This window comes from Rhizobium sp. BR 314 (genome assembly GCF_047445805.1).
Classification (GTDB): Bacteria; Pseudomonadota; Alphaproteobacteria; order Rhizobiales; family Rhizobiaceae; genus Rhizobium; species Rhizobium lusitanum_B.
Genome location: NZ_JARWLA010000013.1, coordinates 56,950 through 114,620, shown reverse-complemented (window position 1 = coordinate 114,620; position 57,671 = coordinate 56,950). Strand labels below are relative to the sequence as shown.

Here is a 57,671-nt window from a genome sequence, read left to right as displayed (position 1 = left end):
CAAGGTCAAGGGTCTGTTCCTGAACTGCGGCCACGGCTCGTTGGGATGGACGCTTTCGATGGGAACCGCGGCGCGCCTGGCTGAGCTTTTCGACTGACCGGCGAGGGCTGCTCATCTCTCATCGCCCGCCCTTCCAGGATAGGGACGGGCGTCGCGAACTTAATGGAATTTGCGCCAGACTGCAGGATGAGGAACCCTGGCGGGCCGAGATTCGCACTACCTTTGCTACAGCGTTGGCTTCATCCTTTTGATGTCTTCGCCAGCATCTCGCTGAGTGTTGCCGCAGAGAGCATGGCCTCGGCCAAGAGCTTCTTGAGCTTCTGGTTCTCATCCTCCAATGCTCTTACCCTCTTTGTATCGAGACCGGCATTTCCGAACTGCAGGGATTGCCACCGATAGAAGGTCGGCTCGCTGATGCCGTGCCTGTGGCAAACATCGGCAACCGTCACCCCGGCTTGGTGCTCTTTCAGAATGCCCGTAATCTGGTCGTTGTCGAATCTTCTCTTGCCCATCACCGCTTTAGTCCTCACGAAATGCTCTGTTGAAGCTGTCGAGGAGTGGCCTGACAGCATAGAATGCCACGCTGCTTTCGCCCGTTTCGATCATTGTCTGTGCAGGCATGCCTGCGACCAGTTCGACATCGCTCATTTTTGCCAACCGCTCGTCCGTTACCCGGACTGTTGCGGCAAAATAGGGCTGACCGGTCTGTGCATCCGTGAGACGGTCTGCTGACACGTACTCGACACGACCTTTCAGGAGCGGAACACGCCGCTGATTGTAGGGGAGGAGGTGGACCCGTGCCTCAAGCCCAGGGCGGACGAGATTGATGTCTTCGGGTCGGACGTGCACAGACACGATCAGGCGATCGGAGCTCGGCAGAAGATCGACGAGCGGTTCGCCCGCGCCGATCACCCCGCCGGCTGTGTGGATGTGCAGGTTCATGATCGTTCCGTCTTCGGGAGCGCGGATATCGGTCCTTGAAAGTTGGTCGTCGATTGCCCACAGGCGCTCGCGCAATTGCATGATCTGGCTTTCCGTGTCGCGCATGCCTTGCGCGACCTCGCTCAACCGGCTGCTCTCAAGCTTTGCAAGGTCGGCCTGCGATTCGCTGATCACCTGATAGGCGCGAGAGATCTGCGCTTCTACCTGTCCCTGCTGGCCGGCAAGGTCTGCCTTTTCCCGCTGCAGGTTGAGAACTGTGTTCTTTCTTTCCAATCCTTTGGCGTTAAGGGCCGTAACCTGATCCAGCTCTTGCTGCGAGATTGCGGCTCTTTCGGCGAGAGCTGTCTTCTGCGCGCCAAGTCCGACAATTTCCTGTTGCACCTGCGCGACTTTCTCATTGGTAATCCCAATTTCGGCCTGCATGACGCGGCGACGCGCTTCGAAGATCTTCCGTTGTCCTGCTAGAATCGCTCCGACAGATGGATCTCTGTCCATTGCTGTCCTGAGGTCCGGTGGATAGGCGACATGGTCGGAGCCTGTCTGCTCGGCAAGCATGCGGGCGCGGCTTCCTTCGGCGTCCCAAAGCTGCCCTTGAATACTGTCGCGTTCCGAGCGGGATTTTGTATCGTCGAGTTCTATCAGAACCTGTCCGGCCGTGACCGTGTCGCCGTTTTTGACGAGTATCCGTCGCACAATGCCGCCTTCCAGGTGCTGAATGGTCTTACGGCTGGACTCCGGCTCAATGACGCCGGGTGCAACGGCAGCGCTTTTCAGCGGTGCCAGAACAGACCAGGCTCCCAATCCGACTATGAAGACACCAACCAACAGGTTACCCGTCCAGATAACGCCTCTAAGTCCCGGCATGGGCGAAGGGGGGGCAGGGCCGCGCTTTTTGGATTCGATCACCGGCGCATAGGCGGCCTGCTGTCTCGCCGCCGCTGTCGATGGTTCAGCAAGCTGCTGGGCCGGCTTTGGTGTGTTCGGAAATCTCGTCGATGTCGCGTCCAGTCGAACAAGGGTCATGGCAGCATCCTCCCTTATGTTCCTGTTCGCGATGGCGGTTGAAGATAGGTCTCATAAATCCGCTCGCTGTCGCCAAAGGCAGCCACGGTCCCGTTGCGCATAATGGCAATCTTGTTGGTGACTGGCAGGATGCCCATACGATGAGTGATGATGACGACGATCATTCCTCTGGATTTCATGCGCTCAATCGCTCTGTAGAGCATGCGTTCACCGTCATAATCCTGGCTCGAATTCGGGTCGTCGAGAACGATAAGAGATGGATTTCCGTAGGCTGCCCGCGCCAGCCCCAGCTGTTGGCGCTGAGCTCGAAGGAGCAGATTTCCGCCTTCGCCGATATCAGTCTCGTAGCCCCCTGGCAGCCGCATGATTGCTTCGTGCAATCCAACCAGTTTCGCGGCATCAATCGCCTTGCCAGGATCTCCTCCGTCCAGCCGACCTATCACATCCTTGATTGCGCCGCCGAAGAGCTCGATGTCCTGTGGCAGATAGCCGACGTGCCGACCGCCACCACACAGGCGCAGAGCCGAGATATCCACGCCACCAAGAAGAGCGCATCCGCCCGTCGCTTGCACAACGCCTGCCATGATGCGACCGAGTGTCGATTTTCCCGATCCCGAGGGGCCGATGATCGCTATGCAATCTCCTGGCGCGAGGCGCAATGTGATGCCCGCCAATATCTGCCTGTTGGCAAATGGCTGAACATAGCTGACGTTTTCGAGAATGAGGCCGTTGGGTTCCGGTTGTGGCACCGTTCGGGCATCGCGATCCGATGCAACGGCGATCAGCATCCTGTTCAGCCGATTGAAGGCGCTCCGCGCAAAGGTAAAGGAGCGCCATGCACCTATTGCGCCCTCGATCGGTGCGAGCCCGCGCCCTAGCAGTAAGCTGGCAACGAAGATGATTCCAGGATTGCTGTTGCTTGCGAGTATCAGCCATGTCGCAGATCCCATCATGAGGATCTGCGCGAGCGTGCGGATCGATTTGGAGAACCCGAGAATGATCTCTGTACGATGCATCGCGACGTCCTGCGCCCTTCTTGCCATTTCCGCATCGCGGTAGACGAGCAGCGCTGCACCATACTGCATGCCCATTGCTCGGATGACCTCAATGTTCTTGAGGGCGCTCGCAAATCGCATATAGCTCCTCGAAAGGGCAAGATTGGCTTGGGTAAGCGGCTCTTGTGTCGCCTGTTCCGTCAGGAACGCAAACAGAAGGAGTGCAACTGCGCTCAAAAGCCCGATTGCCCCAAGCAGCGGATGAACGAGAAAGAGCAGAAGCAGGAAGACCGGTGCCCAGGGAACGTCGAAAAAAAGCGCGCTGGCCGGTGAATCGAGAAATTGGCGCAGGGTGGCCAGATCCCTGTAGCACTCCGTGGCGGTTCCAATATCGGCGCGGGCGGCATATTCGAACGATGCGGTCAGCACCATCGGCCGCAATCTGTGATCAAGCCAGCTGCCGATGCGGCAAAGAGCTGCTCTGCGAACGATATCCAACACGGAGCCAACCACCACGGCGATGGCGATGATTATTGTCAACATTAAGAGCGTGTCGGTGCTTCGGCTCGACAGGACCCTGTCGTAGATCTGCAGGAGATAGACCGAAGGCGCCAGAAGAAAGAGATTGTAGCCGCAGCTATAGAGGAAGACCAAACTGAAGGCTCCGGCACAAGCACGGAGTGCAACAACGAGTTGTGTCTGCGGAGGCGATGGCCTTAAGGAAAGCGTTGTCATTACCAGATCTCGCTGCACTTGATACTGACAAGAAGGGGCAGCCGACCGGCTCCGCAGCCTATGAGGGCCGCCAGCTGAAACCGGCGACCCTCAGGGCCTGAGTTCATGAGCCAAGATGGCTGAGATCGATATGGCCGAAGTCGTTGGTGAAATGATCGAGAGCATTGTTCACCGTCGTCGTTGCGGGATCCGTGTGAACCAATGCCGACGATATATCGCCGCCTCGAGCTATATTGCCGTTGCCACCGTTGCCACCGACGCCGGCAAGTATCGTGGCATGCTGATCAGCCAAGAGCTGCGTATATTGTGTTGCCGTCGTATCCGCACTCACAGCAGCTGTATCGCCGCCGCTTGAGCTTCCCTGGCTGCCGTTGGAGTGAGCATCTCCTCCTGCGCCGCCGGCCCCGCTGTTTGAGAGCGACGCAAGGAATCCGTTTTGGGCCTGAGTAAACCCACCGGCTCCGCCATCGGCGCTCCAGCCTGCCGTCAACCCGACATGATCGCCGTTGTGCAGATCGGTAGATGCTCCTTCGACCGATTGCACATTCGCGACATAAGCAACCGGATTGTAGTCAATGTTCCCATTATTATACCCGCCAGCGCCATTGCCGGCACTCGCGTCGCCTGCATGTGGGTCGTTGAGTTGGATCGTGTCAGATAATTGTGGAATAGGCATCGATATCCCTCCTACTAACTCGTTTGGTACGTGTTCATTCTACCGCGTGGGTGTCCAGCATCTCACCGCCGTAAATACAACCGCAGGTAAATATTACCCGTGATTTAGTCTGCGAGCTATCTAGATATTCGGCGACGTTCTTTCGGGCGTATGCTGGGAGGCAACGAAGCGCCATTTCGACTTGGTACCTGGTGATTTGGCACGAGATGGCTTGGTGATGATCGTGTCACCCCTCTGTCCGAAGCGACGCGCTTTTCCAAGCGGCGATCGTCCGCGCCAATGGGCTGAATTGAGGGGTTCCGATCAGGCTTTGCTTGGCGGAGGGGATCCCCCTCGAGGCTGAAAAGCGAATATGTCCGATCATGCGAAAGAGGCTGCGCGCTCCAGAAGCTCTAATTCTAACGGCCTCAAACTCTTGCAGCGAATACCGCGTCCATGACAGCCAAATGGTTAGAGTATTAGGCAAATGGATGTAGACGAATTGCAGGCTCTGCTTTTCCCCCATTCAGATGCACAATGACGCGACAACTCACGCTGCATACGCTGCGCGCTCGGTGGGGTACGCAGTTGACCGTGGAATGGAGACGGTAATGACGGAAATTCGTCCCTTATCGGAAGACTTGCCCAAAACTGGCACCGATCAGAACCTTACCTCCAGTTTGGCGGCGGGGCACCTGGCTCTGGTACCGACTTGGCTTCCATTGGATGTTACTTCTGGTCCGAGCTACAATTCAGCCGGCAGCGGTGGCGACGGGATAAGCGACGGTGTCATCAACAGCAACGCATTGGCTGCCTTCGTGCCGTCGAATACGGCCATAGCAGGTCCCCATTCGGGTGCTGACGCCTTCCAGGGCAACGACGCGCTCGTTAATCAGCACCCCACCGAAATGGCCGGGATCGGCGGGAATGGTGGAAACGGCAATATCGCGATCGGCGACGGCGGTGAGGGCAATCATGCCGGCACCGGAGGCAATGGCATCTTCTACGGTGGCCTTGTAAGCTCCGACGTTGCGGTGTTTGCTCCCGTCAACACTGCCGTGGCCGTCGGGCCTGGTTCGGTGGCTCACGCAGACCAATCGAACAACGCGGTGTTCGTGCAGGGAGCAACCCAGATTGGCGGTGTTGGTGGCTCGGGCGGAGACCATAATATCGCGAGCCACGACTCGCCGTTAAGTCCCGGAACTTCCCTGACATTTACCGGAGATAATCATGCGGGCCACGGTGGCGATGGCTACTTTGTTGGCAGCATGGTCGACGTGAACATCGCAATCTTCTCACCGATCAACATCGCCGTGGGCGCTGCAGGCGGCTCGGCGGAGGCCCATCAGACCAACAATGCAATATTCGATCAGGGCGCAACGCAGATTGCAGGCATTGGCGGTAACGGCGGTGGCTTCAACCTATCGTCAGGGACGATTTTTACCGGCAGCCATGAGGGTGGAGGTGGCGGAATTGGATCGTCAACCGGCAGCATGGTTGACGTCAATCTTGCCTATTTTCACCCCATCAACATTGCCGTTCCCGCCGGTGGGACGGCGGACGCTCAACAAATCGATCATGTTCTCTACGATCAGCATGCGCTTCAATTGGTTGGCATCGGTGGTCACGGGGGAGGCGGCAACCTTACGGATGCCCATTCTGCCCTCGTCGATGATATTCTGGGCTTAATTCATACTTAACTGATAGCCGCCTCACTCGCATTGGTGAGGCTAAATGGCACGAATCTACTTTTTCATGCAATTCTTCAATGCATGTGTTACACCATTCTCTCTACCATGCCTTCGTCTTTTCGGCGGAATTCGTGCCGTAGGACAGATCCCCTGAGATATCGAAAATTCAACCTTTACCCTATCCATATTGCCAAAGATCTCGACTTCGGGAGGCCGTTATGTCCTGTCGATATCCAACGTGCTCATTTGTCACTGTATCTTCTTTAAGTTGAGATATACTATCAAAACAAAGTCGATATGAAGGTCATTTAAGATAGAGTTGAGATAGTTCTTATGACTTTCAATGCGTTTCAAAATGTTTCTGCTTCACTTGATAAACGTGAGTTATCCGAATAATTCGATCATGTGTGGTAATTTGCATATATAAATATATACATGAATAATATACCGCATTTCGTACGCAGTCTTTGGTTGTATTTCTATCACATATTGTATGTTTTGATAATTATCGTGATAGATAAGACTATTGATATCGATAGTACCTCTTTTTTATGCCATGACATGAAACGATAACGGGAATAATGTGTCCTGCTGTTGGGCTGAGATAGCCCCCGGGGGAGCACGCAGGTGTCCAACAGTGCCAAATCCAGGCGCCATATGCGGCGCAATACACCGACCATTGTTGTTATTCAGCACTCCACACTGGCACGGACGACTGTGGTGAGGCTTCTTGAACGTGAACTCACCGGTTGGAGCTTTATCGATATGATCTCGACTGAGAGTCTCGATAAAGCCCTGGGATGCGAGGTGCGCTTGATTGCACTAGATCTGGCCGGCAGAGGTGTTGAGAGCGCAAGTCTGCGCGATGATCTCGCAGCTATTGTTGCGCATTTTCCCGAGGCTCCCATCACATTGCTCCTGGGCACGGATGATGCCGACATCGTCCGTCAGGCGCTCAAGATGGGCATTCGCGGCTTTTTCTCGACGTCGCTTCCGATTGACATTGCCCTTGCCGGCCTTCGTCTCGTTCTGGCGGGAGGAACATTCTGCCCTCAGCTCTTGGGCGCTGTCACAAGCGATCATAGTCTGTCCAGAAATGAGGTTGAAAAAAGCCTGGACGTCAGGGCGCAGCATTTGGCGATTGCCGATTTCACTCCCCGAGAGGCAGATGTTCTCGCGGAGTTACAATGCGGTTGCTCAAATAAGGTAATTGCAGGAAAACTCAATCTCTCTGGGCATACGGTGAAGATGCATTTGCAGCACATCATGCGCAAATTGCAGGCGCAAAACCGCACTGAGGTGGTTGCACGTCTGGTTCGCAGAGCTGCTGATGGGGAAGACGCGTCACCGAGCTAGATGGTGTCGCCGTGACCGAGGCGATGCCGGTGGGGATAGCGAGACGCTTCATAATGAAAACAGCTCCAATGGATATTGACTGCTCGCGCTTCTGACGCTGGCCGTCACTGGCATCTGCAAAAGCTCATTGCATTATATCTTACCAGTAAGATAAATGTAAGAATAATTGAACCTTGTTGCGGACGCAGAACCTCATGCGCAGATCCGCCAAATGATAGTGCCATTGGAACGCTGGTGAGAGCTGATATGAGCGAGATGACCCGACCGGAGATGGTGGCTGGAGCCTTCCAAGCCGCTTGGAACGCCCATGACATGACCGCGCTTGGAAGGCTGTTTCATGAGGATGCGACGTTTGTAAATCGGTTCGGACACCTCGTTCGTGGCGCCGATGAAATTGTTGCTCTCCACGCTCCGATCCACCAAACGATTTACAGAGATTCCACACTCGAGAACGAAGCGATCGATGTGATTGCGATTGGCAGCGACGCAGCCGTCGTTCATTTCTGGAGTAGGCTCGCGATCGGCGATGCGCATCCGGCGCGACCACATTTGGTGGATACTCTGATCCAAGCAGTGTTGACCTGCAACGAAGGCCTGTGGCTGATTAAGGCTTTCGAAAATGTCGCGCTGACGGATCCTCGCACCGGCGAACTCGTCCTCCGAAAATAGCCGAGCTTGCAGCGGCAGGCTTGCGGCGCGAGGCGACGCCTTGAGGGTAACGCTAGATTCAAAGGCGCTGGGTGTCGCCAAGAGACTGTAGGAGTGTCCGCAGGAGATCGGCAAGTTGATCGAGCTTATCGCGATCGAGACCCTTTAGTAGTTGCACCTCATTCTCAATGTGTGGCGCGAAAAGCTGATCGACCATTGCAAGACCATGCTCGGTCAATTGGACCTGGACGATACGCCGGTCAAAACCGGCGGGGATTCGTTGGACAAGCCCTTTGGTTTCGAGACGGTTGATGCGCTTTGTAACGGCGCCAGAGGTAATCATCAACGATTTCACGAGCTGTGTCGGCGTCAATCCATATGGCGCACCGGATCGTCGCAACGTGAACAGCATATCCACTTCGCCCGTATCCAAACCGGATTGCCGGAAAAAAGTCTGAAGCTCATCTTCGAAAACGCGGGCGAGGCGCTGGGTGCGCCCGATTACCCCGACCGGCCAATTGTCGACGTCGGGCCGCTCTCGGCTCCACGCTCGCTGCGCAACATCTATCGCGTCACTCACTTAAAACCTCACTCGAGCAATCGAGACACTCTTCATGCTATCTTGCCAGAAAGATACCAGAGTATGAACTGCTGGTTTCAGGATTGCTTTCGTCCAGCCGTGCCGTCATCAGGTGAAACGAAGGGCGAAATCGAGGCGGAATTCAACAGGCCAAGCTGTAGATCTCGCTCGGCGTCGCTGATTGGCTTCGGCCCACTCCTGTGCACCCAATGCGCGGGCTCCCTATGCCTCAGATGATAGGGAGCACGACATTGATCATTGCCGGTGTTACAGCAATGGCCATGGCCACGAACAAAATCGTCATCTGGACCCGCGGCGATGTTCGCAGGCCTCTGCCGGGGATAAACGCACCACCATTTCGATCTTTTCCGGCGGCGCCACAAGCAGGAAAGGTGCCGACACATTGTGAATGGCCGTGAACCACAGACATTCACTCCAAGCGAGCGGGCAATGTCCGACTGCGTCGTTGCGAATATTGCATTCGCACCGGCAATGGAACCTGTCACGATCCTGCCGACGGCTCCAACGAAAGGGGCAGCAGCCAGATAGGCCATTCCTGCGCCAGCCAATGCCTTCGCCAGAAATGCGGCCATATCCGATGCAGCCATCATGTTACCAAGCACGACGAACAATCTCGTCACGGCAGCGACGCCCAGCCACGATACCCATGCCGCAACGGCTCCGTTGCCGAGTGCCCGGCGCAAACCAGAACGCCGCGGCGAACAGCCACAGAGCGGGCGAAGCAAGGTAACGCCAGTTCTCGGGAAGACCGGCGATCTGTATCGCCGAACCCGCGGCCAATACCTCGCCCAAAAGGATGCGCGCCCGCATTTTCCACTGTGGCTTTGGTTCACCGGCGGCGCTATTCGGACAATTATGTCAGAGTTGATCTCGCACGCTATCTGGGTGAACTGTCCAACGAGCTTTTTCTGTCCGTGGGTGCGAAATGGCGCAGTCGGCGAAATTTGGCCGCGGAGCGAGTTCGTAGACCGACACTCCACGAAAGCATGACGATGGACCAGGCTCACAGGACAAAGGGGGCAGCAGCTCGCCTCACTGTCCACCGGATGGGAATCCGACTAGCCTCCGGTTTCCACTCGACGTAAGATCAAATAGCGTCTGGCTTCATGGTAGATAGTCAAAGAGAGCATTAGGGATGTCTATGCCGCAGGTCCAATACAGTCTCACAAAGGCAATTGCCCTTGGCATTGTGATTGTTTTTCCCGCTCTTTTCGCTGCGTCTTGCTCGACAGTCGGCGGAACCAGTCGCCAAACTGCTACAGTAGCCGCCAGCAGATCGACGGATCCCGCTAATGCCAAAGACAAGGCGGCAAACCGTCGGCGGTGGGAAGAGAGAGTCCAACGAGATAATGACCTGGCTCCAAGCGGATCGACACCCGGCTATTATGGCTCTTTCGGTCCTCGCATCAGTTTTTGAGCGGCAGGTTTGCAGGTTTCCTAATATCAGGCTTTACGGAACGGCCTCGGCATAAATTCCCGATCACCAGTTGATACCCTCAAGGCGAAGAACCTGGGCTTTCAATGAAGGCGGTTTCCATGTTTCGTACTGAACGTTCATCGTGTTCGCAATGCGCGGGCGAATAGGACGCAGGTAATATGAAACGGGATGGTGAGGTGCTGCGTCTTGGCAGCAGCCTCTTTCGGTGCAGACAGCGATCTGTCATCGCGCAAAGCGCCCAAGCGGAAGCATTTTTTGCCTAACATCATCAGAGGTCGCTTCCATGTGCGATCTACAAGCGATGGCAGACGCCCAAGGACTCCAAAAATAGAGTTGCATTTAAATAGGAGTCCTATATTAATGAAAGTATGGAGCCATCAAAGAACCCACTCTCGCTTAATCTGCGCATCCGCGATGGCCTCTCCCGCATCGCCATGGTGATGCGGGTCGACGATTGGAATGCCGCCAAGACGACCGCCCTCAACCCGACCCAGTTTGCGATCCTCTCATTGCTTGCCGCGCGAGCGCGGACCGGCCTCGCCGTTAAAGAGATCGCCGCGCATCTCGGCGTCTCGCAGCCCACTGCAACGGACTCGATCAACGCCCTCGAGCGCAAAGGCTATCTGAGAAAGACGCCAGATCCGAGAGACGGGCGAGCGGTGAGTATCGGATTGACGCCAGAGGGGAGCGAAGCGCTCTTGGCAGGTAAAGCAGAAGACGGTCTTACTGCGCAGGCAGTCGAGGCGCTTGATGGCGGCGAACAGGAGGATTTGCTCCTTTGCCTGATCAAAATGATCCGACATCTGCAGGAGCGCGACGCCATTCCGGTCCAGCGCATGTGCGTGACCTGTCGGTTTTTTTCACCATACGCACATTCTGATAGTGAGCGCCCGCATCACTGTCATTTCGTGGACGCGCCTTTCGGACAGTCAGAACTCCGTGTTGATTGTCAGGATCATCATGAAGCCGATCCTGCTGCCCGGGCTGCCGCCTGGACTGCCTTTGAAGCGGGATTAACCGACCCGCATTCCCAAAGCGGTAAGGAATAGTATCGTGCTCCGACTATCGCCGACCGATCTCTTTATCGCTGCCGGGCCAACTGCGGCCCGCTCATCTGCCATCAACCGATTTCAACCTCTTCAAGGTCGCTGCCATCAGGCTCAAACCCATAGGTAGGTCTGAGCCTTGCCATGCGATCCTTGTCGCGCCGGTCCGCCGACTGCAATCGACGAACCGGCTTATTCTCCCCTCCAGACCAATAGAGAGAAAGAACATGAGCAGAATTACTCTTATTGATCCCGCAAGCGCAACAGGTATGGTTGGCGATCAGCTCCAACAAATCAATGGCGCCTTTGGCGTCGTTCCCAACATGTTCAAGGCTGTCGCGAACTCGCCAGCGGCTCTTGCCAGCATGTGGGGTTCCTTCGGAGCGCTTGGCGGCGGCAAGATCAGCGCCAAGCTTGGCGAGCAGATCGCCGTTGCGATTGCCGACCGCAACAATTGTAACTATTGCCTCGCTGCTCACACGGCTTTGGGCCGCAAGGCAGGTGCGACCGCCGAGGATATGGCTGAGGCACAGGCGGGACGTTCGGGTGATCCCGGGACCGCCGCCGTGCTTCAGTTCGTTCTCAAAGTCGTCGAGGACCGCGCCAACCTCGCCACAACGGATGTCGACGCGCTGCGCAGTGCCGGTTTCGACGACGAGGAAATCGTCGAGATCATCGCCCACATCGCGCTCAATCTGTTCACCAACTACATCAACGTCGCACTCGATGTACCGGTCGATTTTCCGGGCGTGAAGCTGATGCGCGCTACGCGCTAAGCGTTCACCGCTGGGCGGGCCTCTTCTGGTCCGCCTGGCTTTCGGTAAAAGGATCAAAACAATGGCAACTGCTGCACATCGACTTGCGCCCGAACTCGCCATCAGCGAATGGTTCAACGTCTCAGAACCGCTCTCTCCTGCGAGGTTGCGCGGCCGACCGATCTTCTTGCATACCTTCCAGCTTCTGTGTCCTGGTTGCGTGACCGAGGCGATCCCGCAGGTCAAACGCATCGAGCGCCTGTTCGGTCAAACCGACCTGGAGGTGATCGGCATCCATACCGTCTTCGAACATCATGCGGCCATGTCGCCGACGACCCTCAAAGCCTTCCTGCACGAGTATCGTTTGACATCGCCGGTCGGTGTCGATCTTGCGGAGGAAGGTTCCGACATTCCGGTGACCATGCGTCGGTATGGGCTGCGCGGCACGCCGTCGTCTGTGTTGATCGGGAGAGACGGTGCAATCCTCCATCATGCTTTCGGCGTCGAGGATGATTTGGCGGTTGGCGCGCGGATCGCTTTGGCACTCGCAGCAGCGCCTCCTGAAGATCTCACGGTCGCGGAAGACCAGGACCAGCAGAACTGCAGCGGTGGCCGCTGCTCGGCGACAGCGCCGAGCTTCGAAGGTTCACGAGGTTAACATGCCCAATACCACCCTTGTTTTGCGCCATGTGTATTTTGAAGATCTTGGCTGTTTCGCCGATGTCCTGGAAAGAGCAGACTATACGGCACGCTACAGCGACGCCGGCGATCCCGATTTCGGGCGTGGCGACCCGCTTGAGCCCGATCTTCTTGTGGTTCTCGGAGGGCCGATCGGCGCCTATGAGGATCATCTCTATCCATTTCTGGCACAGGAGCGCGAAATCATTCGCGCTCGGCTGGCTGCGGACTTGCCGACGCTCGGCATATGCCTCGGCGCGCAGCTGATCGCGGCGGCCCTCGGCGAAAAGGTGTTCCCGATCGGTTTGAAAGAGATCGGGTTTTCAAGGCTTTCTTTGACCGATACGGGGACGGCGAGCCCGATCAGGCATCTAGCTGACACTCCCGTGCTGCACTGGCACGGCGATACCTATGGGCTGCCGATCGGGGCAGTGAACCTTGCATCATCGGCGCTGGTCGAGCAGCAGGCGTTTTCACTCGGCTCGAACGTACTTGGCTTGCAGTTCCACCCAGAGGCGTCACTCGATGAGAGATTTGAGCGCTGGCTTGTCGGACATGCAATTGAACTCGCTGTGGCCGGAATAGATCTTTCTGCGTTGCGGCGCGAGGCTCAGGAATTCGGCCCACGCCTCCGCGTGGCTGCGATGCAGATGTTTGAAGACTGGTTGACAAATCTGGAGCCTCGCACATGAACGGGATCCCGATCCGAAGCCTTCGTGTCGGAGCGCTGGCGCCGCTTGGCCCGCACGAGGTGCCAAGCGGCATCGCCAAATCCGAGGTGACGTCGGCGCTCTCGCTGGCGGCGACAGGATTGAGCGGGGACCGGCAGGGTGATCGTGAAAAGCACGGTGGCCCGGAGAAGGCGGTCCATCACTATCCATTCGAGCACTATGCCGCATGGTCGAGCGATCTCGGCTCACATTGCCTCCTTGCGGAGCCGGGGGCCTTTGGTGAGAACATCTCAACACTCGGACTGACGGAGGAGAGTGTTGCGATCGGCGATGTCTTTGAGGTCGGAAGGGCCGTCGTCGAGGTCAGCCAGGGCAGGCAACCCTGCTGGCGCCTCAACGCGCGGTTCGGGCGCAAGACCATGGCGCGTGAGGTGCAAACGACCGGCCGTACCGGCTGGTACTATCGCGTCCTAAAGCCCGGCATTGTCGCTCCCTCCGATCGCCTGATCCTTGTCGATCGCGCTTCGCCGGAATGGACGATCGGCCGGATTTGGCGGGCCTTTTACGTCGACACGCTCAATCGCGATGAACTCGCCGGCATTTCCGCTCTCGATCATCTCTCGAAGAGTTGGCGAGGTCTTGCGACGCGCCGGCTGGAGAACAATGCAATCGAAGATTGGAGCAGGAGATTGGGAGATCGCTAGTGACCTCCCGGCCGCCCGTGGTCCGGACAGATGGTCGTATCTCTGAAGCTTGATCGTTGTTCATCTTATTGGCATCCGCCTAGCTCGGCGACTTTGCAAATGGGGATTGCGGTAAAGCGATTAGGGTGTTCGACATGATCGCAGCTGGCAGTCGTTCCGCTGATTTTAGCAAAGAAGCCGGTTTCTCAGACTAAGGTCCCGTTCCGGACCAGACCTAGGTCCCAAGAGACAATCTTTGGTCCTAATGCCATGGATCGTCCCGACCTTTGCGCCAGTTGTTTCCGGCGATGGAAGCGGCGGGATATCCAGCCGCTCGTGCATGCGGAGAAGATCGATGACGATGAACGGCGTCCTTGAAAGCGGCATCCCGGCCATGGCACGTGTCAATGCTCCCCGCAGCGAGGGCATCATCGGCCTCATCGCCAGGGATGGCAATGATTGTGGACGATAAGCGAAGTACCACAGTTGCGGTTGTCGTGCCGATGTTCAACGCCGAACGAACGATCGGTGCGACCCTTGCCAGCATCTGTCGCCAGACGCATCGGACGCTTGACATTATCATCGTCGACGATGGTTCGTCGGATCGATCCCTATCAATCGTGGCCGAATATGCAAAACAGGATCCGCGAATCCGGATCCTGCGGCAGGCCAATAGCGGCGTTGCCGCAGCGCGCAACAATGGTGCTGCGGCGACCAACGCCGAGTTTCTCGCATTTATCGATGCCGACGATCTTTGGGCTCCGTCAAAGATCGCCCTTCAATGGCGTGCGCTTGAAGAGGGCGGGCCATCGGTTGGCTTGGCCTATTGCTGGTATGCATTGATCGACGAACATAGCCGCGTATTTTCCCTGCATAACCGGCCGAGCCATGAAGGGCATGTGCTTCAGCGCATGTGCAGAAACAATTTTGTCGGCAATGGCAGCTCGATGCTCATGCGCCGTTCCGCATTCGAAGAAGCCGGGCAGTTCGATGCGTCCCTAAGGGCACGCAATGCCCAGGGCTGTGAGGATCTTCTGATCTGCCTCAGAATTGCGGAGAGCTACGAATTCCGCGTCATACAGCAGCACCTGATCGGCTATCGCATGACGAATACGAATATGTCGAGCGACGTCAAGCGGATGCTCGCTTCGTGCGAAATCGTCCTTGCCGAGTATCGTGGAAAATATCCGCAATATGGCAGCGACCTCGACGCTCATTTGGTCGACATGATCCACTGGCTGGTCGTTAGAGCTTTTGTCAGCGGGCGATTTTTCGACGGCTGTGATCTGTTGAGGCGATTTCTGGTATTGGAGCCACGCCTGGCGATTTCAAGCCTGCCGAATATGCTGGATGTCTATTGCCGCGCCCGGCTGGTTCCCGATTGGCTCAAGGCCCGCTTGAGGGGGCTGCAACGGAACGCCGAGTTGCGGCCACTCTACACGGAGACGATCCAGTGAGGCCGGGCAATTCCCTCCTTACGCGGCTGCAACGGCTCTTCCACCTGGCAGAGGCGCCCGCCTGGGCAGGGCCAACCATCGTCGGGCTCGGCCTTGCCGCTGCGGTCCTGGAGGGGGCGGGGCTTTTTCTCTTCATTCCCCTCATCCAAAGCCTCGGCGCTGCGGCGGCACAAGGGGGAGCATGGCAGCGGATCTTCGACCGCCTTCTCGCACCTGTTCCGCAGAGCCATTTGACGGCATTCCTCGTGGCGGTTCTGTGCGCGAGTATCCTCCTCAAGAATGCCGTCCACCTCGTCAATACCTGGGTGACCCGATATATCGATGGTCTCGTCGCGCATCGGCTAAGAGCAAAGGTCTTCGACCAAACGATCAGCTCATGCATCGACTACCGGGTCGACAACAAGCGCTCCGATATCATCACGACGATTGCCAACAACACTTGGAAGGTCAGTCAAGCCCTAAGCCTAGCCTATCGTTTGATGATCTGCTTCTGCACCTTCGTCGTCTTCATGCTGCTGATGCTGCTGATTTCCGTCAGACTGACGTTTTTCTCGATGACGTTCCTGTTCTTCGGGGCCATGGCCATTCGCGTGGCGACGCGTCGCGCAGACCAGACCGGCAAGGCTGTCGTCGAGGAAAACAAGCAGTTCGGCTTGAGAATGTGGGAAAGCATTAACGCGCTGCAATTGATCCGCGCCTTTGCGCAGGAAGACTATGAGCGCAACCGCTTCCGCAAGACCTCAGACAATGTGCGCCGGCGCCTTCTAAAGCTCGACATGCTTTGGGCGACACCGGGGCCCGTCTCGGAAATTTCGATTACGATCCTGATCGGCGCGCTTGTTTTGGTCGCTCAATCGGTAGGCCTCGGCATCGCAGCGCTGGCAGCCTTTCTGTCGCTTCTATACCGTCTCCAGGGTCCGACCCGTGAACTTCTGCAATCGAAGATCGCGCTCGACGGGCTCGCCGGTAGCATCGACGATGTCGATGATTTCCTCCGTGCGACGGAGAGGCCCTTTCTTTCGCAAGGGCATGTGCAGGCCCCAGCCTTCAGACAGACCGTCGAATTGCGCAATGTCTCCTTCCGCTATGCACCTGGCCAGCCGCTCGCGCTGGAGGATGTCTCCTTCAGCATTCCCGCCGGCAAAACCACAGCGATCGTCGGTGAGTCAGGGGCCGGTAAATCCACGCTGATGGCACTGCTCTTTCGCTTCTTGGATCCGACATCCGGTGAGGTCGTGGCAGACGGAATATCGCTTACCGAGTTCGATCTGGCTAGCTGGCGCAAGCGCCTGTCGCTGATGTCGCAGGAGGTTCATCTCTTCAATGACGCGGTATCGGCCAACATCGCCTATGGCGATCTGGATGCCAGGCCGGCCGAAATCCGCAAGGCGGCCGAAATCGCCAAGGCTGACGATTTCATCCGGCTGCTTCCGGATGGCTACGAGACGCGGATCGGCGATCAGGGAATGCGCCTGTCGGGCGGACAAAGGCAGCGCGTGGCGCTCGCCCGAACGATCCTTCGAAACCCCGATATTCTGCTCCTGGACGAGGCGACGAATGCGCTCGATGCCGAAACTGAACAGGCGTTTCAGCTGGCACTCGACGAGTATTCACATAACCGCACCGTCGTCGTGATTGCTCACCGACTATCGACCGTTCTGGCCGCCGATCAGATCATCGTGATGACGAAGGGCCGCGTGGTCGAGGCCGGTTCGCCGGACGAGCTCTTCAAGCGACAGGGACATTTTTCGAGGCTCCTCGAATTTCAGCACGGCCGTCGTGACGGCCGGGAGTTGGGTCATGAGTTACAAGCTAATTGATATCGAATTGTCGAAGCCTCTGGAGCCGATCGCACTTGCGGCCGGACAGACCGGTGTTGGTCTGATCGCGCGGTGGCAAGGCCGGTTGATCGCATTCGAAATGATCGAGCGGCCGGCCGGATCGACACTGACGGTCGAAAATTTGAGAGTTCTTGCGGATGAGCGCTTTGCCCAGCGCATCCTCGTTGCCAAGATGGAGGAGGAGCTGACGGCGCGGTCGCCAATCAGGGACGCGCCGCTGCCAAGCCTCAGCATCGCCATCTGTACCAAGGATCGGGCACAGCGCCTTTCCCGACTGCTGGGCTCGCTCGACCGGGCAAGGACAGAAGCGGCCTTCCGGTTCGTCGAGATCATCGTGGTTGACAATGCCTCGGTGGATTCGACCACGCGCGAAGCCGTCGAGAGTTTTCAGGATATCCGCTACGTTTTCGAACCGAAGGCCGGGTTGGATTTTGCTCGGAACGCGGCCCTTCATGCGGCCTGGGGCGATATCATTGCCTATCTCGACGACGACGTCGTGGTCGACTGCAACTGGCTTGCCGGTCTTGCCAAGGCCTGTCGCGATAACCCCGGTGTTGGTGGTTTCACCGGCCTCGTGCTGCCGTTTCGTCTGGACACCGAGGCGCAGATCTTCTTCGAGAGGCGTGGAGGATTTGGCCGCGGTTTTGCACGCAGGGAGTTCCACAAGGCGCGCTTCGACAATCCGCTTCATCCCGTCGGTGCCGGCATTCTCGGCGCCGGCTGCAACATGGCCTTCGACCGGTCTTTGCTGCTGGAGCTCGGCGGTTTCGACGAGGCGCTCGATACGGGAGCGCCGCTGCCGGGAGGCGGCGATCTCGATATATTCTACCGTGTCCTGCGCTCCGGACGTCCGATGATCTATGAGCCGGAATATGCCGTTTATCACGAGCATCGCGAAACCATTCCGCAACTGAGGCGTCAATACTGGACTTGGGGTCTCGGCATGATGGCTTTTCTCGTGAAGAGCTATCGCACCGACGACGAGATGCGAGCCCGTCATCGCGCCATGGTCCGCTGGTGGTTCTTTGACCAGTTGAAGGCGCTCGCCCGTGCTGTGACGCGGCTGCGCGGTCACGAGCTGCGTTTCGGCATAGCGGAACTGTGGGGTGGGATCTATGGTCTTGCCGGCGAATATGATCGCTCGCGCGCCCGTATCAGGTCGATCCGGGAGCGCAATTCATGAGGACAGAACGATTTGAGGTCCGACATATTGATCTGGCCGATGCCGACAACGATATTGAGACCGACCGCGAGCCCGCATTGACGATCTTCTGGTGGAGGGATCTGCCGCTCGGAGCACGGGCGTCGCTGGGGGACGAGCTACCCTACGGGACCTCGCAACTGCGCCAGCTCGCCGCCGAATATGCCGCTGCGCAACTGCAGGCGCGCAGCATCGGGCTCGGCGCACCGTTGCGCGCCACCTACGAAGGACAGCCAAAGCCGGTGCTCTTGCTGGAGACGGCGCTCGAGGCGCAAAACCTGGTCGAAGTGCTCGACGCGATCGCGGCTCCATCCTCCACGTCGGCGCAGAACATTTCCGTCGTCGTCTGCACCCGCGATCGAGGTCCGGCTCTGAGCAAATGCTTGGGCAGCCTTGCGACACAAAGCTGCACTCCCGGTGAAGTCGTCGTCGTCGACAATTCTCCAGCGGGAAACGCCCGGGAAATCTGTCGGCAGTTCCCGGAATTTCGCTATGTCCACGAGCCGCACACCGGCTTAAGCCGCGCACGAAACACCGGTGTTCAAACAAGCCGCTTTGATATCATCGCGTTCACCGATGACGATGTCGAGGTGCATCCGGGCTGGACTTCAGAAATCGCACGGGCCTTTGTCGAACGCGATGTCGAGGCCTTTTCGGGTCTTGTGTTGCCGGCGCGCCTCGATACGGCGGCGCAATGCTCCTTTCAATTCACGATGGGCGGCTTCGGTTCGACCTTCGTGCCGCTCACCTTCGACGGGCGCTTCTTTGAGGAAACGCGGCCGAGCGGAGCGCATGTCTGGAAGATCGGCGCCGGTGCCAACATGGCTTTTCGCCGCTCGGTATTCGAGAGAATTGGCCTGTTCGATGAACGGCTCGGCGCGGGAGCGGCCGGATGTTCGGAGGATTCGGAGCTTTGGTACCGACTGCTGGCGGCCGGCGGCACATGCCTCTACGAGCCCCGAGCGGTTGTTTTTCATCACCATCGCAGCGACTGGTCCGGGCTTAGGCGGCAGATCAAGGCCTATATGAAGGGCCACGTTGCAGCCCTTGTGACGCAATACGACAAATTCGGTGATCGCGGAAACATCGTGCGCATCGGAAAGCAGCTACCGGTCTATTTTGCGAAGGCCTTCGTCAAGGCGCTCTTCGAAGGGCCGCCGGGCCGCCTTGGAATTTTGGCAGCTGAAATACAGGGCTGGCTTGCCGGCCTGCAGTTTCTCTTGCGCTTCGGCTGGAGAAGGCGGCGACCCCCGATGGGGACTGCCGTAACCGCTGAGAAAGGAATAGTGCGATGATCAGGAAAGCAGCGCTTGGCCAGTTTCTGTCCGGAAACCCCTATCCGAACGGCTTAACGGATGGTCTGTTCTATCGCGAAAAGATGCGTGCCATCCATCGGGTCGCCCCCCTTGAAACAGGGGGCACCGGACGGGTGCTGGAAATCGGCGGCGGTCGCAGTGGCCTTGCCAGCATCCTTTATCCGCAGGCCGAGATCGTCACGCTCGATATCGATCCCGAACTGGCCGACCATCAGCCCTCCTGGGCCAAATCGACTTTCATCTGCGGTGATGCCTGCTCGCTGCCAATGGATGACGACAGTTTCGATATCGTCACCATGTTCGACGTTCTGGAGCACATTGAAGACGATCGCCGCGCTGCGCAGGAGGCGCTGCGGGTGGTTCGACCGGGCGGATATGTCCTGATCTCCACCCCTGAGGTCAATTGGCATTACCCTTATTTCAGCGTCATGAAGCGCCATTGTCCGCATGAAAGCGAGCTGATGCGCGAATGGGGTCATGTCAGGCGGGGATACCGGGATCCGGAACTTGCATCGTTGTTTGATAGGCGGCCGGAACGGCGCGCCACCTTCATCAACGCTGCCACGGCTTTCTTCCACGACGTCTCCTTTTCCCGCATCGGACGCCGTCGACGCAAGCTACTCTATGCACTGGCGGCTCCTATGACCGTTCTCGGTTACTTGATGCATCGACCCTCCACGCGCGGCACAGAGACAGCCTTTGCCTGGCGCAAATGACAGGTGACCAGACGTCCAAAGTGATCGCCCTATTTCCATGGGGCGATGTGATCGAGGAATTCCTCGAACCGATCGGGCTCGAGCTTCAGGATTTCGTCGGGCGGATGACGGGAGGTTGGCTGTTCGGCTATGCGGCAGCGCTGAGTTTCGCGGGTCACAAGCCGATCATCGTCTGTGCATCCGAGCGCGTGAACAAGATCGAATGCTATGAGCATTCTGGCACAGGCACGCCAATCTGGATCGCACCGGCAAAGCGACCAAGACAAGGGCATTCTCCTGCCGCCTATAGCCTCAGGCGCTGGTCTCAAACGCCGCTTTCCGCCTTCCGTGAGATCCTTTGCCGCTCCAGATGCGATCTGCTGCTTGCCCAGGAATATGAATACACGCGTTTCGATGCGCTGGCATGGCTGGCGCGGGGCTTAACGCTTCCTCTTTACGCCACCTTTCAGGGAGGGGATCGTACCCTGTCCTGGATCGAGGCCGCTGCCAGACAGCTTTCGCTTCGCACATGCCGGGGTCTGATCGTTGCATCCGCCGCAGAGCGTCGACGCCTTGCCAAGGCCTATCCGCACATTGCTCCCAATATCGCGAATATTCCTAATCCGCTGAATACGCGGGAATGGCAAGCGATGGATCGTAGCGAGGCGCGAGCAAATCTTGGCTTGCCGCAGGATTGCTTCATCGTCCTCAATCACGGGCGCATCGATATCCGCCGCAAGGGGCTCGATGTTCTTTTGGACGCTTGGGCGCGCTTCTCCAACGATCCCTCCACCCAGCTAGTGATCATTGGTTCGGGTCAGGACAGCGAGGCGTTTGCAAGACTGCTTTCTGAAAGTGGCTTGTCGAATGTGCAGTGGCTTTCCAGCTATACAACGGACCGGACTTTGATCCGGCGCTGGCTATCGGCCGCGGATGTCTATGCCACGGCTTCCCGTGTCGAGGGCATGCCGGTTGCGCCATTGGAAGCCATGGCCTGCGGCCTTCCGGTCATCGCTTCGGATGCCCAGGGGTTGCCGGATATTTTGGCCGATAGCGAGGTTTCTGGCGGCCTAATGGTTAGACAAGAGCAGCCGGAGGAAATTGCTCAGGCGCTAGCGAGATTGAGAGGCGATGGAGCTCTTCGGGCACAGCTCGGTGCGGCGGCCAGAAGGCGGGTGACAGAGAAATTCTCGATCGAAGCGGTTGGCGCCGCGCTCGATGATTTCCTGGCAACGACAAGCAGCTAAGCATCACATGCGGCTGCGATACCAAGCAAGCGCCGTCTCGATAATCCTGTCGATGCTGGAATGGCGGGGTACCCATCCAAGCTCTGCCTCAGCCTTGCCGGCTGCGGCGACGAGGGCCGGTGGATCGCCGGCCCTGCGGGGGCCATAGGCAACGGCAAGCTCTTGCCCGGAAATGCGGCCGACGGCATCGACCAATTCCCTAACGGTTGTCCCGTTGCCAGTTCCGAGATTGTAAACGTAGACGCCTTCATCCCGCAGCAGCTTATTTCCGCCAAGGACATGAGCCTGTGCGAGATCGCTGACATGGATGTAGTCGCGAACGGCGGTGCCGTCGCGCGTGTCGAAGTCGGTGCCGTTGATGGTAAAGCTTCGCCCCGATCGGATCACCGCTTCTATGGCGAGCGGAACGACATGGGTCTCGGGCTCGTGGCGCTCACCGATCTCGCCAGCGGGGTCGCAGCCCGCTGCGTTGAAGTATCGAAGCATCACGGCGTTGAGGCCGCGGGCACGCGAGAAATCCTCCACCATCCGCTCGATCATGAATTTCGACCATCCATACGGATTGATTGGCCATTGTGGATGTGTCTCGTCGATCGGAGTTTGGGTCGGAATGCCATAGGATGCGCAGGTGCTTGAAAAGATCAGCCGATTCACACCTGCTTTCAGCATTTCCTCAATGAGAACCAGCGTCCCGAATGTGTTGTTCCGATAGTAGAGCTCGGGAACTTCGACGGATTCGCCGACATAGGCATAGGCGGCAAAATGGGCGACCACATCCGGTTTGTAGCGGTGAAGCGCAGTCGCGACCGCACGGGCGTCGGCAATGTCGCCTTCAACCAGCGGCCCCCATTTTACGGCGTCACGCCAGCCGCGGGACAGATTGTCGTAGGTGACAACTGACCACCCGGCTTCGGCGAACGCCTTGCAGCAATGAGAGCCGATATAACCGGCGCCCCCCGTGACGAGAACGGTCTTCATTCGGCGGCGATCGCGTGCGAGCGGTCGGAGGACAGTAGATCCTCGAAATAGGCGATCGTTTTGCCAAGCCCGGCTCTCAGCTGAACCTTCGGCCTCCAGTCGAGTTCGCGCGCCGCAGCAGCAATGTCCGGCTGGCGTTGTCGCGGATCATCGGCGGGCAGGGGCAGATATTTTATCGTCGACCGGCTTCCTGTCAGCTCCACGACGAGATTGGCAAGCTCCAGCATGGTAAACTCCGCCGGATTGCCGAGGTTGATCGGGCCGGTGACTTCGTCTTGTGTCCCCATCAGCCGCATCAGTCCGTCAATGAGGTCATCGACATAGCAGAAGGAGCGGGTCTGCTGGCCGCTGCCATAAACCGTTATCGGCTTGTTCTGCAGCGCCTGCACGATGAAGTTGGAGATGACGCGGCCATCGTCTGGACGCATCCTTGGGCCATAGGTGTTGAAGATGCGCGCCACCTTGATCTGCAGTTTGTGTTGCCGCCAGTAATCGAAGAACAGGGTCTCGGCGCAGCGCTTGCCCTCGTCATAGCAGGAGCGTGGTCCTATAGGGTTGACCCTCCCCCAATAGCTTTCCTGCTGCGGGTGAATCTCGGGATCCCCATAGACCTCGGAGGTGGAGGCCTGCAGAATCTTGGCGCCAACCCGCTTGGCGAGCCCCAGCATATTGATCGCACCGTGGACGCTGGTTTTGGTCGTTTGTACCGGATCGAACTGGTAGTGAACGGGGCTTGCCGGACAGGCCAGATTGTAGATCTCATCGACCTCGACATAGAGGGGAAAGGTGATGTCGTGGCGAATAGTTTCGAAGGACCTGTTGTCGAGCAGATGGGAAATGTTGCTCCTACGTCCTGTGAAGAAATTGTCGACACAGATAACCTCGTGTTTCTCCCGCAAAAGCCTTTCGCATAGGAAGGAACCGAGAAAACCCGCGCCACCGGTGACCAGAATTCGCTTTGTTTGCTGCATGCCCGTTATCTCGCAGCCAAAGGCGTGATGTTACGGCCCCGGGTATCGGTATCTGCCAGGGCTTGGATGCCGCTTTCAAGGACGTCGTTCATGTTCATCGACCTTCTCCGCATGCACTAGCGGCCGGCTATCCCGCCGCTTCCATCGCCGGAAACAACTGGCGCAAAGGTCGGGGCAATCCATGGCAATAGGACCAAAGATTATCTCTTAGGACCTAGGTCCTATCCGTGGCCAGACTTTAGTCTGATGAAGCCCGAACGCTTTCCAGATGGTACCATGGCGAGCTTGCAGCGGACACGAAATTGCCAGCGTCGACGATATTTCCTCCACGCAATTCGGCGCGATAACCGCTTGAGATCCGCATATCGTCCTTTTGATCTTTAACGTCAGCATCCCGACGGAGCTCACTAAATAGGCGGCGGATCATGCTGGCAAAATGTGGGATCCGCCGAGTGGCATTCCGGGGAACGAGGGTTTGCTAATCACTTGGTCTATCGATGAATGATTGCGTCAAAATGGACCGGATCAGCGGCGGACTCCCATCAGGAGCAAAATCACTTTCTCGGAATCGGACCGCAGCCGGCAACTGCTAAGGACTTCGCGCTCGGAACATTCCCGCGTGCTCGAGGTTGTCCCCCATGAGACACAAATAGGCCCTCCAGATATGGGAGAAGGCGATGACTGAAATCAACGACAAGATGACGACGGAAAGTCCTCCAGGCACCAGCCCTACACGCACACAACAGGCACTCGACCAGGCAGCCGGCGGCTCCGGCGACATTGCGCTTGAACGGACGGAGCAGGATGATACCGCTGGTTTCCGACCGCAGCACGGAACTGACGATGCACGGTGTGAAGATTCCGGCGAATCCGACCGCCAACGCAAGCGTACCGTCGAGGACGTCATGAGCAAGATTGCTAATGCCGGGACAACGTCGAGCGCGGAAAAGGCGGGGGAGGACCCGCTCGACGATAGCGATACATCTGATCAGGGAATAACGGACGCGGCAATTCGCGCGGAGATCGCACGGAGGTTGGAAGAGGACGATCTATTGGATGCAGCCAACATCTTCGCAATCGTGAGCCATGGGCGCGTCATCATCGAAGGGACCGTCGAAAATCATGAAGCAAAGCAACGGGCGGAGGCAATCTCCCGTCAGGCAAATGGCATCACCGCACATGACGCCAATCTTGTCGTCCGCAGGTCGCAATAGGTGAGAAAGTCAATATGCGCACGCTGCTGATCGTCATCCTCTGCCTGATGATCGGATCGGTTCTGGCCATTCTTGTCATAAAGCCGTTCACCGCTGGCGACACCCGGGACTCGACGGTTACCAAGGGGCCGATCGAGCAGCCTGAACCGAAGCCGTGATGGCCTCTATTTGCTGGGCTGTTGGCTATACTTTGAACCATTTTTCCCATTTTGCCTATCGTCAGGCTTGATGATGAGTGTGTTGCCGACATCCGGCGCGGGCTTTTCCATTTGACTGTCACCAATGGCTGGTGGCTTAAGCACGCCATCACAGTCCGACAGCTTCTTGCTGGGATTGCTGTCCGGTGCGGGACTTGCCTGACCATTTCCTGTCTGCTTGCCTTCCGATTGCTGAGTCGTGTCGGTGGCCTTGCAGCGATCATTGTTTGGTGTTTGTTGAGCATTTGCGAAGCTCGATGTAAGGGCTGCCGCAATTGCTGTTGCCAGCAGCATGCAACGACATCTGGGAAGGGTCCCGCTGGTCAGATGCCGCGGCCAGTCAAATCTGCGTCGAAATGATCGTGTCGACACTGATTGTACCATCGATAACGCCGCGTTGGTGACATTCCTTGCCATTGTTCACCTCGATAACAGTGTAGAGTTTCTCGTTGCGAAAGACGCTTGCCATCTTGGTTGTCTTGTCTTCAGCGGGAGCGGCGTCGATGTCCATGAAGTCCAGCTCCCTCTCGGTCGCCACGATGCGAGCATCGCCAGCAGTGCGAGCCGCAACGAGGACTTCTCCATGCGATTTGGCACCAAGCCAATTGGGATCGTCGTCAGCCGCGATCGGAACCAGACGGTAGAGCTTCAGGCGCTCGTCCATTTTACATCTCCTTGAATATTGAAAGGGCCACAGATCGGATGGATAGGAAGCTCGGCTGCCGTTTCGTTGGCTATGGAGAGAAAGCGGAAAAATCTCCATATTCTTCAGCACCATCATGTCCACTTGGCACGATCCGCGACCTCATAGGGCTAACGTCCGCCCGTCTGCATTGTTCCGATTGGTCGGAAGGCGAATGGAGATATGATCAGGAGCATAGGGCACTTGCTGCAGACCGCGGCAGATCAATCGCTTGCTTTTGCCACCGCGAACGCATCACTATTATGTTCTTGCTGACTATTCGCGCCGTTCGCCGTCCTCAAGTATGCGCGCAAGGGTATCGACGTGTGTCTCACGCCTGTCCGGTAATACAAGAGCTGGCCGTGCCGGCATTGGCCTCTAGCCCCATGTCCGAGCATTGCCCGCCGACACAGGGTAGTGGTCGTGAGATAGGATACTCTCCGGCTAATCAGGATCGAGCAGGCCCTTATATTCCCGAACGGTGTCAACAAGGTGATCCACGACAAGGCGTATACGGGGTGATCGTTTCAGGTCGGGATGATAAGCCAGCCATAAATCCCGAGACGCGGCCGACCCATCGATTGGTAGCCGCTCCAAGGTGGGCTCGGAGTCGCCCATAAACCTCGGCAGGGCACTCAAACCCATACCTGCGATGGTCGCAGTGCGTAAACTTGCCAGATCATTGGTGCGGAACACCAAGGGACGTCCCTTGGCTATCGATAGTAACCAGCGCTGCTGCGGGGTGTGATCAAGCTTTTCGTCATAACCGATGAAGGTCCATAATTCCTCGGCGACGTGATCGAGATAGTTTCGAGCGCCGTAGAGGCCGTAGGCGATCTTGCCGATCTGACGGGCGATGATGGAAGCGGGTTCGGGACGGTTCATGCGGATAGCAATGTCAGCCTCCCGGCGCGACAGACTGACAGCCCGATATTCACCGGCAAGCTCGAGAATAATACCCGGGTGCGACGTGCGCAGCGGGGCGAGGCGCGGGACCAAAAACGAGCTGGCAAAGACCGGAGGCGCGGAAATCCGGACTGTCCCAATCATACCCTTTGGGCCGGACGCCGATTGCCGTTGCAAGCCGAAAATTTCATCCTCGATGCTGTAAGCCGCTTCAACGATGCGCTCACCCTCGACAGTCAGGGAATAACCCTTTGCGTCTCTTTCAAACAGGCGCACGCCAAGGGAAGCCTCCAGCGCGGCAACGCGGCGCGCCACCGTCGTGTGTTCGGCGCCGACCAGGCGCGCTGCACCAGACAAGGTGCCACACCGAACAAGCGCGACGAAGTAGCGTAAATCATCCCAATCCATCTGAACTATTATGCACAGTTGCTGCGCATATTCTCGCATTTTCTGACAATCAATGCACATTTATTATCAAGACCTATCCATCAAGGAGGTCTCGGAAATGCCGGCAGCGGTTAGATTGTACTCTCACGGAGGCCCAGAAGCCCTCCGCTACGAAGAAGTTGAAGGTTTGGAGCCTGGCGCAGGCGAAGTGCGCATCCGCCAGAGCTGGGCTGGCATAAACTTTGTCGATATTTATCACCGCACCGGACTGTATCCCTTGCCGTCGCTTCCCGCCTGCCTTGGCGTAGAGGCGGCCGGCGTTATCGATGCAATCGGCGCGGGCGTAACAAATCTCGCCATTGGGCAAAGGGTGGCCTGGGCTGGCGTGCCGGCCGGCGGCTATGCAAAGGCTCGCGTCATCAACGCAGACCGGCTTATCGTCCTGCCCGACGATATAGAGGAGCAGGCTGCAGCCGCCGTCATGTTGCGGGGAATAACCGCACACATGCTCCTGCATCGGGTCTGGCCCGTCCGTCGCGGAGACACACTCCTGATCCATGCCGCCGCCGGAGGGCTTGGTCAAATTCTCACTCGCTGGGCCAAGCGTTTGGGCGCGGAGGTGATCGGTGTCGTGGGAGGCGAGCGCAAAGCCGAACTGGCGCGCGCAGCGGGTGCGGATGTGGTTATTGATCGGCATCGGGCGGATTTCGTCGCCGAGGTTGGCGAGCTTACCGGCGGGCGCGGGGTGAATATTGCCTATGACGGTGTCGGCGGCGAGACTCTTCTTCGCACTTTAGATTGCGTGCGGCCGTTTGGCCTGATCGCCAGCATCGGTCAGGCAAGCGGCACACTGCCCGACATCCCGCTTGCTGACATCGGGCCGCGCCGAAGCCTGATACTCGCCCGGCCAAGCGTATTCGCCTACATGGCAGATCGGGAAAGCTATCGTACTGCGGCGGCAGAGGTGTTTGATCTGTTGCGATCCGGTCTTTCGGTAGAGGTCGATCGGACGTTCCCGCTCGAAGCGGCAGCGGAAGGACATCGCGCATTGGAGAGCGGTGAGACCGTAGGCTCGCTGCTTCTTGATCTGCGCTAGGTCGCACATCCGGTGAAGGCGGCCGAGCTTCGGTGAACGACCAGATCGACGTGGTTCTCCGCCTGTATCGCTCGGATAGCAGCTCAGACTGCATGAGTTCGGGGACGCCGCCGACGATGGTCGGCGGCTTCATATCCATAGGCAAAGATCAGCCGCGAGGTTGCGCCAGCGACAAAGCGACGGTCGATGCAGCCAGGATGGCGGTAAGGGTCAAGGGTGCGACCGCGCCGTAGTGGTCGACGATGTAGCCACCGAAAACCGCGCCGATACTGATGGCAACTTGAAAGGAAACGACCATCAGGCTGCCGGCTGCCTCCAGAGCGTCCGGTGCCCCGCGGGAAAGATTGGTCGGCAGGACCACCGGCGCCATGCCGAAGGCGAAGCCCCAAAGCGTGACCAGGCCGAACGCGAGGCCGGTTTGAGCGCCCCAGAGTACCAAGGCAAGGGCAGCAAATGCCATCAGCGCAGCAGTGACAACGAGCGCCAGGCGGATACTGGCATCGGCCATTCGGCCGCCGGCGATATTGCCGACCACGGAGGCGACACCAAATCCAAGCAGCGCCAGGGCGATTGATCCGGTTTCCAGGAGCGTCACTTTTTCAAGGAAGGGGCGCACATAAACCGAGCCGGCAAAATGGCCCGTCATCAGCAATAGGATAGCAAGCATCCCCAGCTGAATGGCGCGCCGCCCCGTCAGCCGGAAAACATCGGCGAGACTGTTGCTCGTGCTCGCAGGCAGGGTTGGCAGGCTGAGTAGCTGCAGCAGCATGGCGAGCGTGGCAAGGCCGGCGGTCATCGCCATTGCGGTGCGCCATCCCAGCCAATCACTGATCAAGGCGCCGAGCGAAGGCGCCGCTATGGTGGCGAGCGAGACGCCGAGGGTGACGATCGCCATACCCCGGCCTGTTGCGTTGGCACCGACCAGCCTTGCCACGACGGCAACGGACAGTGCCCAGAAGCCGCTAATCGCGATACCCAGCCCGGCTCGGCCCAACAGCAGCAACCAGAAATCCGTCGCTAATGCTGCCAGAATATTGGAGGCGATCGCCAAGGCACTGAGGCCGACCAGCACCGTTTTACGGTTCAGCCTGCCGATTAGAACATTGCTCAATAGAGCAGTGACCGCGCCGACGGAAGCGGTCGCGGTGACGACTTGTCCGGCTGTTCCCTCGGTAATCCTGAGATCGTGCGCCAATGGCGTCAGCAGTCCTGCTGGCAGGAATTCCGCCGATACCAGAGCAAAACTGGTGGCCGCCATCGAAAGAACGGCGAACCAGGTCGTTGCATTCCACGTGGATAATTCCGGGGTATCCGGGTCAATTGCTACCCCGTCCAACTGCGATATTGTGTCCGTCATAGGTATCTCCTTGCGTTGGGATACGTGATAGACGAACTATTTCGGACGGTATGTGTCTTAAAATCCGAAATCCATGTCTATTCGTCCGGAACTTGTGCGACGCACAACGCCCGGCGAGACACTGGTGATGCGCTTAAAGGCGCGAGCAAAAGACGCCTCGGATTCGTAGCCCAGACGAGACGCGACTTCGGCAACGGACAGGCCGTTTTGCGCCAGCAGATCGCGCGCAAGCTGCATCCGCAAACGGGCTAGATAGTGGGCGGCGCCTTCTCCTAGAATGGCGTTGAAACGCTCGGCGAAGATCGAACGCGATTGGCCCGCCACGCCGGCGAGGCTTTCGAGGGTCCAGTTGTGGCCTGGGTCTCGGTGCATGGCCGCTAGTGCGCGACCGACGTGGGGATCACGGATGGCGGAGAGCCAGCCGGTGGTCGAACCCCCGTTGCAATTGACCCAACAGCGGATGAGTCGCGCTGCGAGCAAGTCCGCCATACGCGACAAGACGGTCGCGCTCCCCATTTGGGGCTGCGTCGCCTCCACGGACATAGCCGCCAGCAAAGGGCCGACGATCGGATCATTGCCGGCCACATCGCAGCCCCTGATGATTGGCGGCATCAAGGCGATCAAGGGATTAAGCGCATGCGCGCCCAAAGCCATGGAGCCACAGAAGAGGGTACTGGTCGCTCCCGTTCCCTCCCGCACCACGTCGCAGACATTGCTTCCGAGCCTTGTGATATGGCAACTCTTGAGACAGTCGCCCTCAACATCCGGGGCACTGGCCATCCGATGTGCGATGCCTTGCGGCAGCAGAACCAGATCGCCGTTGTGCAATTCCTGCCATCCCTGGGCTTCAGTATGAATCCAACACGGACCCTGGCTGACAAAATGAAAGCGAAGCAGCTGTTGTTGCGGAAAGGCGATGCTCCATGGATGCCTGAGTTCGCATCGTCCATAGTTCACGCCACTCAAGCGAAAGTCTTGCAGGACTTCGCTTAAGGCGTCCATCGGGATATTCGGCGGTGACAGCGGTCGAGACGTTTGGTCAAGCATTTGGCGAATTTAGGTCTCAAGCGTCCAGGATTCAAGCGGGCTCGCAAGGGGGCACAACTGGATTTTCGCCACTGCAATTTGCGTTCTGGCTTAAGGTCTGAAAGCTGGAACGCTGGTTTAATGCCAATCAAGAGCACAGCGATTGCGGCGTTCCGGAGAATACTGATCAGCTCAATGAGAGATGCCTCTAGGGGAGACAACGGGTCAAGATATCGAAATTGTTGTTGTAGCTTTCGATCCAGGCCCATTACGCATTCGCGCGGCGCAACTCGGTCGGCGACTGGCCGTAGAGCCTGCGGAAGAGCCGAGCAAAGTGGGAGGCGCTATCAAAGCCGACTTCCAGAGCGATTTCGATCAGCGGCGCCTTGGTCTGGAGGACTAGCTGTCTTGCGCGTTCCATGCGAATGCGTTTGTAGACAATTCCGGGAGATGTTTTCATCTCCTCCGTGAACAAACGTTCGAGCTGTCGCCGCGATAGCCCGACGGATGCGGCGAGATTCTCGGTCGACACGACATCCTCCGTATGCCTCTCCATCGTTATCAGAACGGCCTTGAGGCGCGGGTCCTGGCATTGGATGGCGAGCGGCTTGCGCGGCTGTATGTCCAGCCCGGATCGCGCCCGCTCGATCTGCAGCACTTCCAGAGCGTTGCGTTCCGCGTCCCTGCTGATGTGCCGCCGGACCAGAAAGGCGGCCATGTCGGCCGCAGTGCTTCCGCCGGCACACGAGCCGCGGTTCCGGTCAAGGTTGAACAATCGATCAGAACGAACCGGATGGCCCGGGAATTGTTCCCGATATGCCTGATAGTGCAGCCAGCTGACACAGGTCTGGTGTGACTTCATAAGACCCAACCGCGCCAGAATAAACGTGCCGGTGCAGACCCCGATCAGCGGGACCTTTTGAGCGGCAGCTTTCTTCAGATAGTCCGCGGTTTGGCTGTCGATGGTGACATCGGAGTTCAAAAGGCCGCCAACGACGACGATGTAGTGGAACTGGTGCGGATCGAGAAAATCCGAGGTCGGCGCGACCTGCACGCCACAGCTCGATGTGATGAGGTGCCGGGTGCTGCCCACCACCTGCCAGTCGGCCAGAACCCGGCCGGACTTGTCAGCCTCGTCGCTTGCCAGTCTCAACGTATCGACGAACAGCGCGAAGGCCGAAAGAGTAAATGATCGCGCAAGGATGAACCCGACTTTCAAGGGACCGCGTCTTGCTTCATCTTTGGCGGATTTCATCAAAATGCCTCACCCGGTCAAGCTCTTCTGTTTTGTCTGGAACCATAAGCCAAGGGATCACGGGCGTCGATGACGATTGTGTTGTGGCCGATAATCTATGCCCAGTCCGAATATGGGTTTGAAGCGGACGCGCCTCCGTTCTTCATTCAGTGGCGATCAGGGGCCGAGAGATTTCAATCCGCGCTCAGTGACGCGGCGTAAGCAATGTGCGTTAGATCCGGCTTTCCATGGGTGCAAACGGCATGGTGTCCTGAGGCAACGAAAATGCGCCGGGATCGGATCAAAAGTCCGGCGCATTCTTGTTCCCATTGACTGCAGCCCTTGCCATCAGGAGGCAGGTTTTCCTGTCATTCGACGTCGCGTTCTCGCATCTCGGCGACGTCGATGCCGTGCGTGTCGAACCACCATTCCGGGCTCATGTGCGGATGTCTGTCGCGAAGGCGGCGATACCTGGAACGCAATCGCATCTGACGCTCGACCTCCTGCGCGAAATATGGATGGTCAAGTGTTCCGCCGATGACGTGGATGCGGCGGAGGAGTTTTCGCAGCACATAGCCTTGCTCCTTGTTTCCCGGCCGATAGCCGCTCGCAACGATCCCTGAGACCGTATCGCGTAGCGTGGCCATAGCATCGTCCGGCGGCGTCCCGTTCACGATCATATCAAGACGTTCGGCGCCGAAGCCGACATCAATGCAGGTTCCGAGCGGATTGACGATGTTTCCGATCTCAATGCCGTCCTTGTAGAACTCGGTGCAGTAGCCACTGACATTGCCGTCGCTCCATGTGCATTCCTCATCCGGAACGATGCGAATGTGGTCGCGATAAAGCGGCGTCCAGTCCTTCAGACGATCCGGATGGATCGTGACATGGTCAGGTACCAGGCCGAGTGTTTCGAGAAACTCGAGCCAGAAATCAATGGCGTCGCCGACGGTCATTTCTCGAAACGAGAAGAGCCCAAGCATTGTGAAGTGGAGGAAATGGGTCCCATCCCCGATTTCTTCAAGATCACCCATTCTCAGGCAGGCCTGAGAATTCGCAACGGTTCCAATGTAGGATGGATCGGAGAAAAAGGGCTTGTACCGCTGCATCCCGGCGCTGCAGAAGAGCGTGGTGTTATCGTGCGGCTGTAAGGATTCAATGCGTGTGAAGTCGATGCCTTTGGAAAGGCAAAACTGTTGATATTGCTGGATCAGGCGTCCCGCGATGACATAGGCAACCTCCTTTGCTGTTCGTGTGCCTTCACAACATATAGTCTTGTCGGACGGGAACGGCAATCGCCGCCAAGTTCGACCTGAACACGCCCAAAGCCGTTTCTTCCTCAGTCTTGGTGATTGGATTGGGCAGTTTTGAAGGCGACACGATCATTGTGGTTGGTCAGCTATCGCCCGTTCGCTGCAGCCAGGCACGCATGGTCATGACGACGCTTTCTTTCAATTCGCCGACCCAGCTTCGAACAATCTCAACGCGATCCATGATCCATCTAAGCCACGCATAGGTCAGCAGTTTCTCGCGGCCTGCGTGGAAGAGGCGCTCAACCAGGAGAAAGCTCATGAGGTATGCCAATGCGATTATGATAAGCCCGGAGATCACATGGCCTCTGGCAATGATGATCAATGCGTAAATCTTTAGCGGCTCGGCAATCGCGAGCGGCACGACGAAGAGAACGAGTATAATGCCTCGCGGCAGCGAGCTGACAAACTCGCCGAAGTGCTTGACGATAGAAAGCGAGGCGAACCAGTTCACCAGCGGTCGATAAACGGGTCGGGCGATCTCGCTGATGATAACGAGCACGGCGATGACGAGCCGCAGGGGCAGCAGGAGGAATTGCCAAAGGGACTGGCGTTGACGTTTGACGACCATCTCTGAAACCCTCAAATCACCGTTGGTTGGTTGGACGTTGCGGACTTCCACTTAAGGAAGAAGTTTACGGCTTCTCACTTCACGCACTGAGACCTCTCGGCCGTCACTGTCTTCAAGGACCTTGCAAGCCCAAGCTAACGAAGTTGCAGTCAATGCGATATTTGTGACGTTATTCCGGTTTGTGGGCATCGAGAAGCGCGAGAATATCACCAAAAGCTGCCAACAAAGCTATGCCTTTGGCCGCAACCACAAGATTCCACGCACTGCCATCGATAATGTTTAGGGCGCTTGCGTTTCATCGGGACACTAGCGAGAAAATCGCTTGGCCGATCAAATGTCCTCTTGTGGTGTGGCAGGATAGGTTACGGTTCCATCAGGCTCCACCACGGCGCCAGGCGTCATTCGGGCAGGCTCAATTCGGTCTGGACCTATGATGTGGAACACCGTCTCGCCGCGGGCGATGAGATAATCGGCTACGATACGCCGATGGCATCGCCACCAGACGGCCTCCGAACACATGATCGCTGACCGCTGCTTATGTCCCTCCTCAAGCAAATGCCGAAGGCCTTCCTGAAACGGAGCAGTCAGCGCATAATCGGCGTAGTTGTGGAAGCTTTCGTTCGTCCATAGACCGTTCATTGCCGTTGGGAATGTCTTGGCGCTGCCGCGAAGACCGCCGAGAGCCGCGACGTGCTCGTAGGAAATCTGAACATCCGCCAGAGCAGTCGATAACGTGTCCTTGTTAAACTGCGGATTGGCCCGGGACATCGGGATTTTCCGGATATCGATGACGCGCTCCACTTCCGCCTCACGCAAAAGGCCAAGGAAAGCTGGGAGGCTCCGGTTGGAATGGCCGATGGTGAAAAATGGCAATGGCATCGTCGGGTGCATCACGCATAGTCGAGGGCGCTGCCTTTGTGGGCGGCGATATGGTCGGTCTTGTCGCTCTTGATCTCATATTGCGGCTCATCACGGCTGGCGCGATGCCTATGGCCCTTATAGTCGAAGTCGCTGGTGTGGATGGCGATAATCGTCCCCGACACCCGGCCGGCTTCGGAATTCCAGCTGACATGATCGCCGATCGCAAATCGTCTCGTCATTTGCTAGCCTTCGATTCCAACGGACACCAATCCATGATGCAATGTTCTGGCGGGTGCGAATGGGATACATCGTTGTTTTATACCACCAACGCGTGGAGTGTTTCCACCCCAGCAATTCGAGGCGTAACCCATTGCGGCTCATGAACCGACCGTATCCCGTCAACCGCTGAGAGGGAGGATAGGCTCCCCCGCCGGTATCGGCAAGGAATGAAGCCGACAAACCATATTTGACTGATGTCCCTTCGCCGTGGCTCCCGATGTTGCCACGGCACGGCAATTCTATAATACCTTCGGGCTGATGGGAGCAGGAGGCGCCTCGTCGCCGCGAAACATCGCAATTCGTTTGATGATGAACACCAAGGGAAGAGACGAGTACAATGACGAGTTTTTTGGAAAAGTGGTCCGCCAAGAAGTCCGACAAGCCGAAGGCTGGTACACGCAGCGCCGTTGACGCCTTCCGCGTCAGAGTGGCCGAGCAGAAGGCCTATCTGGTCGAGTTTGAGAGCGACGGCGCCGGCTTCAACAAATGGCGGTCGACCTGGTTTCAGCGCGCCCCCGGCGGCTTTGGCGTGACGATCGGCCGGGATTCGATCGATGCCGGGCAGGGGCTAAGCTATGTCGTCGTCGAAACCACGGCACAAGTTGCAGAGTTCCTCGACGACCTTGCACAGCACGCCGACAACGATGTTTCGTTTCAGAAGGCGCTCGAGCAAAACCGTTTGCGCCGTGCCGCACTTCTGAATAGGGCCAAGGCAAAGGTGAAAGCGCCTGCGGCGAAGGCTGCAACGCGGAAACCGGCGACCGTGAAGGCGACGGAAACAAGCCAACTGTCGGGCGAAGCGGGCGTCGAAAAGCCGAAGCGTGGGCGCAAGCCAAGGGCATAAAGCATCGGGCGCTGAGAGGCCTGCGGGTGCAGGCCTCTCTCCGAACGCTCTCTGAACTTCCCCGCCTGTGAAGGGATAGGCTGCGGACCTCAAAAGCCCGAATTGCCGCCATCGAAACTGCGCATGTCTGGCCGAATATGTCGTCAAGCTGATCTCGTTCACGTTCACCCGTAACGATATCCCGTCAGGATGCCTTCTCGTCCGCCGAGAGCGTGTAGGCCACCAGCGCATTCGCGTGGCCGTGGCCCATGCCGTGCTCGCTCTTTAGTATATTGACCAGTTCCATATGCTTAGCTGGATAGTGTAGCCGTACCAGATCCTGCCATTCGGCGATTGGACGGCCGTATGTCTTCTCTATCGAAGGGAAATAGGAAGCAGGTCCTTTGATTTTCTCGTTTGCCATAGCGTCTTTTCTCCTTTGAAGCTGAACAGGTCACAGCTGTCCTGTTTGCCCTTGATGACTTCTTGACGTGCGAGCGGCCATCGATCCTACACAGGTATCAAAAGAATGCCGTTCCCCTTAGCCTATCTGGTTGTGCTCGCCATCATCGCCAGAAGCTGGTTTCGATCTCCCGTAGTTTGACGGTCAGATCTTTGTGTCTCTGCATCAATGCAAACCACTTGCTCCAGAGTGCGAGAGCAGCATATGCCGGCCTGTCACCTTCACCCTAGGTGTGAGAGGCTGCTATCCGACCGTGCGGATTGATCCCGGCGCCAATGACACCACGACATGGTTACGCCCCTTGGCCTTTGCTCCGTAGAGCGCTTCGTCAGCCGCCTTAAGCGCTTCCTCGAAGGCTTCAATTGTCAGCACGGAAACCTCGGCTATTCCGAAAGATGAGCCGACGGCCACTTCTATCCCATCAATCGGATAGGGTTTTGCCAGCAGCGAAGCAAGCTGGCGGCAGCGCCATTCGGCACCACCCGGCGCGATAGATGGCATCAGGACCGCGAATTCGTCGCCACCCAGCCGGAACACAACATCATCGTCCCGGCACCAAGTTCTGAGGCGCCCGGCGACCTGTTTGAGCAGCTCATCGCCAGCCGCGTGCCCGTACCTGTCGTTAACGCCCTTGAAACCGTCAAGGTCTAGGCAACCGATCGTTATGTTGCCGGTTGCCGAAAGTCTGAGAAACTCGGGAGCGATCAACGATCGGTTTGGCAGGCCTGTTAAAAAGTCATGCGTGGCGGCATGACGCATCTTATTCTGTGATTCCACCAGCGACGTCATCGCCTGCCTCGACAGTCGTATCGCGAAAATGCCGCCGGCGATCAGGACGAAGGTCACCGTAGCCGCAAGCGGGATTGATTGATGGAGAAGGTCTCGGGCCGGTGTCGGCGGGAGCCAGGAGAGGACTTCCGACTGCCCGCCGGGCCCGCCGGCAATCTCTACCCAGGCGCGGCCGGGCTCGACTGATGCGAGGGGTCCGACGGCTGCGCTGTCGAGAAGAAACCGGTCGCCCAGGAATTCCTGTAGGCTGCCGGCGATGGGCATTGCCGAGACAAGCACCGGAGCGTGGCTCCCCACGAGTGTTGCCGTCCTGAAGTCGGGCTGGAAAAGGCTTGCGGTCAGGAGCACTGCGTCACTGCCGATCACCTCGATCTTGCTGAAGGCAACAGGAGCCGGAATACCAGTTGGCTTTCGCGCCACCTCCCTTTTGCGGACGCGCTCGACCAGCGCACCTGCGTCGCTCAAGATTGCCTGTGGGTCACGTTTGAAGAAGGGGCGTTCGCGGACCGCATCTGCTGTCTTCGAGTAGATAAGGCGGTCGTCCCGATCGAGGATCGCGACGAAGCGGGTTCTCGACGTGCCGATGAGCGAGCTGCCAATATTCCGGTCGGTCCATTCTTGATCGAAAGCATTGTCGATCTTCGCGATGGACTCGTCCCAGATCGTCCCGGCGGTCAGTGCAAACTCGACGTCGGTAATCCAGATCGCAATGTTCCGCTCGACCAGGGTTTCCTGCCTTTCGCGGCTTTCTGCGTCCAGGCGGGCCACGCCGAAATAAGGAATGGCAGCCAGCCCCACGATAAGGATCGCAATCAGGATCATAGCTGGTCCCAGCAGCTTGAACTGATTGATGTTCGTCGTCATGAGGGCGCCCCCTGTCTCTTTTTGCGCGAAGCGTAGAGAGGACCGATTTCGAGGTCGTTATCGCTGCGAAAATTTCGCCGGACGGAGTTAACGATTACCTGCTTGGCGTGTTGTGCTCACCACGCTGCTTCCAACATGAAAGGCGCGTTCCTAATCCCGGCGATTGGCGCCGACCCTCGAAGGCAAAGATGCTCCACTGCCTTAACCTTAGTGGCTGCGGCCGGGGTAACTGGCACAAGCCGGTCGGCAGAGAGGCTTCATGAACGATCCGGAGGTGATTGGCTGGCGATAGAAGATGCTGGCGCTGATGGAGGCTGCGGAGTAGCATCTAACCATAGTTAGGTGGCCAGGAACGATGATGACCGAATTCAACATCCGCTTTGCAGCTCACCTTCGTCCGACAGAGCTATCGAACCTCAAAGGCATCCTTCTTTCCAGGGGGGCGAAGGGAGCGAGTCAGATGCGGCCTTGATCCTTGTCGTATCAAGATCTGGTCGTGTGTCCGGAGTAGCAATCACCCTAAACAATTGGGTTGCCAGCGGCTGGATCGAAGAATGGACTTCCACGCCACCACTCGTTCAGACTGCGTCTGCGATCTGAAACTGGTTACTCTCCCGCACGCGAGGAGCACGGCTGCCTAAGGAATATCTCCGCCGCATCTGAGGTGACGTGAGACTGATCAGCCGTTCCGGGTGAACGAAGACGCGCCGTGCACGCGATCACGAACAGGCGTTCCTCGTGCCCCAGCCGCTCTTGCTCAGATCACGCCCGTGGTGAGCAGCGTCGCCAGGTAGAGAGACGCGTTATCCTGCTCGATAGCGCTGATTTGGTCGTGAGATCGGCTCTGTATCAATCGGGCGTCAGCAACGCTTAGCCTCCGATCAATCCTCGGGAGGGCATGGGGCACCCGTGAGGATTTTTACATCATTCTTTGGGGTTTAACCTACGAGACGCCAGTTATATTAGCAACTATATTAGTACTTTCATTACGCTCTTATGGTCCAATCGCCAATATGAGCGCGCCGGCTTTTGCAGGAGAGACGCGGGAAAGGGTCTGTGAGAGGGGCGGCCTTTGGACAGGACGACAGCAATTGGAAACCGAGGTTGGGTGGTAGCCCGCCGTCCACGAGCTCGGAGCGGGGCATGACCGGTGCTTCAAGGACGAGCTTGCGTCTAGTAACACTTGCATGGCCGTTTGTTCTCATCGTTGTTCTGCAGACCGTGCTTGCCACCTTCAGCCTTCAGGTTACCTCCTCCTTGCGTGCCTTCGTGACAGGGGAGAGCCTGTGGTCGAAGGGGCAGCACGATGCGCTTTACTACCTCAGCCGCTATGCCGCATCCGGCGATCCCTCGTTCGTTGCGCGCTATCACGAGGCTATGGCTATTCCGATGGGCGACCGGGCGGCGCGTCGTGCGCTGGAGGCCCAGCCGCCCTCCGTCGATGCCGCCTTCAGAGGTTTCCTTGCCGGTGGAAACCACCCCGACGATATCCCGAGCCTCATCTGGCTGTTCCGCTATTTTCGCTGGCTCCCGATCATGGATGCCTGTATCCGCGACTGGCGTACAGCCGAGAATGTGCTGATGCAGTTGCAGCCGATCAGTGAGGCAATAGATACGTCCCGGCAAACGAGTGACGCGGAGCGGCGCGACCTTACGCGGCGGCTGGACGAGATCAACGCGCTCGTCACGCCGCTGACGAAGCAATTTTCCGACCGGTTGGGGGAGGGCACGCGTCAGGTGCAGACCATACTCCTCATCGGCAATACGGCGATGGCGCTGCTATTCATTCTGCTGACCGTCTGGCGGCTGAACACATTCCTCGCGCATCGCCGCTATATTGAGGAGCAACTCTCCCACAACGCCAATCACGACGCTCTTACGGGACTGCCGAACCGCCGGCTCTTCGAGCAGCGGCTCGCAACCGCGCTCGCACAGCCCGATACCTGCCATGCGCTGATGTTTATCGATCTCGATCAGTTCAAAGCGGTGAACGACAATGGTGGCCATGCGGCAGGTGATGCGCTGCTGCGCCGCGTCTCGCTGGATCTTGGCAAGGCGATCCGTGGTACGGATCTGCTCGCCCGCCTTGGTGGCGATGAGTTCGGTATCGTGCTTCCAAATTGCGCTCCGGAGGACGCATTGCGCATCGGCATGCGGCTGCGCGAGATCACCGAAGCGATCGACTTCGTCTGGAATGGCCATCGCTATTCGATCAGCGCCAGCATCGGCGTGGTGCATCTTGCCGAGAGCAGCTTCACACTCCAGGAGGCATTGCGCGCGGCCGACATTGCTTGCTACATGGCAAAGGAAAAAGGTCGCAACCGCGTCCATATCTTCGAGACGACGGACGCGGCACAGACGCAGTTTACCGCCAATCTCAATTGGGTGCAGCGTCTCCACCGCGCGCTGGAGGAGGATAGTTTCCGATTGTTTTCCCAGGAGATCGCGCCGATCGACAGCAGCGGTGCGGCGGTGGAACATTGCGAGATCCTGCTGCGCCTTGAGGAGAACGGCAAGATCCTTGCGCCGGCCTCCTTCATTGCTGCAGCTGAGCGTTTCGGCCTGATGCCTGCCCTCGATCGCTGGGTCGTGCGTCATGCGCTCGACATTATCGGCCGGCGCAAAGGCATGGCTTCGGGTACCTATTCGATCAATCTGAGCGGCCTGACCCTGAAGGACGATGCGTTCTTGCCGTTCCTGCGTGATGTGTTGAGCCGCAGCCACGTACCAGCCAATGTATTGTGTTTCGAGATTACTGAGACCAGCGCCATCGAAAACCTCGATGAAGCGATAGCCTTCATGAATGCGATGCGGGCCATGGGATGCCGTTTCGCGTTGGATGACTTTGGCGTTGGCATGTCGTCGCTGACCTATCTGAAACGCCTGCCGGTAGACTACGTGAAGATTGACGGAAGCTTTGTGCGCGACATGCTGACGGACAGGGCAGATCGGATGACTGTCGAAATGATCAATCAGATCTCGCATCTCGCTGGTCGCCAAACGATTGCCGAATTTGTCGAGAACGCCGAAATTCTTGCGGCGCTACGCGCGATCGGCGTAGACCATGCGCAGGGCTACTTCCTCGGTCGCCCGCAGCCCTTCCTTCCGGATGGGCTCGATACGATCCCACTCAGCCACGCGGACGTCGCCTGACTGGCGTGGCCTGCTACGTTCAGAGTGTGCATCTTGGCTGTGATTCGGCATCGATATTCGGGTCTGATTGGCAGATTTTAGCCTCTTAGCGACCCAGCCTCCTCTTCGAACCATCGATTTTTTAAGGTCTCAGATCCGCCGAGACGGATTTGCACAAAACCATAATCAGGGGGCAAATTCTCGCGAAGCTCGACATCCTGAATTGTAGTCATGCGCGGCGCCCCATAAGCAAATGGACACGCTCTACCATCCACTGCCGGCAAAAGGATGCTAGCAACCCGAAATATATTACTATGCCTAAAGCGACCAAAATCGCGAGACGCCCGAGAGCACCGAATTCGCCAAGAAAGGCCGAGCGCACATAGCCGATGCCGACGGCCATTGCCGCTGCCGCGAGTGCTGCAGGAAGCAGGCCCAAATAGTGGGCGAGCGGCGTTATTCGGAGCCTTCGCAGTAGAACAAGGTTTCCGTAAAGGCCGTAAAACAGTGCAGGTGCCGCCATGATCAGGACGGCCAGTTGCGGCGAGTTCGTCGGAATTGCGACGAGCGCACCGATACACGTTGCAGCAGCTACGGCCGAATATTGAAGCGATCGCTTGTTCATGCCAAGTGCATTCATCGCTATCGGGTTGAACCAGGAAACTGGTATCATGAGCGATGCTATCGAAACAGCTCGCAGTATCGGGGCGACCCCTTGGTATGCCTGTGGTAATAACGCGTTTGTCACATCATCAGCCACGACAATCATGCCCGCAAAGGCTGGCAATGCAACGAAGGCGGATGTCCTAATAATTGCTGTGAAGACGCCTGCTTCGGCGTGGCCGTTGCCACGCACCTTGCTCATTAGTGGAAACCATAGCGCAAATAGAGGGCTAATGATCGGGTTCTGCACAGATTCGCTAATTCGATCGGCCGCGCGAAACAAGCCGACGGTAGCACTGTCAAACCGAATTCCAAAAACCAGCACAGTGGCTCGTTGCATCGATAAGTTTATCGCAGCTATCAACCACAAGGGAACAAGCCGCCGAAATAGGTCACGTCTCGCTTCAGCGTCTGCTTTCAGGCCCGGCACCCATTGCGTGTGCAAAAACTCAAAGATCAATACAAAAAGTGTGGATGTTACCCGTTGGACCGGCAATGCCCAAATTGCTAGGGGAGAAAATGCCACCCCTATGCCTGCAATACCGCCAATGATAGTGGACAGCATGTTTCGCTTGGCAAATGTCTTGAAGCCTAGGTCCCGCATGATGATGGCGTCCATCACTGAAAGCCAGGGAGTAGCGAGAAGAAGTATACCAAAGATCGGCATATAATAACCGATAAGAGGCACATTCTCCAATTCCGCTACAATCGGGCCGGCGACCAAAAGAATGATGGCGATAGGGGCTGCGATCAGTGAGAGGGCAAGGAACGCGGCATTGAGGCTATTCTTGTCAAATGTGCCCCTTTGCAGTATCGCGTCCATTCCGGCATAGCGTCCATCTACTGCAACAAAATCGGCAACGACTGCGGACAAGGCAACCGCGCCGAAAATTGTAGGGTTGAGCATGTGCGCCAGAACAAGAAAGATAACGAAGCCGGCAACTTGCGAGAATATCGCATTGATCGCGTTCCAAACAAACGCATTTTTAAGCGCAGGAGCGATCGAGCTATCGGGCATGGCGCTTTTCCGATCCGTGTTTTGGGAAACGTGGCGCATGCACGTGCCATAATGAAAGACAAATACAAGTTTGCAGAGCTGCTATCCCTATTAAGGTTGAAGTCGCCACCAGTTAAATAGCGTCTTGATCTGCCGTTTCACGTCTTTGGCAAATGAAACCCTGGCCATTTCTCGCACGCTTGCATTGTACGGGGTTCTTCTAAGGTAGTCGTAGTAGAGCCAGATCAGTGGATGCCAGCCATCCAGCGACCACGGCTTATTATATTCGGTGAAATGAACAATCTTGGGTCGCCTGCCTGTCTTCATTTCACCTGCTGTAGCAAAGCAAGGCTTTCCCTCGTGCGGCATCAGCGTCCGCCGCTGTACGTTCCAGAGGACATCGAGTTGTGCCCAGCGTTGCCAAAAGACGACATTCAGCGCGCATTGGTCGGCATATTCTAAGTCCTCAGGGCGGTCCTGCAAAAGGTCGAGAGCCCGTTGAAAGTCGCCGTCGCGGCGGATGTTATTGAGATCAAGGACAAGAACGCCCGAATTGAAGTAGCCAAGGTGCTGAAAAGGCAGGCCAAACCGTCTTGCGAAGAGCTGATAGTCCATGCCAACGTCGCTGACCGCGCCAACAGAACGGCCGTCAAGATTTACGGCATACAATTCTCGGATATCGCCCTTCACAACCAAATCCGCGTCGAGATAGATAACTCGCTGTATGTGGGAAGGTGCGAGTTCGCCTATCATGAGGCGAAAGTATGTGGCACGACTGATGTGTCTTTTTCCCGACATTGTGAGCACCGCTGGATCGTTAATCTCTAGCCAGAGAAAACTATGACCGGATCCACAGAATTCGAACTTGGTGCGATCCTCGGCGGCTATGCCGTCATGGAGGATGAGAAAGTGAAACCGGGCCCCTGGGGCGTTGGCAGTTATCGAAGTAACAACGACAGCTGCGTGTGGTAGATATGCGAGATCCAAGCCAAAGGCGATATTGACTACTTCTTGCTCTATCCGCGCGCGCGCGCCTACAGTCTTCGTTTCCGACTGCGGTGCGACTCCAACTTGATTCTGAGATGCCCTCTCAAGCGCGTGAAACGGCTCTGCGTGTGCAAGCGCGAGGGAGGTATCGGGTATAGGCTCTTTCACTATCCTCTCCTTGTCAGTCAAAGCCGTGCTTCAAATCAACAGCGCATGAAAAGTCAAAACGCATTGAATATGCGGCCAGATTTGCCTGTCCCGTTCTCGGCCGATGGAGACACCATCAAGAAGCGTTTGTGAAAGTCCACAACGGTCCAGGCTCTTTGGCGCACGCAGCTCAAACCGAGAAAACTGCGCCAAATTGGGCTCATGAGTTCGATCAGCGACTGCCCCAACCAAGGAGCGTCACGAGGTTTCAGTCCGAATGCGAAGTTTGTATACGGCCGATTGCTACCAGGCTGATCTGGCGTTCGGATCAACAGTGCCGGTCGCCGCCGTATGCATACCTTGTACAATCACTTTCTAAATGCCTACGCATTACGCCTAGACATATAACGTGAAAATAGTGTGGTTGCAGTTATCGATGCTTGTCATGATCTCGAGAGATCGGCATGGACTGACCAATCCATCACGGCGGTTAGATCGTGTGCTCATGCGGTCTCCATAGAATATTCAATGTCCGGCCAACCGGGACATCCTTGATACGAACACCCGAGATGCTGGTTGATATATGCCGTCAATGAGCATCGACAACCGATACTTTGGTATAACGACAATGCCATTGTGTTGCCTTCTTTGCGACGCAGCCAGTCTCTGCTGTTTCAATGTCGGGATCGTCCAGTTCACCAACATGAATTGAGCTTCGTTCCTCAGGCGCCACAATCTGATTCACTCGATGAGCCGTCGAGGCAACTGCCGTGACAACACGGTGGCTAAGAGCTTTGCAACCGTCTATAGCGAGAGGGGGTACGCCGGAAGTCTGCCGCTCTCGCGACGCGGCGCGCCGTGTTCGGTTACATCGAGATGTTCTATAACCCAGAAGGCTAGTAGGTCAGGAATGGGATGTTGCCTCCCGTCGAGTTTGAGATGCAGGAGAAAATCAACCCGAGGTTTCTACGAAACTCGGGCTATTCATGCAGCGTGGATACGTTTCGGCGCATTCGTCCGGAGATGTGATATTCTGAGACTCTATCCTATACGAGCACTTATGGTGATTGGGCGTTCGTTCTACTGAGGAGTGGAAGCAACGTCTGAGCGAACCGTGGTTCGTCGCATTTAAAGATAACGGACCTGTTTGTTTATTGGGTTACCTTATGCTTGATCGACATGGGCACAATCGTCCACGCGCATGGAATCAGGAAAGTTGGCGATCGAAAGGACCGATGAACCATCCGTGGGTCGTTGGTGTGACCGATCCCCCTGCGGTTCTTACGCTTAGATAGCCAGAATTAAGCTCGCTCGAAAAAGCACGCAGATGTTTTTGACTCCAATATCGTCATATGCAATGCTCATGTTCTGCGTGAACGCGGGCAAGTCGGACATGATCAAGCGATTGGTAGCAGGTGCAATTTTTGTAGCGCTCGCCGGGTCGGCCATCGCTCAAGTGGCGCGCTTGGAAGTTCTTCCGATTTCTTCGGTGACCATTAGCGATGTGGATTTGCTGGCCGGGAAAAAGGACAGCCAATCGATCACGATTGCCGGTGAGCTACGCATCCCTCAAGGCGGCACGAACAAGCTGCCAGCCGCTATTCTGCTCCATTCCTCCGGTGGCATCGGCGGCTCGGGGAGCCCAATCGACGAGTGGTCGAAGGAACTCAACCAACTCGGCATAGCGACATTTACCGTCGACAGCTTCTCAGGTCGGGGAATTGTTTCGACATCCAACGACCAAACCCAGCTTGGGCGCCTCAATATGGCCGCCGATGCCTATCGGGCGCTTGACCTGTTGGCCAAGCATCCCCGTATCGATGCGAGCCGCATTGTTGTTATTGGCTTCTCGCGGGGCGCCCAGTCAGCATTGTATTCGGCTATGAACCGCCTCTACCGGACGCTTGGCCCCGCCAACAACCTGCGTTTTGCGGCGCATATCGCCTTCTATCCCGATTGCACGACCAGCTATCTGGACGACACCGATGTGGTCGACCGCCCCATCCGCATCCTCCACGGCACATCAGACAACTTCAATCCCGTTGCCGCTTGCCGCAGCTATGTGGAGCGCCTGACGAGCGCGCAGAAGAACGTGAAACTGGTCGAGTATCCCGACGCCTCGCACTTCTTCGACGCCCCGGCTTTCCGGACGCCAGTTACGCTGAAAGGTGCACCGACGACGCGCAATTGCCATCTTGCCGAGGCCGATGACCATCAGATCATCAATCGCGACACGCAAAAGCCCTTCAGCTATGGCGACGCTTGTGTCGAGAAGGACCCCGTGATCGCCTACAACGAGGCCGCAAGCAGCGAGGCTCATGCCTACGTCCGAACCTTCTTGACGGAAGTCCTCCGGCTTAAGCCCTGAAAATGCTTCAACCGGCAAAACGGCCAAAATAGATCAGCTGAAGTATAAACCGCGACGACGCGATCCAGCGGCGCGACGCTGACGACCGCATCGCCCAACGGAGCAAAACCTGCGCTTCTAAAAGGATAAACTGGGCAAAGCACAGTTGTCACCGACCGAGCATATCTCGATCAGCAAGGGCTGCAAATCCCTGCTTGAACTTTGTCAGCACGACCTAATCGATACTTTGGTATAGCTTGCCGTTCCGGGCCCTAGAGGGGATAGAGTGCGCCCGTGAACGCCCAACCTATGAGACTCGGGAGCATGTATGCCGGAAATTCGTCGTTCGACCAGGCACTCATCTCCGTTGTTTATCACAAGTATTGGCGCCCTTGGCGTGGTTTTCGGGGATATCGGTACTAGTCCGCTCTATACGTTCAAGACGGTGCTGGACATGACCGGAACGAGCGATCCGTCGGCGATATCCGGGGTATTGTCGCTTATCGTGTGGACCCTGATCGTGGTCACCTCCGTTAAATATGCGGGGTTTGCCATGCGCATCAACAATGACGGTGAGGGCGGTATTCTTGCGCTGATGGCGCTGCTTGGCATCAAGCGCCACGTGAGGCCCCTTGTCATCGGCTTTGGATTGTTTGGCGCGGCGCTAATCTATGGCGATGGTGCCATTACCCCGGCCATCTCCGTGCTTTCGGCGCTTGAAGGCCTCAATATCGTTGCGCCGTCGCTGCAGACCTACGTACTGCCGCTGGCAGTGGCAATCCTGCTGGGGCTTTTCCTTATCCAGCCCTTCGGCACAGCAAGAATCGGACGCGCCTTCGGGCCGATCATGAGCGTCTGGTTCTTGGTGATGGCGTTGATGGGCTTACGGGGCATCGCGCAGCACCCCGCAGTGCTATGGGCTTTGAACCCGCTCGATGGCATATCCTATCTCTTCCACCATGGCGGCATTGGCTTTCTGGTACTCGGCGGCGTCTTCCTCTGCGTCACGGGCGCGGAGGCGCTTTATGCAGATATGGGACATTTCGGTGCCGGGCCGATTAAATTGTCCTGGTCGCTTATCGTGTTTCCGAGTCTCGTCCTGAACTATGCAGGTCAATCCGCCATCGTCCTCGCCGGCGCCCCGACCGATGGCAACATTTTTTATCGCCTTTCCCCATCTGGCCTTACGCTGCCTTTAATCCTGTTGTCGACAGTCGCAACGATCATAGCCAGTCAGTCGATCATCACCGGCGCCTTCTCCATGACGCGGCAAGCCATCGCTCTCGGCTGGATGCCAAGGCTGAAGGTCATGCAAACTTCAGCAGAGGGCTATGGGCAAATTTATGTCGGAGCTGTCAACTGGCTGCTGATGATCGTCACTATCGGTCTCGCGCTAGGCTTCAGAAAGTCCGACAATCTGGCGGCGGCCTATGGTATTGCGGTCTCGGCGACGATGCTGATGACGTCGACGCTGCTCTTTATGGCGATGCGGGAGATATGGCGTTGGGGTCTGCTTGCCAGCGGTCTGGTGGCCGGATTGTTTCTGCTCGTCGATACCGCCTTCTTCGTGTCCAATCTGTCCAAGTTGCTGGAGGGCGGCTATGTGCCGCTCGTACTCGCTGCCATCGTTTATGCCATCATGTACATCTGGCATCGCGGCGTGTTGGCGATGACGGCGAGCATGGATCAAAATCCCATATCGGTGGCTGACTTCATCGCAGGTCTGTCTAAACGGCGGGTTACTCGTGTCCTTGGCACGGCAGTCTTTTTGACGCGGTCGTCGCAGAATACGCCGTCGCTGATCCAATGGTACGTCGACCATAGTCATTCGCTGCACGACAATGTGCTGACCATCACGTTGCAAACTGCATCCACCCCATGGGTATCGGCGGCGGATCGTGTCACATTCATGCAGGAAGCACCGGGCTTCTGGCGTGCTATTACTCGCTACGGCTTCATGGAGCGGCCTGATATCCCGGCGCTCGTCCAGCAGATCGCGAGCGAGCAGTGCCCAATCGATCCTAGGAACGTCAGTTATTTCATCGGGACGCAGAAGATCGTTCGGCGCGAGGATGGGCATGGATTGCCATATTGGCAGTATGCGGCGTTCGCGGCGATGATGCGCAACGGCGCCCATATGACCGACTTTTTCCAGATCCCGGTGGGCCAGCTTCTCGATCTCGGCCACGAGGTTGCCGTGTAAAGTGAGAACCTATTCATTTGCGTCGCGATTTCATCTAGTTTTTTACTTCGCCGCGCCCCGACCTCGATGTTGATACCTCCAATCCTTCAATGGTTTGACCGCGACTGAAAGGATCACCGACAATTGAAAATATGGGTCAGAATGTTGTGAAACTCGACAGGCGGGCATTTGAACGAAATCGAAATGGCCACCCGGCCTAATTTTCGTGAATTGTCGCAGCGCCTAAAGTCCGATCTCGCGGCAAGATGATGCGCCGGGCAAATCCGATGCCAAAGCCCGGACGAAATCGCCCTAGTAGTCTATTCGTCCACATACCAATCCATGACCGTTGCTGATGTTAGACCGAGGCTACTTTGTCGGTATCGTTCTGTACGGCGCGACTGGCGCCGCCGTCCTCGGGACCGAGAACGGCATAGCCGATGCTCGCGAAATGGGAGTTCACCAGCTTGAGGTCGCGCAACGTTGCCAGAAACAGGCTGCTCGAGCCGAGCAAGACTGAGGAATTGGCGCCGCCAAGGCGTGTGAGATGGTCCCTTGCAGCTGCCCGCTCCGCTTCGTTGAGGTGCCGCTTCGCATCCACCAGCTCCTGGGCCGAGCGAGGGTCTTCCGTCGCCAATGTCGACAGCGCCAGGCGAAGGTCGGCTCCGACCTCGGCTTGAATTGTTTGCAAGGCTGCCTGGTCGGCCGGATTGATCGGCCCCTGGGCGCGGCGTGAGACCTGCTCGAGGCAGCGTTCGAGGATATCGCCGGCATGCCCGAGATTGACGGCGAATTCGATGACATCGGACAGGCGGCTGGCATCGCGATCGGTAAGCTCCGATGGCTCGAGGCGCGCCAGATAGGCCTTGACGGCGCCGTGCAACATATCCAGCTCCTGCCCCAACCGAACCGCCTGTGCGATCGCCTGCTTGTCGGGCCGGGAAAGATCTGCAGGAACCAGACGCAGGAGCGCTTCGACCAGATCGCCCATGCGCAGAATTTCACGCGCGGCGTTGGCAAGAGCCAGATAGGGGGTTTCCAGCGCCGACTTGTCGAGAAAGAACGCACGCGCAGCATCTCCCTCCGACTTGATCTTTTCGGGGTAAAACTTGATCAGCAAGGACTGCGCCGGCCCCAGCAGAGCGAGGCAGACGACCGCCAGAACGACATTGAACACGACGTGGAAATTCGTGAGCACCGATGCCAGATCGGCGCCCTCTCTTTGCAGGAGATCTGCCAATGGATGCAGGAACGGCAGCGCGACGATGCAGCCGATCGCACGAAACAGGAGATTGCCGACCGGAACGCGGCGGTTGGCGGGATTGGCACCGCTGGTCTCGAATACAGGCGGCAGCGCTCCGCCAAGATTTGCGCCAAGTACCAATGCAAGGCCTGTCGTCGGCGATACGACGTCGCCGGCCGCCAGCCCTACCAGCAGCAACATCACGGCAACGCTGGAATGAGCGGCGAATGTCAGCGCCGCCGCCAGCAGAACGTCGAGGACCGGGTCACCGGTGATGGCGTCGAGGATGCTGCGCAGCACCGGAGCCGTGCTCACCGGCTGGATTGTCTGCACCAGGCCATGGAGAGCGAGCAGCATCAGCCCAAGGCCGATGCCAACCCGTCCCATATGCCGAGCGCGTCCCTTGGGGCCGCGCTTGAACGCGATATAACCGGCCAGCAGCAGCAGTGGCGAAGCGAAGGAAACGTCAAAGGAGAGCGCCTTGACGATTAGCGCCGTCCCGACATTGGCGCCCAGCATAACCGCCAAAGCGGGAACGAGAGCGAATGCGCCACGGGCGGCGAAGGACGTGACCATCATAACGGTCGCGGTGCTGCTTTGAAGCAGCATGGTGACCCCGGCGCCCGCGGCGACAGCGGCCAGACGATTGCGCAGGGCGCGGCCAAGCACGCGCCTCATATCCGAACCGAAAGCCCGTTCTATGCCGCTCTGCACCATGCGCATGCCCCAGAGGAGGAGCGCAACATGTCCCATGAGTTCCAGGATGACGAGGCTGCCGGTCATTGCACATATCCGATTGAAAAGTGGGAGCGTTCGGAAGCACGACGCCGGCGGTAGGCCCGCCGGACGTCATTGGTTGCGTGGCCTGGCATTATCGCCATGAGTGGGTTCAGCCTTGGCTGAGCGCCAGCTGGACCACACGCACGAGCACCATGCCAACCGCGACGACAAGATAGCCGCGCAGCACGATCATCCATACCCGCCGGGAGAGCGAGAACTGGATGGGCTCCAGAGCGGAAAGCGGCGGCATACGCCAGGTGGGCCGCAGCGACCGATCTTTGACGAGTTGCCGAATTTCGCCGCGGTCGACGGATCGGCTTTTCAGCACACCGGCGACAATAAGTCCCAAGAGGCCGATCAATGTACCAGCGGCAAGGATCCAGACTATCAGCGCGCCGGTAATCTCCGGGTAGAGAACGGAAGCCGTGAGAATGATGGACAGCATCACCAGCACGGCGATGACTGCGCCGGTGAACAGGTTCATGGCCTTGCCATTGACCCAGGGGCCGAGAACCGCCCTGTCATTGCACAGCAGTAGCAAGAACACAGTCGCGCTGGGCAGCAGCACACCGGCTAGGGTCTGCACGGCAAGCGTGATCAGGCCGAGCGGCGAACCCGGAATGAGCACGAGCGCGGCTGCGGCGGCAATCAGCCCGCAGTAGACGAAATAGAACCCCTTGGCTTCGCTGGCCTTGCGGTGCAGTGAATGATTGAGGGACAGAACGTCTCCGATCGCATAGGCGGTTGCAAGCGACACGGCCGCGGCGCCGATGATTGCGGCATCGATGAGCGCAATGGCAAACAATACCCCCATCGTCGGGCTTACATATTTGTCGAGCCCTGCGGCAATGCCACCGGCGTCGGTGAAGTTGCCGAATTCAGGCTGTCCCTGAAAGGTGGCTGCGCAAAAAACGATCATTGCTACAGCGCCGATCATGACCATGACGATGCCGAGCCACAGATCCGCCTTTTCATAGCCGATGAAACGCGGCGTGATGCGCTTGTCAATCACATAGCTCTGCTGGAAAAACAGCTGCCAGGGAGCCACGGTCGTACCGACAATGCCGATAATGAGCAGCAGGATGTCGGACAGCTTGCCACCAGGCAGATTAGGGATGGTCAGATCGCGAATGATCTGATGTGCCGGAACATGTACGGCCATCACGATCGGCACCAGCAAAAGGCTGCCGAGGCACAGCATCAGCGCGAAGCGTTCGAAGCGACGGAAGCTACCCGTGCTGGCGGCAATCATGGTCAGAGCCGCGGCGATGGCGACGCCGGCGATCTTCGAGACACCAAGGTAGTCGAGCGCCAGACTGATGCCGATGAATTCGGTGACGATGGTCAGCCCGTTGAGGATGAACAGATCGACGACGCTGAACGCGCCCCAGAACTTGCCGAAACGCTCGAGAATGAGGCGCGCATGGCCGACGCCGGTAACTGCGCCCAGACGCAGCACCATCTCCTGATTGACATAGAGCACCGGCACGAGCAGCAGGAGCGTCCAGAGGAGCGACGTGCCGTAGTTTTGTCCGGCCTGGGTATAGGTGGCAAAGGCGCCTGCGTCATTGTCGCCGACCATGACGATGAGGCCGGGTCCGATAATGGCCAGGAGCGTCATAAAACGTGCCCGCCATGTGGTGCGGGCGGCGACGTCTCCGTGGTTGATCGTGCCGAGCGCGCCGCGGATGTCGCCGACATGCGCCGTGTCGAGGACAGCCGATGCTGCACCATTTGTGTTCAAATTATCCATAGTCTTGCTCCCGTGCGACGGATCGCAACGTCTTCATCGATTACCTGGGGGAAGCCGCCTGCGGGACGGCCTAAACGGGCATGTCAGTCAGAAACCGGCCGCGCGGTTCAACCCGATGAGTCGGACGAGGTAGCTGGCGGCTTTTGACGGGTAAACGGTCGCAGACAGAACGCGATCAGCATGCTGATAGGGTGCGTGGATGCCGACGGCTGCCCTTCGACGCGACGGTGGGAGTATGGGATCATCGAGCCGCCCGTCATGGCGGCAAGATTGAAGATGGCGGTCATGATACTGACCTCCTCCTGGTTCGACAGTTATTCGAACCCGGGAGGCCAGTGCCGCGGGTCAACGCCGGTGGCGAAGGCCCTCACGGTCATATGGTCTACCCGGGCGTTGGGTCAGCACGGCGGCAAGGACGTTCGACGAGCGTCGACTGTCGCATTCCGTGTGCTGGCTACTAGATCGCGGGTTCATGTGGTCCTCTGTGACGTTACCCGTCCGGCAAGCCGGACGCTCCAGGATGCGACGACCCTGAATATAGTTCGGTATACTCCTCTAAATGGAACCTACAACCGATACCTTGGTATAGCTTGCGGCTCTAGCCACTAGAAGGACTAGAGTACACCCGTAGATGTCTAACCTGCGAGATTCGGGAGCATGGGACGCCGGATCCGTCGTTCGAGCGCGCACTCACCCCCTTTGTTCGTGGCGAGTATTGGCGCCTTGGGCGTGGTGTTCGTAGATATCGGCACCATACCTTCAAGACCGCGCTTAACGTCTCCATTCTGGCACACAGATGCCGTCGGGGGGCGTCCACCCCATCAGAGCCTTTTCGCCTACGATAGTGCCACATGGGCTGCAACGGCGATCATGCAGGCTCCGAACGCCAATCCTTGAACCCGCACCGCCCGAGCGGATTGAAAGCCGCCCAGGATGATCTTCCCCCCGTAAATCCAAGAGAAATGACAGGTGATGCAGACGATCAGGAACGCGACGGTAAGCTGTCCAACTTGGCTAGGTGACGAACTTGACGGATCATGAAACTGCGAAAACATGACCAAGATCATCGAATGAATCTTGGGGTTCAGGATGACTGATAGAAATCCAGCGCCGCAGCTCAACTCTGCCGCTGAGACACTGGCGGTGCAATTCGGCTTCGATGAAGCCTGGAAAAAGCCCCAAGCGAGATAGAGCAGGTAGACAATCCCTGCCCACTTCAAAACTTGATCGAATTCTGGATGTCCGTGCAGGGCGCGGCCGAGCCCGAAGCCGTAGATCAGGCACAACAAAAAATTACCGCTTTCAAAACCGATCCAGAAGGGTATTGAGCCCCAGAGTCCAGATCGTCCGCCGGAGGTGGCGAGGAGGGTGTTCCCAGGGCCAGGGCTGATGACCATGGGCACTGTATACCCCAGAAACAGAAGCCAAATTTCTAGAGTAATCATGCCCAACCTCCAACACCTCAATCTGCGCAAGCAGCGCAACATTGATTTTTCGATACCATTATTGAACATGGCTTTTGCCGAGGCGCAAAACGATCTAATTTCATGGTCTCGATAAACAGAGGTAATCGAACGTGCGCCGCTTGCCGCCCCTCGGAGCCCTTCGCGCCTTTGAGGCCGGGGCACGACATATGAGTTTCACAGGGGCTGCGGCCGAACTCTGCGTAACACAGGCCGCGATCAGTCATCAGGTTCGCCAGCTTGAAGAGTGGCTGGGCGTGCGCCTGTTCGAGCGTCGAGGTCACACCTTGCAGCTTACTACCAAGGGCGCCGCATACTTGCCGGAGTTGACAGACGCTCTTGATCGCATGTCAGCGGCGACAATGCGGTTGCGCGAGCATGAAGATGGGCCATTGCGAATTACCGTCTTGCCGTCATTTGCGTCCTGCTGGCTCGTACCGCGTCTCGGAAGGTTTCGATCCCGGTATCCTGAAATCGATCTGAGGCTGACGAGCTCAGCGGATCTGTGGAATTTTATGGATGACAGCTTTGATATTGGTATTCGTTCAGGGCTTGGCCGGTGGCACGGACTTCGGAGCGAGTTGATAGCGCGCGAGACGTTAAGTCCTGTTTGTAGCCCCGCGATGGTAACGGGATCTCCGCCGCTCCGCGAACCATCCGATTTGCGCCATGCGCGTCTCCTACATGATACGCCTAAGGACGGTTGGTCCCGATGGCTGGAGCACGCCGGCGTGACTGGAGTAGATGCCGGGGCCGGCCTTACGTTCAACGACGCAGGTTTGATGCTCCAAGCTGCCGTCAATGGTGAGGGCGTTGCCCTTGGCCGGCTAGTACTTGCTGCCGACTGGTTGGCAAAAGGGCGTTTGGTCCGTCCGTTTGAGATCGCTCTTCCCAACGATTACAGCTACTGGCTCGTTTACCCGCGCCTCGCTTTAGAACGACCTGATGTCGTGGCCTTCCGAACCTGGCTTTTGGCCGAGGCATAGCGATCCGCAATCAAGCGCGGGCGTCATAACATTAATTGCGATGTTGATGAATGGCATCGTAAACTTAACAGTCGGAAGGAATAGCGGTCTGCTGAGGCTTTCGGGATTCACGCCCGAGCGATTTGCGTCCATAGGCTCATCGCCGCAGCACGCAGCTCCCGACTGTTAAGTTTACGATGCCGCTTAAAGTACCGCAAGCGGCCCGCATAAGAATCGCTTGAATATGGCCGTGCACGTATTCCGTTTCGCATTACATCGATACTTTGATTATTGCATCGCCATTAAGAACAAGGCAGCATATTCTTCCCCGGTGCAGCAGCGGGCCGGTGGGCGTTTATGTTTCTGTGAACTTCTACTTATGGTCGGGGTGCGAAGCAGAGGGGCAGATACCGAAATGGTGACGCGTGCGCAGCAAATTGGCGTCGTTATCGGCTTGGCCATCGTCACAGCGCTGGCAATTCTTCGGGCAAGCGATCCCGAATTGCTGAGACTCGCCCGCGATTTGACATTCGACCAGTATCAGCGCCTCGTGCCCCGGACTTTCGAGAGCCAGCCCGTCCGGGTCATCGACATAGACGAAGCGTCGCTGCGCGAGTTCGGTCAATGGCCCTGGCCGAGAAACCGGATTGCCGCGCTTGTGGACAGACTTTCCGATATGGGCGCTGCCGCTATCGCGTTCGACGTCCTCTTCGCCGAGCCCGATCGCCTGTCACCACGCAATGTCGTTCGGGATGTCACCGGCATCGATCGCTCGCTGCTCAGCAAGCTGCCGGATAATGATGAGATTTTTTCCCAATCGCTCTTAGGCAGGCCGGTGGTGCTGGGCTTTGGCCTCTCCAACGAGGGACATTATCTGCCGCCGGCCAAGGCGGGCTTTGCCTATACCGGCGAAAGTCCCTTCGGTGCGCCCCCTGTAATCAAGGCCGCGACGCCGCTACAGCCGCAATTGGAAGCCAATGCCGCAGGGCTTGGCCATATCAGCCTCAATCCAGGGGCGTCATCTGCGGTGGTGCGCGAGGTTCCGCTTTTTCTCAGTGACGGCAAGCAGCTTTACCCCAGTCTCGCGCTTGAAGCGTTGCGCGTCGCACAGGGAGCCTCCACTTACGTACTCGATACAGCGCCCGGCACGCCGAATACGTTGACCCGGGCCAAAATCGGGAATTTCGTGGCGCCAGTCACGGCATCAGGAGAGCTCTGGCTCTATGTTAGCCCGGACACCACGAAACGATATATTTCGGTAAGCAAGGTCCTCGTACCCGAAAATGCTTCCGCCGATATCAGAGCGGCCATCGAAGGTAGTATCGTGTTCATCGGAACGTCCGCTTCCGGCCTCCAGGATGTGCGCACGACCGCCCTCGGCGAGAATGTGCCGGGTGTCTCCATTCACGCGCAGATCATCGAGCAGATCCTTTCGGGCCGCTTCCTTTCGCGGCCGGATTGGGCAGACGGATTGGAAATCCTGTCGATCGCCGTATTGGGCAGCCTCCTGGTGATCGTCACCACGTTCGTCAATCCTGCCGTCGCCCTTGCCTGCGGCCTTCTAATTACTTTTTTTGCCCTTGTGGCGTCCTGGATCGCCTTTCTTTACGGGGGGCTTCTCTTCGACCCGCTGGCGCCGATCGTCTCCGGATCGATCACGCATTTCGCCGCGACGGCCTTCCGCTTTCTCGTGACCGATCGGGAGCGGCGCGACGTGCGGCGGGCGTTCGGCCACTATCTCTCGCCATCTCTGCTGCACCGCATCGAGCACACGCGCAACGCGCTGCGCCTCGGCGGAGACGAGCGCGAGCTGACGGTCATGTTCGTCGATGTGCGAAACTTCACGCAGATCAGCGAAGAGATCACCCCGAGCGCCGTCGTCGCATTTTTAAACACACTGCTCGATGCACTCAGTCACCATGTCATCGCTAATGACGGCACGCTCGACAAGTTCATCGGCGACTCGATCATGGCCTTCTGGAATGCACCCGTCGATGTCTCAGACCATGCCGGCAAGGCCGTGCGGGCGGCCTTGGGCATGCGGGATACGCTTGCCCGCCTCAACAGCAGCGACGCTTTCGGCTTCGGAGACGAGCGGCAGGTCGCAATTGGGATCGGCATCCATACAGGGCTTGCATGTGTCGGCAATATGGGTGCGGAGACGCGCTTCAATTATACCGCTGTCGGCGATGCCGTGAATATTGCCGCGCGCATCGAATCCGCCTGCAAGGATATCAATTTCGACATTCTCGTATCCGAACCGACGGCGGGCTTGCTGCCCGATTGCGCTCTCCTCGAGGCGGGAGCGCTGACGTTGAAGGGAAAGAGCATGCGAACCAGGCTCTTCGCCGTGGCCGGCGATAGCCAGCTCCAAAAGTCCGCTGATTTTCTCGAACTTCAGACCCTACACAGAGAGCTTGTCGCTGCCCTGCGAACACGGTCGACGAGCCGCCGTAAACTTATCGGCGCAACAAGGCTCAAGGCGCAAGCCGTAACGACGGGACTATTGCAGGGGTTCTACAGCCAGATTTCGCGCCGGGCCGGACATTTCGTCGACGAGCCTGAAGACAAGGCGGCCGGCATCTAGCTGATGTTGCAGCCGCCGGCTAACGCTCCTCTCATGCTAGCGATGGTCATGCCCGCCATCCTGACGACCATTGTTCCTGTTCTGGCCTTGGTCGTCTTCGTCGTCATGATCGTCTCTATCATGATGATGATCATGGTCTTTAGGCGCGCTGGGCGTATTGGGTGTTGAGGCCTGGGTCTGTGGCGCAGCCGGCGTGCTCTGTATGCTCGGCGTATTGGGTTGTGCCGGAGCGGGATTGCTTGCCGGTGCGCTGCGGGGAGCTATCCCATTTGGCGGATCTTTCGTTGCCGTCGACAGGCCACATCCGCCGCTGACAAATCCCATTCGCCCTGAAAGCTGCTGATCCCCGGAGAGAAACGCTAGAGCTTTCTGATTGCCGAGTTTCTTCAGAACATCGCGAGTGACGCGGCGCGGATCAGTGATCTCGCCGTTACGCTTGGCGACCACGCAGTCGCATTGCGTCTTCAATTGCTTGCAGCCGCCCGCGCCGCAAAACTGCGCGGCGCCGTTCAAGAGAACGACCGCCGTCATGCCATTGGAGCCGACATAGAAATCGAACGCGGTTCCACGCACGCCGATCGTTCCGGCTGGGGTCACGATCTGATAGGCTGAATGATCCGAATTTCCGCTCATCCAGCGAAACGTGCCTTTCGCTGCGTTGATGGTGAGCTTTTTGACCGAGCCCGAGTCATCGAAGACGAATTTGTCGATCGTAACGGATGAGCCGGCCCCGACAGCCAATT

51 protein-coding genes (2 of these 51 only partly in view) are annotated in these 57,671 nt (G+C 57.7%); 24 read left to right on the top strand and 27 right to left on the bottom strand.

Annotated elements, in window-relative coordinates:
* Nucleotides 1-97, top strand: partial view of an FAD-dependent oxidoreductase gene (locus QD461_RS17995; protein ID WP_414088970.1) — the 3' end only. Its footprint begins 1,106 nt before the window's first position; the window shows 97 of its 1,203 coding nt (coding positions 1,107-1,203); its start codon lies beyond the left edge, outside the window; the stop codon is at nt 95-97.
* 142 nt (nt 98-239) lie between these two features.
* On the opposite strand, the gene QD461_RS17990 is transcribed toward QD461_RS17995, so the two are convergent.
* From QD461_RS17990 to QD461_RS17975, 4 genes are all read right to left on the bottom strand, one after another.
* Entirely contained in the window at nt 240-512 is a 273-nt protein-coding gene (locus QD461_RS17990; RefSeq protein ID WP_414088969.1) for a transposase, read from the bottom strand.
* A 7-nt stretch (nt 513-519) separates the two neighbouring features.
* On the bottom strand, nt 520-1,965 hold the full coding sequence (locus QD461_RS17985; protein ID WP_414088968.1) for an HlyD family type I secretion periplasmic adaptor subunit: 1,446 nt from the start codon (nt 1,963-1,965) through the stop codon (nt 520-522).
* A 14-nt stretch (nt 1,966-1,979) separates the two neighbouring features.
* Complete coding sequence (locus QD461_RS17980) at nt 1,980-3,695, bottom strand: type I secretion system permease/ATPase (protein ID WP_414088967.1); 1,716 nt, start codon at nt 3,693-3,695, stop codon at nt 1,980-1,982.
* 103 nt (nt 3,696-3,798) lie between these two features.
* Nucleotides 3,799-4,371 (bottom strand): PE-PGRS family protein, encoded by a 573-nt coding sequence (locus QD461_RS17975; protein ID WP_414088966.1) that lies wholly within the window; start codon nt 4,369-4,371, stop codon nt 3,799-3,801.
* 590 nt (nt 4,372-4,961) lie between these two features.
* Here QD461_RS17975 and QD461_RS17970 point away from each other — a divergent pair.
* The 3 genes from QD461_RS17970 to QD461_RS17960 all read left to right on the top strand — a co-directional run bounded on the left by QD461_RS17970 (nt 4,962) and on the right by QD461_RS17960 (nt 8,066).
* Nucleotides 4,962-6,050, top strand: a complete 1,089-nt coding sequence (locus tag QD461_RS17970) for a hypothetical protein (RefSeq protein WP_414088965.1) — start codon at nt 4,962-4,964, stop codon at nt 6,048-6,050.
* A gap of 648 nt (nt 6,051-6,698) precedes the next feature.
* A complete protein-coding gene (locus QD461_RS17965) occupies nt 6,699-7,397 on the top strand; it encodes a response regulator transcription factor (RefSeq protein ID WP_184710341.1) in 699 nt (232 codons plus the stop codon).
* A 246-nt stretch (nt 7,398-7,643) separates the two neighbouring features.
* Nucleotides 7,644-8,066, top strand: a complete 423-nt coding sequence (locus QD461_RS17960; protein ID WP_414088964.1) for an SgcJ/EcaC family oxidoreductase — start codon at nt 7,644-7,646, stop codon at nt 8,064-8,066.
* A 58-nt stretch (nt 8,067-8,124) separates the two neighbouring features.
* Here QD461_RS17960 and QD461_RS17955 read toward each other — a convergent pair whose 3' ends face one another.
* Both QD461_RS17955 and QD461_RS17950 read right to left on the bottom strand, forming a co-directional pair.
* Entirely contained in the window at nt 8,125-8,625 is a 501-nt protein-coding gene (locus QD461_RS17955) for a MarR family winged helix-turn-helix transcriptional regulator (protein WP_414088963.1), read from the bottom strand.
* A 77-nt stretch (nt 8,626-8,702) separates the two neighbouring features.
* On the bottom strand, nt 8,703-9,248 hold the full coding sequence (locus tag QD461_RS17950) for an L-lactate permease (protein WP_414089024.1): 546 nt from the start codon (nt 9,246-9,248) through the stop codon (nt 8,703-8,705).
* Nucleotides 9,249-10,518: 1,270 nt separating this feature from the next.
* On the opposite strand from QD461_RS17950, the gene QD461_RS17945 reads away from it, so the two are divergent.
* From QD461_RS17945 to QD461_RS17895, 11 genes are all read left to right on the top strand, one after another.
* On the top strand, nt 10,519-11,133 hold the full coding sequence (locus tag QD461_RS17945; RefSeq protein WP_414088962.1) for a MarR family winged helix-turn-helix transcriptional regulator: 615 nt from the start codon (nt 10,519-10,521) through the stop codon (nt 11,131-11,133).
* A 224-nt stretch (nt 11,134-11,357) separates the two neighbouring features.
* Complete coding sequence (locus tag QD461_RS17940; protein WP_414088961.1) at nt 11,358-11,906, top strand: carboxymuconolactone decarboxylase family protein; 549 nt, start codon at nt 11,358-11,360, stop codon at nt 11,904-11,906.
* A gap of 61 nt (nt 11,907-11,967) precedes the next feature.
* Nucleotides 11,968-12,543 (top strand): TlpA family protein disulfide reductase, encoded by a 576-nt coding sequence (locus QD461_RS17935; RefSeq protein WP_246806499.1) that lies wholly within the window; start codon nt 11,968-11,970, stop codon nt 12,541-12,543.
* A 1-nt stretch (nt 12,544) separates the two neighbouring features.
* On the top strand, nt 12,545-13,255 hold the full coding sequence (locus QD461_RS17930) for a glutamine amidotransferase (RefSeq protein WP_414088960.1): 711 nt from the start codon (nt 12,545-12,547) through the stop codon (nt 13,253-13,255).
* Nucleotides 13,252-13,938, top strand: coding sequence for an MOSC domain-containing protein (locus tag QD461_RS17925; protein ID WP_414088959.1), 687 nt, complete (start codon nt 13,252-13,254; stop codon nt 13,936-13,938). Before QD461_RS17930 ends, QD461_RS17925 begins: the two co-directional genes overlap by 4 nt.
* Nucleotides 13,939-14,372: 434 nt before the next feature.
* Entirely contained in the window at nt 14,373-15,374 is a 1,002-nt protein-coding gene (locus QD461_RS17920; RefSeq protein WP_414088958.1) for a glycosyltransferase family 2 protein, read from the top strand.
* The gene (locus QD461_RS17915) at nt 15,371-17,194 is read left to right on the top strand and encodes an ABC transporter ATP-binding protein (RefSeq protein ID WP_414088956.1); all 1,824 of its coding nucleotides are present in this window, start codon (nt 15,371-15,373) and stop codon (nt 17,192-17,194) included. Before QD461_RS17920 ends, QD461_RS17915 begins: the two co-directional genes overlap by 4 nt.
* A complete protein-coding gene (locus QD461_RS17910; protein WP_414088955.1) occupies nt 17,175-18,398 on the top strand; it encodes a glycosyltransferase family 2 protein in 1,224 nt (407 codons plus the stop codon). The genes QD461_RS17915 and QD461_RS17910 overlap by 20 nt, the downstream gene beginning before the upstream one ends.
* Nucleotides 18,395-19,711 (top strand): glycosyltransferase family 2 protein, encoded by a 1,317-nt coding sequence (locus QD461_RS17905; protein WP_414088954.1) that lies wholly within the window; start codon nt 18,395-18,397, stop codon nt 19,709-19,711. Before QD461_RS17910 ends, QD461_RS17905 begins: the two co-directional genes overlap by 4 nt.
* Nucleotides 19,708-20,448 (top strand): class I SAM-dependent methyltransferase, encoded by a 741-nt coding sequence (locus QD461_RS17900; protein WP_414088953.1) that lies wholly within the window; start codon nt 19,708-19,710, stop codon nt 20,446-20,448. Before QD461_RS17905 ends, QD461_RS17900 begins: the two co-directional genes overlap by 4 nt.
* Nucleotides 20,445-21,674, top strand: coding sequence for a glycosyltransferase family 4 protein (locus QD461_RS17895; RefSeq protein ID WP_414088952.1), 1,230 nt, complete (start codon nt 20,445-20,447; stop codon nt 21,672-21,674). The genes QD461_RS17900 and QD461_RS17895 overlap by 4 nt, the downstream gene beginning before the upstream one ends.
* Before the next feature lie 3 nt (nt 21,675-21,677).
* Here the strand turns inward: QD461_RS17895 and galE are convergent, their stop codons facing one another.
* Together galE and QD461_RS17885 are read right to left on the bottom strand one after the other, a co-directional pair.
* On the bottom strand, nt 21,678-22,652 hold the full coding sequence (gene galE / locus QD461_RS17890) for a UDP-glucose 4-epimerase GalE (RefSeq protein ID WP_414088951.1): 975 nt from the start codon (nt 22,650-22,652) through the stop codon (nt 21,678-21,680).
* Nucleotides 22,649-23,623: a UDP-glucuronic acid decarboxylase family protein gene (locus QD461_RS17885; RefSeq protein WP_414088950.1), complete on the bottom strand. Its 975-nt coding sequence runs from the start codon at nt 23,621-23,623 to the stop codon at nt 22,649-22,651. Before QD461_RS17885 ends, galE begins: the two co-directional genes overlap by 4 nt.
* Before the next feature lie 677 nt (nt 23,624-24,300).
* Here QD461_RS17885 and QD461_RS17880 point away from each other — a divergent pair.
* Nucleotides 24,301-24,837 carry a BON domain-containing protein gene (locus QD461_RS17880; RefSeq protein WP_414088949.1) on the top strand — a complete coding sequence of 179 codons (537 nt, stop codon included), beginning with the start codon at nt 24,301-24,303 and terminating at the stop codon, nt 24,835-24,837.
* A 14-nt stretch (nt 24,838-24,851) separates the two neighbouring features.
* Entirely contained in the window at nt 24,852-24,995 is a 144-nt protein-coding gene (locus tag QD461_RS17875) for a hypothetical protein (RefSeq protein WP_414088948.1), read from the top strand.
* Between the two features lie 6 nt (nt 24,996-25,001).
* Here the strand turns inward: QD461_RS17875 and QD461_RS17870 are convergent, their stop codons facing one another.
* The 3 genes from QD461_RS17870 to QD461_RS17860 form a co-directional block, all read right to left on the bottom strand.
* Nucleotides 25,002-25,328 carry a hypothetical protein gene (locus QD461_RS17870; protein WP_414088947.1) on the bottom strand — a complete coding sequence of 109 codons (327 nt, stop codon included), beginning with the start codon at nt 25,326-25,328 and terminating at the stop codon, nt 25,002-25,004.
* A 46-nt stretch (nt 25,329-25,374) separates the two neighbouring features.
* A complete protein-coding gene (locus tag QD461_RS17865; RefSeq protein WP_414088946.1) occupies nt 25,375-25,698 on the bottom strand; it encodes a hypothetical protein in 324 nt (107 codons plus the stop codon).
* A 462-nt stretch (nt 25,699-26,160) separates the two neighbouring features.
* Complete coding sequence (locus QD461_RS17860; RefSeq protein ID WP_414088945.1) at nt 26,161-27,030, bottom strand: LysR family transcriptional regulator; 870 nt, start codon at nt 27,028-27,030, stop codon at nt 26,161-26,163.
* Between the two features lie 97 nt (nt 27,031-27,127).
* On the opposite strand from QD461_RS17860, the gene QD461_RS17855 reads away from it, so the two are divergent.
* A complete protein-coding gene (locus tag QD461_RS17855; RefSeq protein WP_184710203.1) occupies nt 27,128-28,105 on the top strand; it encodes a quinone oxidoreductase family protein in 978 nt (325 codons plus the stop codon).
* Between the two features lie 148 nt (nt 28,106-28,253).
* Here QD461_RS17855 and QD461_RS17850 read toward each other — a convergent pair whose 3' ends face one another.
* The 7 genes from QD461_RS17850 to QD461_RS17820 form a co-directional block, all read right to left on the bottom strand.
* Nucleotides 28,254-29,462 (bottom strand): MFS transporter, encoded by a 1,209-nt coding sequence (locus QD461_RS17850; RefSeq protein ID WP_184710201.1) that lies wholly within the window; start codon nt 29,460-29,462, stop codon nt 28,254-28,256.
* 57 nt (nt 29,463-29,519) lie between these two features.
* The gene (locus QD461_RS17845; RefSeq protein WP_414088944.1) at nt 29,520-30,509 is read right to left on the bottom strand and encodes an AraC family transcriptional regulator; all 990 of its coding nucleotides are present in this window, start codon (nt 30,507-30,509) and stop codon (nt 29,520-29,522) included.
* A gap of 247 nt (nt 30,510-30,756) precedes the next feature.
* The gene (locus QD461_RS17840) at nt 30,757-31,743 is read right to left on the bottom strand and encodes a GlxA family transcriptional regulator (protein ID WP_414088943.1); all 987 of its coding nucleotides are present in this window, start codon (nt 31,741-31,743) and stop codon (nt 30,757-30,759) included.
* A gap of 347 nt (nt 31,744-32,090) precedes the next feature.
* Nucleotides 32,091-32,993, bottom strand: coding sequence for an alanine--tRNA ligase-related protein (locus QD461_RS17835; RefSeq protein WP_414089023.1), 903 nt, complete (start codon nt 32,991-32,993; stop codon nt 32,091-32,093).
* 124 nt (nt 32,994-33,117) lie between these two features.
* A complete protein-coding gene (locus QD461_RS17830; RefSeq protein ID WP_414088942.1) occupies nt 33,118-33,603 on the bottom strand; it encodes a hypothetical protein in 486 nt (161 codons plus the stop codon).
* A 330-nt stretch (nt 33,604-33,933) separates the two neighbouring features.
* Entirely contained in the window at nt 33,934-34,482 is a 549-nt protein-coding gene (locus QD461_RS17825; protein ID WP_414088941.1) for a DUF488 family protein, read from the bottom strand.
* 11 nt (nt 34,483-34,493) lie between these two features.
* A complete protein-coding gene (locus tag QD461_RS17820) occupies nt 34,494-34,703 on the bottom strand; it encodes a DUF2945 domain-containing protein (RefSeq protein ID WP_414088940.1) in 210 nt (69 codons plus the stop codon).
* 377 nt (nt 34,704-35,080) lie between these two features.
* Between QD461_RS17820 and QD461_RS17815 the strand changes: the two genes are divergently transcribed.
* Complete coding sequence (locus QD461_RS17815) at nt 35,081-35,587, top strand: hypothetical protein (RefSeq protein ID WP_414088939.1); 507 nt, start codon at nt 35,081-35,083, stop codon at nt 35,585-35,587.
* Nucleotides 35,588-35,771: 184 nt separating this feature from the next.
* On the opposite strand, the gene QD461_RS17810 is transcribed toward QD461_RS17815, so the two are convergent.
* Together QD461_RS17810 and QD461_RS17805 are read right to left on the bottom strand one after the other, a co-directional pair.
* The gene (locus tag QD461_RS17810; RefSeq protein ID WP_414088938.1) at nt 35,772-35,990 is read right to left on the bottom strand and encodes a DUF4287 domain-containing protein; all 219 of its coding nucleotides are present in this window, start codon (nt 35,988-35,990) and stop codon (nt 35,772-35,774) included.
* Between the two features lie 282 nt (nt 35,991-36,272).
* Nucleotides 36,273-37,682 (bottom strand): diguanylate cyclase domain-containing protein, encoded by a 1,410-nt coding sequence (locus tag QD461_RS17805; protein ID WP_414088937.1) that lies wholly within the window; start codon nt 37,680-37,682, stop codon nt 36,273-36,275.
* A gap of 1,143 nt (nt 37,683-38,825) precedes the next feature.
* Here QD461_RS17805 and QD461_RS17800 point away from each other — a divergent pair.
* Nucleotides 38,826-40,835, top strand: coding sequence for a putative bifunctional diguanylate cyclase/phosphodiesterase (locus QD461_RS17800; protein ID WP_414088936.1), 2,010 nt, complete (start codon nt 38,826-38,828; stop codon nt 40,833-40,835).
* A gap of 208 nt (nt 40,836-41,043) precedes the next feature.
* Here the strand turns inward: QD461_RS17800 and QD461_RS17795 are convergent, their stop codons facing one another.
* Both QD461_RS17795 and QD461_RS17790 read right to left on the bottom strand, forming a co-directional pair.
* Nucleotides 41,044-42,495: an oligosaccharide flippase family protein gene (locus tag QD461_RS17795; RefSeq protein ID WP_414088935.1), complete on the bottom strand. Its 1,452-nt coding sequence runs from the start codon at nt 42,493-42,495 to the stop codon at nt 41,044-41,046.
* Nucleotides 42,496-42,585: 90 nt separating this feature from the next.
* Entirely contained in the window at nt 42,586-43,629 is a 1,044-nt protein-coding gene (locus tag QD461_RS17790; RefSeq protein ID WP_414088934.1) for a glycosyltransferase family 8 protein, read from the bottom strand.
* 1,372 nt (nt 43,630-45,001) lie between these two features.
* Here QD461_RS17790 and QD461_RS17785 point away from each other — a divergent pair.
* Both QD461_RS17785 and QD461_RS17780 read left to right on the top strand, forming a co-directional pair.
* Complete coding sequence (locus QD461_RS17785; protein WP_414088933.1) at nt 45,002-45,976, top strand: dienelactone hydrolase family protein; 975 nt, start codon at nt 45,002-45,004, stop codon at nt 45,974-45,976.
* A gap of 307 nt (nt 45,977-46,283) precedes the next feature.
* The gene (locus QD461_RS17780) at nt 46,284-48,158 is read left to right on the top strand and encodes a potassium transporter Kup (RefSeq protein ID WP_414088932.1); all 1,875 of its coding nucleotides are present in this window, start codon (nt 46,284-46,286) and stop codon (nt 48,156-48,158) included.
* 337 nt (nt 48,159-48,495) lie between these two features.
* On the opposite strand, the gene QD461_RS17775 is transcribed toward QD461_RS17780, so the two are convergent.
* The 4 genes from QD461_RS17775 to QD461_RS17760 form a co-directional block, all read right to left on the bottom strand.
* On the bottom strand, nt 48,496-50,163 hold the full coding sequence (locus QD461_RS17775) for a Na/Pi cotransporter family protein (RefSeq protein WP_414088931.1): 1,668 nt from the start codon (nt 50,161-50,163) through the stop codon (nt 48,496-48,498).
* Nucleotides 50,164-50,269: 106 nt separating this feature from the next.
* Complete coding sequence (locus QD461_RS17770) at nt 50,270-51,913, bottom strand: NRAMP family divalent metal transporter (protein ID WP_414088930.1); 1,644 nt, start codon at nt 51,911-51,913, stop codon at nt 50,270-50,272.
* A 107-nt stretch (nt 51,914-52,020) separates the two neighbouring features.
* Nucleotides 52,021-52,200 carry a hypothetical protein gene (locus tag QD461_RS17765; protein WP_414088929.1) on the bottom strand — a complete coding sequence of 60 codons (180 nt, stop codon included), beginning with the start codon at nt 52,198-52,200 and terminating at the stop codon, nt 52,021-52,023.
* Between the two features lie 549 nt (nt 52,201-52,749).
* Complete coding sequence (locus QD461_RS17760) at nt 52,750-53,358, bottom strand: LysE family translocator (RefSeq protein WP_414088928.1); 609 nt, start codon at nt 53,356-53,358, stop codon at nt 52,750-52,752.
* Between the two features lie 131 nt (nt 53,359-53,489).
* Here QD461_RS17760 and QD461_RS17755 point away from each other — a divergent pair, with 131 nt between their 5' ends.
* Both QD461_RS17755 and QD461_RS17750 read left to right on the top strand, forming a co-directional pair.
* Nucleotides 53,490-54,362, top strand: coding sequence for a transcriptional regulator GcvA (locus QD461_RS17755; protein ID WP_414088927.1), 873 nt, complete (start codon nt 53,490-53,492; stop codon nt 54,360-54,362).
* Between the two features lie 394 nt (nt 54,363-54,756).
* Complete coding sequence (locus QD461_RS17750) at nt 54,757-56,928, top strand: CHASE2 domain-containing protein (RefSeq protein ID WP_414088926.1); 2,172 nt, start codon at nt 54,757-54,759, stop codon at nt 56,926-56,928.
* Between the two features lie 36 nt (nt 56,929-56,964).
* On the opposite strand, the gene QD461_RS17745 is transcribed toward QD461_RS17750, so the two are convergent.
* Nucleotides 56,965-57,671, bottom strand: the 3' portion of a protein-coding gene (locus QD461_RS17745; RefSeq protein WP_414088925.1) for a FecR domain-containing protein. 220 nt of this gene lie beyond the right edge of the window; only the last 707 of its 927 coding nucleotides appear in the window; its start codon lies beyond the right edge, outside the window; it ends in the stop codon at nt 56,965-56,967.

Coding starts and splice junctions, on each gene's coding strand:
- QD461_RS17990 (WP_414088969.1), bottom strand. CDS start 512: ATGGGCAAGAGAAGATTCGACAACGACCAGATTACGGGCATTCTGAAA.
- QD461_RS17985 (WP_414088968.1), bottom strand. CDS start 1,965: ATGACCCTTGTTCGACTGGACGCGACATCGACGAGATTTCCGAACACA.
- QD461_RS17980 (WP_414088967.1), bottom strand. CDS start 3,695: ATGACAACGCTTTCCTTAAGGCCATCGCCTCCGCAGACACAACTCGTT.
- QD461_RS17975 (WP_414088966.1), bottom strand. CDS start 4,371: ATGCCTATTCCACAATTATCTGACACGATCCAACTCAACGACCCACAT.
- QD461_RS17970 (WP_414088965.1), top strand. CDS start 4,962: ATGACGGAAATTCGTCCCTTATCGGAAGACTTGCCCAAAACTGGCACC.
- QD461_RS17965 (WP_184710341.1), top strand. CDS start 6,699: ATGCGGCGCAATACACCGACCATTGTTGTTATTCAGCACTCCACACTG.
- QD461_RS17960 (WP_414088964.1), top strand. CDS start 7,644: ATGAGCGAGATGACCCGACCGGAGATGGTGGCTGGAGCCTTCCAAGCC.
- QD461_RS17945 (WP_414088962.1), top strand. CDS start 10,519: ATGGTGATGCGGGTCGACGATTGGAATGCCGCCAAGACGACCGCCCTC.
- QD461_RS17940 (WP_414088961.1), top strand. CDS start 11,358: ATGAGCAGAATTACTCTTATTGATCCCGCAAGCGCAACAGGTATGGTT.
- QD461_RS17935 (WP_246806499.1), top strand. CDS start 11,968: ATGGCAACTGCTGCACATCGACTTGCGCCCGAACTCGCCATCAGCGAA.
- QD461_RS17930 (WP_414088960.1), top strand. CDS start 12,545: ATGCCCAATACCACCCTTGTTTTGCGCCATGTGTATTTTGAAGATCTT.
- QD461_RS17925 (WP_414088959.1), top strand. CDS start 13,252: ATGAACGGGATCCCGATCCGAAGCCTTCGTGTCGGAGCGCTGGCGCCG.
- QD461_RS17920 (WP_414088958.1), top strand. CDS start 14,373: ATGATTGTGGACGATAAGCGAAGTACCACAGTTGCGGTTGTCGTGCCG.
- QD461_RS17910 (WP_414088955.1), top strand. CDS start 17,175: ATGAGTTACAAGCTAATTGATATCGAATTGTCGAAGCCTCTGGAGCCG.
- QD461_RS17905 (WP_414088954.1), top strand. CDS start 18,395: ATGAGGACAGAACGATTTGAGGTCCGACATATTGATCTGGCCGATGCC.
- QD461_RS17900 (WP_414088953.1), top strand. CDS start 19,708: ATGATCAGGAAAGCAGCGCTTGGCCAGTTTCTGTCCGGAAACCCCTAT.
- QD461_RS17895 (WP_414088952.1), top strand. CDS start 20,445: ATGACAGGTGACCAGACGTCCAAAGTGATCGCCCTATTTCCATGGGGC.
- galE (WP_414088951.1), bottom strand. CDS start 22,652: ATGAAGACCGTTCTCGTCACGGGGGGCGCCGGTTATATCGGCTCTCAT.
- QD461_RS17885 (WP_414088950.1), bottom strand. CDS start 23,623: ATGCAGCAAACAAAGCGAATTCTGGTCACCGGTGGCGCGGGTTTTCTC.
- QD461_RS17880 (WP_414088949.1), top strand. CDS start 24,301: ATGACTGAAATCAACGACAAGATGACGACGGAAAGTCCTCCAGGCACC.
- QD461_RS17875 (WP_414088948.1), top strand. CDS start 24,852: ATGCGCACGCTGCTGATCGTCATCCTCTGCCTGATGATCGGATCGGTT.
- QD461_RS17870 (WP_414088947.1), bottom strand. CDS start 25,328: ATGCTGCTGGCAACAGCAATTGCGGCAGCCCTTACATCGAGCTTCGCA.
- QD461_RS17865 (WP_414088946.1), bottom strand. CDS start 25,698: ATGGACGAGCGCCTGAAGCTCTACCGTCTGGTTCCGATCGCGGCTGAC.
- QD461_RS17860 (WP_414088945.1), bottom strand. CDS start 27,030: ATGGATTGGGATGATTTACGCTACTTCGTCGCGCTTGTTCGGTGTGGC.
- QD461_RS17855 (WP_184710203.1), top strand. CDS start 27,128: ATGCCGGCAGCGGTTAGATTGTACTCTCACGGAGGCCCAGAAGCCCTC.
- QD461_RS17850 (WP_184710201.1), bottom strand. CDS start 29,462: ATGACGGACACAATATCGCAGTTGGACGGGGTAGCAATTGACCCGGAT.
- QD461_RS17845 (WP_414088944.1), bottom strand. CDS start 30,509: ATGCTTGACCAAACGTCTCGACCGCTGTCACCGCCGAATATCCCGATG.
- QD461_RS17840 (WP_414088943.1), bottom strand. CDS start 31,743: ATGAAATCCGCCAAAGATGAAGCAAGACGCGGTCCCTTGAAAGTCGGG.
- QD461_RS17830 (WP_414088942.1), bottom strand. CDS start 33,603: ATGGTCGTCAAACGTCAACGCCAGTCCCTTTGGCAATTCCTCCTGCTG.
- QD461_RS17825 (WP_414088941.1), bottom strand. CDS start 34,482: ATGCCATTGCCATTTTTCACCATCGGCCATTCCAACCGGAGCCTCCCA.
- QD461_RS17820 (WP_414088940.1), bottom strand. CDS start 34,703: ATGACGAGACGATTTGCGATCGGCGATCATGTCAGCTGGAATTCCGAA.
- QD461_RS17815 (WP_414088939.1), top strand. CDS start 35,081: ATGACGAGTTTTTTGGAAAAGTGGTCCGCCAAGAAGTCCGACAAGCCG.
- QD461_RS17810 (WP_414088938.1), bottom strand. CDS start 35,990: ATGGCAAACGAGAAAATCAAAGGACCTGCTTCCTATTTCCCTTCGATA.
- QD461_RS17805 (WP_414088937.1), bottom strand. CDS start 37,682: ATGACGACGAACATCAATCAGTTCAAGCTGCTGGGACCAGCTATGATC.
- QD461_RS17800 (WP_414088936.1), top strand. CDS start 38,826: ATGACCGGTGCTTCAAGGACGAGCTTGCGTCTAGTAACACTTGCATGG.
- QD461_RS17795 (WP_414088935.1), bottom strand. CDS start 42,495: ATGCCCGATAGCTCGATCGCTCCTGCGCTTAAAAATGCGTTTGTTTGG.
- QD461_RS17785 (WP_414088933.1), top strand. CDS start 45,002: ATGATCAAGCGATTGGTAGCAGGTGCAATTTTTGTAGCGCTCGCCGGG.
- QD461_RS17780 (WP_414088932.1), top strand. CDS start 46,284: ATGCCGGAAATTCGTCGTTCGACCAGGCACTCATCTCCGTTGTTTATC.
- QD461_RS17775 (WP_414088931.1), bottom strand. CDS start 50,163: ATGACCGGCAGCCTCGTCATCCTGGAACTCATGGGACATGTTGCGCTC.
- QD461_RS17770 (WP_414088930.1), bottom strand. CDS start 51,913: ATGGATAATTTGAACACAAATGGTGCAGCATCGGCTGTCCTCGACACG.
- QD461_RS17765 (WP_414088929.1), bottom strand. CDS start 52,200: ATGACCGCCATCTTCAATCTTGCCGCCATGACGGGCGGCTCGATGATC.
- QD461_RS17760 (WP_414088928.1), bottom strand. CDS start 53,358: ATGATTACTCTAGAAATTTGGCTTCTGTTTCTGGGGTATACAGTGCCC.
- QD461_RS17750 (WP_414088926.1), top strand. CDS start 54,757: ATGGTGACGCGTGCGCAGCAAATTGGCGTCGTTATCGGCTTGGCCATC.